Genomic DNA, 57,671 nt, shown 5'->3' with positions numbered 1-57,671 from the left:
ACGGATTGCTGCACACGCCGCCGACATTGTCAAAAAGATCCCGGGAGCCATGGAAAAAGACAACGCCATGGCCCGCTTCCGTAAAAAACTCGACTGGGAAGGACAGTTCTCCGTTGCCATCGACCCGGACAAAGCCCGCCGTATCCGCAAGGAGTCGGGAGTGGATGAAAGTCACGGTGCCTGCACGATGTGCGGAGCCCTGTGTGCCTACAAGGTCATGAACGAAAGAAAACAGGAAAAAGCCGGCAGCTGAAAGATGTAGCCACAAACCCTTATTAGCCCATAAAAAAGCCCGCGTCATGCGGGCTTTTTTGTTGCCGATGGCCCTACTCACCCATGTACGTGTACGACACCAGCGTCCGATCGAGCAGTTCAATAAAATGACTGCTCTGCTCAATACTGATTTTGCGCGATGCGACACTTTTTTCCAGGGTATCACGCACGTGCTTGAGAATTTCCGGTCCCTTGTACTGCACGTACTTGAGGCTTTCCCACACCGCGTCGCCGCTGATCACCGTATCGATCTTGTAACCGGTTTTGCGGTTAAAGGTCACGTGCACGGCATTGGTATCACCGAACAGGTTGTGCATATCGCCAAGAATTTCCTGATAGGCGCCAATCAGAAAGAAGCCGATGTAGTAATCCTCGTCCTTTTTAACCTTGTGCAGCGGCAGAAATTTGGTGCGTCCATTTTCACCGACAAAACTGGTGATCTCACCATCGGAGTCGCAGGTGATGTCGGCAATCGACGCATTGATCTCCGGTTTCTGCTGCAGGCGCTGAATCGGCATGATCGGAAACAGCTGATCGATGGCCCAGGAATCGGGAATCGACTGAAACAGGGAGAAGTTGGCAAAACAGGTCTGACGTAACGACAACTGAAAATTCTGCAATTCTTCCGGTACCAGCTTCAAGCGCTCAACGATACTGTTGATCTTCTGGAAAATCTTGAAACACAGCCACTCGGCCACCGCCCGGTCATGGAGGTTAAGATAGCCCAGGTTAAACAGGCTGACCGCCTCCTGAATCAGCTGCAGGGTATCGTGGTAATCTTCGCGCAATGAATGACGGTCGATGCTCTTGTAGATATCAACCAGTTTTTTAACCGTCGGCGCAAGCTTTTCTGTCGAATCCAGCACCTCTTCAAAATCCGGCGTCAAGCTCTGAGCGTTGGTATTCAGGGCATTGGTCACCAGCACCGAATAGTGGGCGACGATCGCCCGCCCGGATTCGGAAATAATGTTGGGACAACGGACTCCGGCATCATCACAGATATTTTTAATCTGATAGACAACGTCGTTGGCATACTCCTCGACCGAGTAATTGGCACTGGAAAAATAACTCGACTTGCTGCCGTCATAGTCAACGCCGAGGCCGCCACCGATATCGACGTACTCCAGATTGACCCCGAGTTTACACATCTCGGCATAGACGCGGGTTCCCTCAATCAGGGCGGACTTGATCTTGTCGATTTTAGTGATCTGGCTGCCGATATGAAAGTGCAGCAGATTCAAACTCTCGAGCATGTTCTCTTCGCGCAACAGCTCGATAGCTGTCATGATTTCGGAGATGCGCAAACCGAACTTCGCACCATCACCGCCGGAGGTCGCCCATTTGCCAGTACCTTTTGAAGACAGCTTCACCCGCACACCAAGCTTTGGGGAAATACCGATCTCGCGCGCCAGAGCAATGATTTTTTCCAGCTCGAACAGCTTCTCAACGACGATGGTGATGTCGTAACCAAGACGGGTCGCATAAAGAACCGTTTCAATAAATGCGTGATCCTTGTAGCCATTACAGATAATCGGGATATCCTTGCCGGTGGCAAAGGAAATGGCAATCAGTAGTTCCGGCTTGGAGCCAACCTCCAGACCGATATTGTAGCGCTTACCAAACTGGGTGATGGCCTCAACCACCTGACGCTGCTGATTAACCTTGATCGGATAGAAGGTACGATACTCGGCCGGATAGTCATTGTCGCTGATGGAACTTCTGAAGGCGCGATTGATAGCAGAGATGCGCCCTTCGAGAACGTCCATAAAACGCAGCAGGATCGGTGGCTTGATTTTGCGCTTGATCAGGTCGTCAATCAGGACGCGCAGGTCGATGGAATATTTCGAGTTCGGCGAGGGATGAACACAGACGTTCCCCTTACGATTGATCGAAAAGAGATCGGCACCCCAGTTGCTTAGGTTGTAGAGTTTGTCGGAACTTGCAGTACTCCATTTTTCCATGAACGGAACCTTTCATGATGGTGATGTCCGGCCACAGGGAGGTGGTGGATCGGACCCTTGTTCTTATCATAACCAAAATCGGCAACCACTAATGACGATGACCGATTCCGTCCAACTATCAATAGCAAAAAACCTTGTAACTGTTCAGCAGCGGATCGGGGATCCTATGTCAAGGGACGCTTTTCGTCATCCATGACCGCTTGTTGTCGCCGTCCATGGCGACAAACACCCTTGCCACAGGAGCCAAAGGCCCTGCGCAAGGATAGTACTGAATAGTTACAAAACTTTTAGACCAATCAACCGAGGCGACTTCTGAAATCGACATAACCAAAACGGCGCACCACCGTCAATTCACCCGTATCAGGCTCATAGGTACATAAGTGTGGATGCTGAATGCCGTTGAAGGTCGTGGTTTTGACCGTAGTGTAATGAGCCATATCCTCAAACGCCAGGCGGCTACCGACCGCCAGAGGCTGATCAAACGACCAATCGCCGATGACATCGCCGGCCAGACAGGATGGCCCACCGAGACGATAGGTAAAAGGTTTTTCCTGCGGCGCACCGGCACCATGGATTTCCGGACGGTAGGGCATTTCCAGCACATCCGGCATATGGCAGGTCGCCGATACATCGAGAATTGCGTTATCAACCTCATTGTGCACCAGATCAAGAACTTCGCCGACCAGCAGGCCGGTGCCGATGACGACCGCCTCGCCCGGCTCAAGATACACATCAATCCCGTATTTGTTCTGATAATACCGGATCAGCCCGATCAGCCCGTCAATATCGTACCCCGCACGGGTGATATGATGACCACCACCAAAATTGACCCACTTCAGCCGCGGCAGGAACGCGCCGAATTTTTCTTCAAACACTGCAGCAGTGCGCGCCAGCGGCTCGAACAACTGCTCACACAGGGTGTGAAAATGCAGCCCGTCAACGCCATCAAGGGAGCGCCCGTCAAATTCTGCCCGTGGTATCCCCAGCCGCGACTTGGGCGCACAGGGATCATAGAGGGGCACCGCTCCTTCCGAATGCTGTGGGTTAACGCGCAGGCCAATGGACACACGCCCTTGTGTTTTTTCCCACAGGGGACGAAACCGCTCCAGTTGGGAAAAAGAATTAAACACCAGGTGGTCAGAGATGGCGAGCAACTCCTCGACATCCGCTTCCTTGAAGGCAGCGGAGAAGGAATGCACCTCACCGCCGAACTCCTCACGGCCAAGGCGCGCCTCCCAGGGGGAACTGGCACAGACCCCTTTCAGGGTCTGGGCCATCAGGGGAAACAGCGGCCAAAAGGAAAAAGCCTTGAGGGCAAAAAGAATCTTTGCCCCGCTACGCTGCTGCACGTCATCAAGAATCGCAAGATTATGGCGCAAGCGCCCCAGATCGATGACATAGGCAGGCGACGGCGCCAGCTTCAGGATGTTGGGAATGTCGATACCGGTCACCTGCTACAGCTCCGGCCACTGACCTTCAACAACCGTGTACGGTAGCCCCATCGGGCCCAGCTCGGCAAGGAAAACCTCCGGGTCAAACTGCTCCATGTTCCAAACGCCTAGGGCGTGCCATTTGCCGGTCACCATCATGATGCCGCCGACCACCGCCGGGACCCCGGTGGTATAGCTGATCGCCTGGGAATTGGTTTCCCGGTAGCAAGCCTGGTGATCACAAATATTGTAGATGTAGACCTGTTTACGCTGACCATTTTTGGTTCCACGGGCAATCACGCCGATACAGGTTTTACCTTTGGTCAAAGGACCGAGACTGGCCGGATCAGGGAGTAGTGCTTTGAGAAACTGGATCGGCACAATCTTCTGCCCCTGGAATTCAACCTCGTCGATACGCGTCATGCCGACATTCTGCAACACCTCCAGATGTTTGAGATAGTTGTCGGAAAAGGTCATCCAGAATTGGGCTTTTTTGATGGTCGGGATATGCTTGACCAGCGATTCCATTTCTTCGTGATAGAGCCGATAAATGTTCATCGGTCCGATCCCTTCAGGGAAATCAAAAACCCGCCTGGTCGAGAGCGGTGCCGATTCGACCCACTGATCATGCTCCCAGTGCCGGCAAGTGGCAGTTATCTCGCGGATATTGATTTCCGGGTTGAAATTGGTCGCAAATGGTAAACCGTGATTCCCGGCATTGGCATCAATAATGTCGATTTCCTCCACCACATCAAGGTATTTTTTTGCTGCCAGAGCAGTGAAAACATTGGTCACTCCAGGGTCAAAACCGCTGCCCAACAGTGCCATCACCCCTTTTTCCTTAAAACGGTCATGGTAGGCCCACTGCCAACTGTACTCAAATTTTGCCGTTTCGTGCGGCTCAAAGTTGGCCGTGTCAAGATAATCAACGCCGGTCTCAAGGCAAGCGTCCATAATCGTCAGATCCTGATAGGGTAAGGCGACATTGATCAGCAGTTGCGGTTGTTCGCGCTTGATCAGGGCGACCAATTCAGGCACATTATCAGCATCAACCTGCGCCGTTTTAACTGTTACATCCTTGATTTCTGCAGCAATTTCGTCACACTTAGATTTGGTCCGCGAAGCCAGAGTAATGGCGGAAAAAATATCCTTGCGCTGAGCGCATTTATGGACAACGACGCGACCGACACCGCCGGCACCGATAATCAGAACCTTGCTCATTTTCATCTCCCTTGCGTTTGCAGAAAAGTCACCAACGCCCGTGCGAACACATAAACCACCGGCGAAACGCCGCTTTTCCCATGAATCCAAGAACTAAAGACAATCTATGAATCTACCTTTCCTGTAAACCCTGTCAATAGAAAACAACGGCTACCCCCCAAAACCTGAAACATCCTGCATTGTCCGGCAAACCCAAGCTTATACCGGCCTACGACCCCTTGAATCGCCAGAGGGGTTTATGGTGTAATCTTTTTTATCGTCAAGATCAGAACCTTTACTCATTTTCCGACAGGTTGTTATCGTGTATCTGCTGATCCGTTTAGTGTCTTTTGTCTTCTTGCTGATGTTGTTGAGTGCCTGTACCATGACCAATATAACCCCTCAGCCCACTGCCACCGCCCGGCAGCCGTACCCACTGTCACAACCAATCGTCGCCGGCGACATATTTCATCTGCCCAGCGGATTCCGGGTCTCCGACGAAACCGTTATTGATCATGCCCTGCGAGCTCAGGTCATCTACGTTGGTGAAACCCACGATAACCCGGCATCACACCGTGTCCAGGAAAAAATTCTCCGGGCACTGGCAACAGACAATCCAGACAGGATCGCCCTGGGAATGGAAATGTTCACGCCGTCACAACAACCGGTCCTTGATCAATGGAGTGCCGGTGAACTGAGCGAGAAAGAGTTCTTAAGGCAGGTGGATTGGCATTCAACCTGGAAAATTGACTTTGCCCTTTACCGCGACCTGCTGCTTTTCTGTCGGGATCAGGGCATAAAAATTCTCGCTCTGAACGCCGAGCCCTTAACCAGACAACTTCTCAGTAGAACAGCAATCGAGGATCTCTCCGCAGAAGACCAAGCCCGATTACCGGAAATGGACTTCGACGACCCGCACTATCGTGCCATGCTAAGCGCCTTCATGTCGGGACATCCCATGGGGCACGGCAACTTGAGCGGATTCGAAAGGGTGCAAACCCTCTGGGATGAGACCATGGCTGCCCATCTGGCAGACTATCTGAGCACCAAAAACTCAAATCACCAGGTCATGGTTGTTGCCGGAAGCAACCATATCCAATATGGTTTTGGAATTCCTCGGCGCCTGTTCCGGCGCTTGCCAGTCAGCTATCTGCTCATCGGCACGACCGAAACAGAGGAGTCCAAAACACTCAACCCGGACCGCATCATGAAGGTCGATACCCCGGAATATCCGCTGCTTCCATATCACTTTCTCTATGTTACTGAATACGAGAAGTTGCTGCGGGTGGGAGTCAAGCTTGGGGTGGTTATAACACCGGGTACCGCTGAGCAACAGGGAGTCCTTATCGACAAGCTGTTGCCCGATTCAGCTGCAGCGGCACATGACCTGCGTAGCGGTGACATCCTGCTACGGATAGATGGAGAAATCCTCACCGACAGACTGGATCTGACCTATGCCCTGGCTGACAAACAGATTGGCGACAAGGCAACCTTTGAACTATTGCGTGACAACAGAGAAATCACGATTGACGTTGAATTTACTGCTGAGAACCAGCAATCACCCAAAATGCCGTAACATCCGGTGAATAAAAAACCGCCACTCCGGAGGGAGGCAGAAAAGCTCAACCCGGACTGGCGGCTAATTCGGTAAAGGCAACAACCCTTTTAAAAAGATCGTTTACAGCTAGGTTACAGTTACTAAGCGCGCCCGGCACTCCCCAGCACCGCCTCATTCTTATGCTTGATCAGCTTGATCAGTTCCTTGCGCGCCGCGCCCAGGTACTTGCGCGGATCAAACTCACCGGGATCATTGGCCAGATATTCACGAATCTTCGCCGTCACGGCCAGACGGCCATCGGAATCAATATTGATTTTGCAAACGGCACTCGCCGCGGCACGACGCAACTGATCCTCCGAGACGCCGACGGCCCCCTCGAGTCTACCGCCGTACTGGTTGATCAGTTCGACATACTCGGGCACAACACTCGATGCTCCATGCAGAACGATAGGAAAGCCGGGGATGCGTCTTTCAATTTCTTCAAGGATATCAAAACGCAGAGGGGGTGGCTCTTCACCGGGTTTGACCTTGAATTTGAACGCCCCATGGCTGGTACCGATGGAGATGGCCAGGGAATCAACACCGGTCTTGCTGACAAAATCCTCCACCTCGTCTGGCTGGGTATAGGTCGAATGCTCGGCAACCACCTCATCCTCGATCCCGGCGAGAACACCCAGTTCGCCCTCAACTGTCACATCATGGGCGCGGGCGTATTCCACCACCTTGCGGGTCAGGGCGACGTTTTCCTCGTAAGGCAGATGAGAACCATCAATCATCACCGAGGAAAAACCGGATTCGATGCAGCTTTTGCAGGTGTCAAAGGTATCACCATGATCGAGATGGAGAACAATAGGAATTTCTGATCCCATCTCGCGCGCCATGCGCACCGCACCCATAGCCATATACCGTAACATGGTTTCGTTGGCGTAACTGCGAGCCCCCTTACTGACCTGTATAATGACGGGAGAGTTAGTTTCTGCACAAGCCACAACAATTGCCTGAAGTTGCTCCAGGTTATTGAAATTATATGCTGGTATTGCATAACCGCCTGACACTGCAGCCTTGAACAAATCACGCGAATTTACCAGTCCCAGATCCCGATAGTTCACCACATCAGCCATGAATGATTCCTCCATATCAGTATAGATGAAGAGCATTATCCGGATAGAGTCATACCACACCGCCAACGCCCGGTTTAGAGCCTGCAAATTGTTGCAATAGCAATTTGGATCTTTTACTATACGCTTGATTTTAACGGTTGGTATATCACATATTGTTAAAGACTTAAAAAACATTCGCAACACGAAAGGAAACGACCATGGGTGAGACAGTGGTAGGGGACTATTTCAAGGACTGGAAAGAGCGGGAGGCCATTGCCGAACTGATGATTCCGCTGATTGGCAAGCTGTACCGCGATCACGAAGTCATTTGCACCGTTTTTGACCGCAACCTCGTTAATCAGTCAACCATCGACATTCTTCGTGTTCATCGCTTTGCGCGGCAGATCATCAACCGGGAAATCTGGGTCAAGGATACCTATCCCATTCTGCAGGTCATGGCAGAGATGGATCTGGCTCCGGCCAAGGTCGATCTGGCCAAACTGGTTCTGCGCTATAGGGAACAATCAGGCAGGGACATCCGCACTTTTGTTAGTGAACAACTAAAAGGCCTGGATACCGGCAAGAGGCATCAGCTCAGTGCTCCCCGCGACGTTGTCCTCTACGGTTTTGGCCGGATCGGACGGCTGCTGGCGCGCATCCTTATTGAGCAGGCCGGTGGTGGCGACAAGTTGCGTCTGCGCGCGGCTGTCGTGCGTAAAGGCAGCGATGATGATCTCGCCAAACGCGCCAGTCTGCTGCGCCGCGATTCAGTTCATGGCCACTTTAAAGGCACCATTGTTGTTGACCAAGCACAGAGCTCGATTGTTGCCAACGGCAACCAGATCCGCATCATTTACGCCGATTCACCGGAAGAAATCGACTACACCAGCTACGGCATTAACAATGCCATCGTCATTGACAATACCGGCAAGTGGCGCGACCGCGCCGGGTTGTCACGCCATCTGCGTCCCGGCGCAACCCAGGTGCTACTGACCGCACCGGGCAAAGGGGATATTCCCAATGTCGTCTACGGCGTCAACAATGATCTGCTGGAAAGTGGCGATGCAGTCCTTTCGGCAGCCAGCTGCACCACCAACGCTATTGTTCCGGTTCTTAAGGCTATCAACGACCGCTTCGGTATCGAAAACGGACATGTCGAAACCTGCCACAGCTACACTAACGACCAGAACCTGATCGATAACTATCACAACAAAGAACGGCGTGGGCGCAGTGCCCCGTTAAACATGGTCATCACTGAAACCGGCGCCGCCAAAGCGGTAGCCAAGGCGTTGCCGGAACTGGCCGGCAAACTCACCGGCAACGCCATCCGCGTCCCAACCCCCAACGTCTCCCTGGCGATTCTCAATCTGACATTGAATCTGGAAACCAGTGTTGAAGAGATTAATCTGTACCTGCGCGGCATGTCGTTGGAATCACCTTTGCAGGACCAGATCGACTACACCAATTCCCCGGAAGCCGTCTCCACCGACATGGTTGGTTCCAGCTACGCCGGTATCGTTGATTCCCTCGCCACCATCGTCCAGGGAAACCGCTGCGTTCTCTATATCTGGTACGACAATGAATACGGCTACAGCCATCAGGTGGTGAGAATTGTTGAGAAGGTGTCGGGACTGAATCTGGAGACCTGGCCGAAGTAATTCGGGGCCTTGAATGCGCCGAATACCTTATAAACAAAGCGGGATTCCGTCTCCGGGATCCCGCTTTGTTTCTTGGCTTTCATTTAAAACGTTACTTTTACGCCAGATCAAACCGATCCAGACTCATCACCTTGGTCCAGGCGGCCACGAAATCCTTGACGAATTTTTCTTTGGCATCGCTTTGGGCGTAGACTTCGGCCAGGGCACGCAGTTGTGAGTTGGAGCCGAAGACCAGATCGACACGTGTACCGGTCCATTTGAGTTCACCGGTTTTACGGTCGCGCCCCTCAAACACATCTCCAGCTTCTGATACCGGCTTCCAGACGGTGCTCATATCGATCAGGTTAGTAAAGAAATCGTTGTTCAGGACGCCCACCTGCCGGGTGAATACACCATGCTGTGATTGATCGGCATTAGCACCGAGCATCCGCAAACCGCCAACCAATACCGTCATTTCCGGCGCACTCAAGGTCAGCAATTGAGCCTTATCAACCAGCATATGTTCAGCTGGTACAGTGTAAGCGGTTTTCTGATAGTTGCGGAAACCATCGGCCTCCGGCTCAAGAAAATTGAAGGATTCGACATCGGTCTGTTCCTGAGTCGCGTCGGTGCGTCCTGGAGTAAACGGAACCTCAACATCAAAGCCACCGGCCTTGGCCGCAGCCTCAACAGCGACACCACCAGCCAGGACGATCAGATCAGCGATAGAAACTTTCTTGCCGTCGGTCTGGGCGGCGTTGAACTCCTGCTGAACCTTTTCCAGAGCTCCCAGCACCTTGGCCAACTGCGTCGGCTGATTAACGCTCCAGTCCTTCTGCGGAGCCAGACGCAGCCGTGCACCATTAGCGCCACCGCGCTTATCAGAACCGCGGAAGGTCGATGCGGAGGCCCAGGCAGTTGAAACCATCTCGGCAACAGAAAGGCCGGCATCAAGAATTTTTGCTTTCAATCCGGCAATGTCAGCAGCATCAACCAGCGGGTGATCGGCGGCGGGGAGCGGATCCTGCCAGATCAGATCTTCCTGGGGCACTTCCGCTCCCAGGTAACGTGCCTTGGGCCCCATATCACGGTGGGTCAATTTGAACCAGGCGCGGGAAAAAGCATCAGCAAAGGCTTCCGGATCCTGGTGAAAACGGCGCGAGATCGGTTCGTAAAGCGGATCGAAACGCAACGATAGATCAGCTGTGGTCATCATGGGACGATGTTTTTTCGACGGATCGTGAGCATCGACGATCATGTGTTCGTCTTTGACATCCTTGGCAAGCCACTGATTGGCTCCAGCCGGGCTTTTGACCAGCTCCCACTCATAGCCGAAGAGCATATCAAAGTAACCGTTGTCCCAGGTGGTGGGATTGGGTTTCCAGGCCCCTTCAATACCGCTGGTGATAGTGTCACCACCTTTACCACTACCAAAACTGTTTTTCCAACCAAACCCTTGCTCTTCAAGGGGGGAGGCCTCCGGCTCCGGACCTACATGCTTGGCATCGCCGGCGCCATGACACTTACCAAAGGTATGTCCACCCGCCGTTAAAGCAACAGTTTCTTCATCGTTCATCCCCATACGGGCGAAAGTTTCACGCACGTCCCTACCAGAAGCCACCGGATCAGGGTTACCATTCGGACCTTCAGGATTGACATAAATCAACCCCATCTGCACTGCAGCCAGGGGGTTTTCGAGCTCACGATCACCACTGTAACGTTTGTCACCCAGCCATTCAGCTTCGCAACCCCAATAAATGTCCTCTTCCGGCTGCCAGATGTCTTCACGACCACCGCCAAACCCGAAGGTTTTAAAACCCATTGATTCCAGTGCGCAGTTACCCGCCAGGATAATCAGATCAGCCCAGGAAATCTTGTTGCCGTACTTCTGCTTGACCGGCCACAGCAGGCGCCGCGCCTTGTCGAGGTTGCCGTTATCGGGCCAGCTGTTGATCGGGGCGAAACGCTGGTTACCGGTACCGCCGCCGCCACGGCCATCACCACTACGATAACTGCCGGCACTGTGCCAGGCCATGCGGATCATCAGCCCGCCGTAGTGTCCCCAGTCGGCCGGCCACCATTCCTGCGAGTCGGTCATCACGGCCACCAGATCTTTTTTAACCGCAGCCAAATCCAGCTTTTTGAATTCCTCAGCATAATTGAAGTCGGATCCCATGGGATTGGAAGCCGGTGCATGCTGGTGCAGAATCCCCAGATTCAATTGATTAGGCCACCAGTCACGATTGGTCGGCCCCTGGCCGGCGACTGTACTGCCAACTTTACCGGTAACCGGACACCTTGGTTCGCTCATTTGTCTCTCCTTTGTTAGGTGGTTTGCTATTGAATATAATGAGTGCTCCCTGTTTAAACCGTTTGCACAGCGAATAACAGCACACACAGATTAAAAGATTGTATCATCTTCCCGATCGATTACACGATCATCGCGAAAAAAACGAATTCATTGACAATCTCAATTCACCTATCAAGAATAATTACGAACTAGGAATATAACTGCAGCCTATTCGCCTGTCAAGGCGCTGGAAGCAAAAAAGCGGAGAACCCTTTTGTCGGATTCTCCGCTTTTTTATCGTGCTGATGAATTACTTTAACGCCTTGACCGATCAGGCAAACCGCTTGATGGCGCGCATTTTCTTGCGCAGTCGACGTTGGGCTTCTTTCTCTTTGCGCTTACGCTTGATACTTGGTTTTTCGTAAAACTTGCGCTGCTTCATTTCACGGAAAAGCCCTTCCTGCTGCAACTTACGCTTCAGGACTTTAATCGCCTTTTCGACGTTGCCGTCGATAACAGTGATTTCCACGAACAATCACCCCACTTTCTTCTCGATCTTTGCAGAAACTTATTGCTGCTGCAAGAGGTGGGTCTTATACACTCTTAACCCTTGGCAAGTCAAGGGGATTCCCCCGGCTCTTTAATATAGAGAAAAACCCGGATGCCGCCATGAGAAAAACCGATCAGAGGTTTTATGTGCAGTTTTTTCATCTGCACAGCAACCGTTTCGGGACACAACAGAGCACACTTCCAACGTGCGAACGCACCACCACACAGATGTTCAATATCACGATAAAATAATCGCAGGTCCGTACTGCCGCCCAGGCGGGCACCGTATGGCGGGTTGCCGATCAACAATCCGCAATCCCCCGGCGGCACCAGCTCCTGCAGTTTTCCTTCGTTGATCTCAACAGCAGGGCCCAGATCTGCGCGCTCAAGATTGGCGCGCGCGGCCAGGATCGCCCTGGGATTCGTGTCGACACCATAAATAGCAGCATGACCACAACATCGTTCCCCTTCCTTGGCCGCAATCAGCAACTGCCGCCACAAGTGCTCACGGTACTTTGGCCAGCGCATAAATGAAAAATCGCGCCGGGTTCCGGGTGGCCTGTTCGCGGCGATCAGTCCCGCTTCAATGACAAAGGTACCGGAACCGGTCATCATATCGACCAGGGGCATTGAACCATCATAACCACAAGCCAATAATGCCGCGGCAGCGAGATTCTCGCGCAAGGGCGCAGCGCTGCGCGCCTGGCGATAACCACGGCGGTGCAGATGTTCGCCGGAACTGTCAATGGAGATCACGACATGGTCACCACTGATCCGCAACAGGACCATCTGCGCCGGGCCGGCGCCCACCACTGATGATCCTAATGCTGTACTGATGGCTTCCCGGCACACCTCGACGATGCGCCCGGTGTGCGATAAGCGTGAACGCTGGCTGGCCGCCCGGACATCGCATGCTGTCCCGGGTTTGATGTAGCGCCCCCAGGGCAGGCGTACCAGACGCTGAAACAGGGTCGGGAAATCGCGGGCAGTCAGCGATCCCAGACGCACCAGAATGCGGTTTGCGCTACGCAACCAGAGGTTGGCCAGGTAGATATCACGGACCCCACCGCTAGTAAAACCGACCCCACCCTTTACCGGCTCCTGGGGGCACAAACCCAACCCGACAAGCTCCTGAAAACAGATGGCCTCAAGTCCGGGAGGCGTAACCGCAAAGCAATCTCTTGGTGAATCTTTCATGATCAAACCTTTCGCCGGCACAGCAACAGAAACTCCTACGCAGATAGATACAGACAGTAACAATCTGCAGTTATTGAAAAAAGAGAAATACGTACCCCCCATGGCCTTTTTTATGTGATATAAGAGGGAAAATCAGCCGTCAGAACCAGAACGAGCAAACGGAAATACAGATGAATTTCAAACGTTACTTCAAAACTGATCAGCAACTCGTTCTGCAACATCAGAACGATCAATCGTCAGCCACCAGGCGTACCGAGTTGCTGATTGTTTCTGTGGCAGAGGTGGAAGGCAACCAGCTGATCGTCAACTCCCCCTATGGCAGCGACGTTGTTGAGCACTACGCCATCTCCCCCGACACGGTTATAGAAGTCACCACTGACGTGATGGGAATGGGTGCCCGTGTCAGTGGCCACCTTGAAAAAAAACTCAGCAACAATCAGTTTGCCATCTCGCTTAATTATGACATGTCGCTGTTTCAGCGCCGCGTCAAAGAACGCCTGAATTGTGATTTAGGTATTCGTTTCAGTCGCAGCGCAAAGACCTTACCGGCCATGCGTTCGATCTGGGAAAAAAACCTCAAGGTTCTCTATAGCCCGGAAGCGCCGCTGATTTTTCAGGGATTTCGCCCTTGCCAGGTCAATATCAGTGCCGGCGGAATCCGCTTTGCCATGAAACCGGCAGCCAATCAGGGGGATCTGTGCCTGATTCTGATCCACCTGGATGATAGCAAACCACCTGTCTGTGTCATAGCTGAAGTCGTTTGGAGTTGCATGATCGACGAAGAGGCCGCCACCACCGGCATGCGCTTTATCAATATTCTCCACCACGACCAAGAGCGCATCAATGCCTTCATCAGGAAAAATCGATAAAGGCTCTTTTTCCACCTACAGGGAGCAAGAACCCTTGTTTTTGCATTGCAGTCTGATCTATCAGTTGGACACTCCAAACTACTTTCATTAAAGGATTTTTTCATGGGCTTTTTGTCTGCCTCTAGCAGTATTTGTTATTTTCAGGTCAAGGGCGCCGAAGAACTTCAGAACAATGATGATCTTATCAGCAGCAAACTTGCCGCTGAAGGCTTCCGTTCCATCGAACAATCGGCCGAAGAACTGGCGACCGGCTGGGTGGCCTTTGACGATGATGAGGACAGCGAATTCAACACAATCAGAAGCTATCGCCGGGATCAGTATCTCTGCTTCAGCCTGCGTCAGGATCGCCGCCGCGTACCTGGAGCACTACTCAAGCGTCACTTTGGTCATCTCTGCGGGCAGTTTCTGGCAGCGCACCCGACCTATCAACGAGTTCCCAAATCCCAGCGCGAACTACTGCGCGATCAGGCGCGCGATGCCCTTCTCGCCCGTACCCTGCCAACCCCTGCTGTAACCAATCTGGTCTGGGACACTCATCTGCAACTGATCCGTTTCTGCTCGTTGGGAAAAAACGCACTCGATAGCTTCCAGAGCCTTTTTCACCAAACATTTCCCGGCCTGCGCCTGCAGCTCCTGCCACCACTGGAGCGTGCCGCCCGGGTGCTGCCTGAAGAATTACGGCCCGCCCTTGGCAAGGCCAACCAGGCCCAAACAGACAGCACCCTGGAACTGATTGAGGCCAATCGCTGGCTGGGCAGTGATTTTCTCTACTGGCTTTTTTATCGCACACTCAACTCCGACTCCAACTATGGCATCAGTGTGCCCGGTCCCTTGCTGGAACAGCAACCCTTCAACGCATTTCTCGACAACCGCCTGGTGCTGGTGGGTGGTGGCCAGGAAGGGATACAAAAAATCGTTGTCGCCGGTCCGCAGGATCGTTTCCTTGAAGTGAAGGCCGCCCTGGCCCAGGGAAAACAGATTGAAGAGGCGACCATCCACCTGCGCCTGGACGAAGATCACGCCTGGAAACTGACCCTCAAAGGGGAGCGGTTTTCTTTTGGGAATTTTCTCACGCCGATGTTGCGCCCGGAAAAAGATGCGGATACGGATCCAGCTGCTGAGGCTGAGGCAGCTTTTTTGACCAAGATAGCTGCGGTACAAGAAGGTGAGCAAATGGTCGATAGTCTGTTAAAATTATTCCTCAGCATGCGTCTTTCACCCGACTGGGCGACGGAAGAGGCCAAAATTTCTAGCTGGCTGAAGGAATAAGCTTCGACTCCAAAAGGTGTTTACACCATGAACTTTCGCACCAAGTTGCTGCTCCTGCTCCTGACGATCACCCTGCTCCCCCTGGGGCTGAGTTTTCTTGCGCAGCGTAGCCTGGTGACCCACTACGGCAACAAGCTGGCGCAGGAAACTCATACCCTGATCAACGACAACGCTGTCAACTTACTGCACATGCTGGTTGATGATTTCGGCCGGATCCTTACCCGTGATCACGCTATGGCACGTTTTGCCCTGCAAGCACAGGCGCAAGCGGTGCGGCAGGCATTTATCAGCCCGCCGCCCGAGCATAGCGTTCCGGTGTATCTAGCTGGTGATTTTGATCACCCGTTCCGACAACCTGTCGACCTGGGACCCTCCCCTCTCCATCTGCGGCGCGATCACGATGGGTCACTGTCGCCGTTGGCGGTTTCCTGGAACCACCAGGTCTTTTATCTGGTAGCGGACACCGATCTTGTCGAGGTTAACGATCAGCTTCATCGCATGGCCGACATGACTGCGGTTTATCGTTCCTTGCAACAGATCAAACCGGAGCTGTTTCTATGGCAATACACAGCACTGACCAGCGGGGTTCATTCGAGCTATCCCGGCAAGGGCGGATACCCGGCAGACTATGATCCGCGCCAGCGTCAGTGGTATCAACAGGCCGTTATCTATGGCGGGACCGTGCAGCAGGTGCTGACCGATGTCACCACCGGCTCGCTGATCCTGACTCTGGCACAACCGGTTTATGACGGCGCCGGCGAACTTCTCGGGGTCACCGCCCTGGATATTGATTACCACAAACTTTTCACTGACTGGAATATTCCACCAGAATGGCGCGGTGCGGCTAAAAGCATGATCATGCGCCTCAACCACGACGAATCCGACCCGTCAAGACAACTTGAGATCCTCCTGACCAACCAGGAAAACACCCTATCCCGTCATTGGTCATTGCCTTTAACTCCGGAGTTTATTGATCTGTCTGACCCACAGCTCGAACCGGTAGCAAGCGATTTGCTGCAAGGGCGCTCTGCCGTGAGAAAGATCGAGTATGCAGACGAAGAGGTGCTATTTGCCTATGGTGTCCGTACCGGTGATACCCCCTTCCCCCTCGTCATTGTGCCCTTCGAACGGATCATCGCCCCGGCCGCACAGGCTCAGGAAGCGGTGAACCGCCAGATCACCCTTGGGTTATCCTCCAGTGCCGTCATAACTCTTGTTGCAGTGCTGGCAGCTGTTTTTCTGGCGCTGCGCCATGCCCGCCGGGTCACCGAACCAATCACCCAGCTGGCTGCTGCCGCCCAACAGCTCACCCAGGGAAAATTTGACGCCCGGGTCGACATTCGTACCAGAGATGAATTGCAAAACCTCGGAGAAATTTTCAACGGTCTCAGCTGTCGTCTCGAAGAGCGGGAACAGCTGAAACAGTCATTGGCACTGGCAAAAGAAATTCAACAACAGTTACTGCCCCATGAAACGCCGGCAGTCAACAATTTTGAATTAACCGGGGTAAGCCGTTACTGTGACGAAACCGGTGGTGATTATTATGATTTTATTCACCTCGGGACAGAGGACAACAGATCCCTCGGAATTGTTGTCGGCGACGTGTCAGGGCACGGCATCGGCGCGGCACTGGTGATGGCAACAGCCCGCGGCATGCTCCACGCCTTGATCGAACAGCACAAGACAGAGCTACCCGTACTGGTCAGTAAAATCAACCGACAGCTGGCTCAATCCACCGATGATTCGAGCTTTATGACCCTCTTCCTGGGAACGTTGAATCCTGAACACTGTTCCCTGGACTGGATCTCTGCCGGACAGGCTCCACTTTACCTTTACCGTACAGGGGAGCCTGAAGGTCACATTGAGGAGATGGAAAGCTCCGGCATACCCCTGGGCATTATTGGAGAGTCGGCTTATGAAATGGAGCCGACCATCAAATTCAATCCGGGAGACATCCTGCTGGTCGGTACCGACGGCATCTGGGAAACCCACAACTTCGCCGGGGAGATGTTTGGTACCCGTCGCGTACGGGAGATCCTCCAGCAGTCGGCCAACCTGTCAACAAAAGAAATTGCTGCTCGTATTTTTTCCGAACTTGACCAGTTTCGCGGCGACCGTACCGTTGACGATGATCTGACGCTGGTACTCATAAAAGCAATCGCAGCACCAATACCAGCCAAAGCCCTTGATGTGGCGCTGGAATAATTATGAAAACGATTTGCCTATTGCGCCCCTCAGCCTGGCTGCACCATATCACGCTGTTTGCTCTGACCTACCTGCTGCTAAGCTCACCCCTTGCGGCTCAGGAGGGGCCGGTGCCGCTGCTGCTGTTTCCAGCACAGGAGATGACGGCCGGCCAAAGTGCGACTTTTTTCGCCTACTTTCACAATGAATCCAGTGATTCCCTATCCCTGGCATCCCCCTCCTATTTGCAGGTGGAATTGACGACGAATAGTGGCGCAACTCGTCAGATTCGCGCCCAGGCGATCCTGGCGTCGCAGCCCGTTGAACTGCTTCCCGGTCAATTTTATCGCCAGGAATATCAGCTGATTCTACCTCTGGATTTCTCTGCAACGCTGCAGGTACGTTTGGCTGAACAGGCGGAGGCGAGCATCCTTATCGACGTGACGCCGGCACCTCATCTGGCCATCGCCAGCGCCCGCAACGACGGCAGTAAACTACCTGAAGTTTCTTATCATTCCCTTAAAGATATCGAATCCCTCTATCAGTCTTACACTGCAGACCTGTTCACTTATGAACCCATCTACTTTCTGGTCGGCAGCGATCCGGGAAAAAGCACATTTCAGCTGAGCTTCAAATATCGCCTGCTCAATCGCAGCGGCTCCTTAAGTCAGAAGTATCCGTGGTTTAGTGGCTTATTCTTTGCTTATACCCAGACGTCCTTCTGGGATCTGTCCTCTGACTCTATCCCTTTTAACGACACCAGCTATAAGCCGCAACTGATGTTTCAGACCGAGAATCTAAGTCGCTCTGACGCCATGGCCGGTTTTTTTGTACGTTCCGGCTTAACCCACGAATCAAACGGTCGCGATGGCGGCGGATCGCGCAGCACCAATTACTTTTACATCAAACCGATGGGAGTTTTTTACCACCAACCCTCGCGCCTGGGTCTCATGATCAGCCCCAAGTTTCTTGTTTATGTCAACAATAACAATGATACCAACCCCGACCTGCCCGACTATCGCGGCTATGTTGCACTGGAAACCCGCATCGGCAGGGCTCATAGTTTGATGCTCACAACCAACTTGCGCTTTGCCCGCAAAGGCACCTCGGTGCAGACCGACCTGACCTATCCCATCGACCGCCTGCTCGGCAACAACCTCAATGTCTATCTGCACCTGCAATACAGCAACAGCCTCGCAGAAAGCCTGATTGACTATCAACAACGCACCGAAACATTCCGCCTGGGACTGTCATTTTTCCGTTAAGCCGATATGATCCCTGTAAAAAGTTATCTGGTTAGCTATTTGACTCCAGTAAAGCAGAAAACGTATCTGTTCAGCACCGGATCTTCGGATCCTATGTCAAGGGACGCGATTGTTTCCCGTTGGATCATCCATGACCGCTTGTTGTCGCCATCCATGGCAACAAACACCCCTGCCACAGGACCCAAAGGCCCTGCACAAGGATAGTGGTGAATAGTTACCAGAAAACAGGAGATGGATTCTGCGCCAAAGCGAAGCGAAGTGGATAACCAGAAGAAGCTAAAGGGCTTCACCGTTAACGGTGAAACCCTTTAGCTTTAGAAACAATCATCCCCGGACCGAATCAGATACTCAAATACTTTCGATGCTCTAAATCGGTAATAGTGGTGCGATGATTTTCCCACTCCGTCATCTTGATGCGCATATAACTATCGAACAAGTCTTCACCTAGAACCTCAGGCATGAACGTGCTGTTTTCCGCCTCCATCAACGCCGGGAAAAAATCGCGCGGGATAAAGCGACGATCCAGCACTTTAGGACGCTCCAGCATCGGTTTTTTATAGGCGCTGCCAACATCAGCCGGCCCGGCATCGGCTTTGTTTTTGATGCCGTCAAGACCGGCAAAAATCAGCGTAGCAAACTGCAGGTACACGTTGCCGGTGGCATCGGGACAGCGCAACTCCATCCGCGTTGCCTTGGGGCTAGTGGCGTAAGGAATACGGATCATTGAACTGCGATTGCGTACGCCCCATCCCCGCACAATCGGGGCTTCCTTGTCGAGCACGTAGGCTTTGTAGGAGTTAAAGGTGGCAGCGAAGATGATGGACGCCTCACGCGCATGGCCGATAACGCCACCGACAAAGTTCATCAACAGCGGGCTTAGGTGATGATCACAGTTCTTATCGTAGCAGAGGCTGTTACCTTCCAGATCGGTAAACGACAGGTGAATATGAAAGGCGTTCCGGTTGAAACCGGTAAATGGCTTGGACATAAAGGTCGCGTGCAGCCCATAGTGGGCGGCAACCTCTTTGGTGACAAAATCAAAGAGGATGGTGCGATCGGCGACCGCTAATGGATTCCCTGGCTCAAGATTGATCTCATGCTGCGATGAGGTGACTTCGTGGTGGGTTTTTTCGTACTTGACGCCACACTTTTCCAGCACATTAACGATTTCCTGCCTGACGACATCACCGATACCCCCCGGGGAGGAGCCGAAGTAGCCAAGTTTGTCGGTATGAATATCGCTATGGATCTCGTCACCATTGAGCAGGAAAAATTCATGTTCAGGGCCGAGCATGAACTGCAGCTGAAACTCGCTTACCCCCTTTTCCACCGCTCGCTCCAGGGCATAACGGGGATCGACACTGGAGCGTGAGCCATCCTGATTATAAATCTGCCCGACAAAAAAACCGATCTTGCGGTCGTCAAAATCAACCAGGCGAAAGCTCTCCGGAACCGGCTTTAAAATCCGATCACTATTATCCACCGTGGCGATACCGGCAATAGAACTACCGTCAATACCAACCCCCTGTTCAATGATGGCATCAATATCCTGCGGATTAATGGACAGGTTTTTCGACCGGCCATTGAGATCGGTAAAAAATATTTTAGTGGTATATGCCTGCTTTAGCTGATCCTTGATCACACTGATGTCTGCGCCGCTCATTGCTTATTTCTCCTGTGATGAACATATCTCCACTGATCCTGTTGGTTATTCTGCCGGTCATAAAACCGGTTGCCGACATCAAGCCGGCAACCGGTCTAAGAGGATGGTATTTATGCAGGCATATTGGGAATTTTTGTCGTTTTACCTTGGTAGTTGCGCAGGGTGTACTCTTTATCGTTTTTATCGACTATGTAGTAATCAGGCATCAGAGGAATTTTACCGATATTGGTGGCCAGGACGTACATGGGCTGAGCCAGGCCGGTGGTGTGGCCACGTAACGCATCGCGGATCAGCTCGGCACCCTTTTCAACTGGTGTGCGGAAATGATCAATCCCCGGTGCCGGCTCGCAGTAGAAAACATAATAGGGACGAATGCGGGTACGCAGCAACTTCTGGTGCAGTTCCCGGAAGGTCGGCACATCATCGTTAATCCCTTTAAGCAGCACCGCCTGGTTTCCTACGTTGATCCCACAGCTGAGCAGATCAAAAACAGCGCGTTCGGTTTCCTCGGTAATCTCTTTGGGATGGTTACACTGGGTGTTGATCCATACCGGCACTTTGTGGAAGCCACCGATAGCTTTTTTTAGCCCTTCGGTAATGCGCTGTGGCAACACAATCGGCAAACGTGAGCCGATACGAATCATCTCAACATGGGGGATCTCGCGCAGGGCACCCACCAGATAAGCAAGCTTGTCATCGGAGAGCAGCAGTGGATCACCCCCGGTCACCAACACATCGCGGATCTCCGGATGCTTACGGATCCACGCCAGACCCTCCTCAACATCGAAGCGCAGTTTCAGATCCTGATCGACCACCAGCTCTTTACGAAAACAGTGCCGGCAATAGATGCCGCACACTTCCGTCACGGTAAAGGCAATGCGATCCTGGTATTGGCGGGCAATACTATCTGGACGCTTCTCATCGGTGGCACGGTTTTCTTTCCACATCAGATAATTCTTCATGCCGAACTCGTTGACCTGTTCCTTCATGGAAGGGATCACCTGCATACGAATTGGACATTTGGGATCATCTTTATCCATCAGGGAGGCAAAATAAGGGGTCGTTCCCCAGCGCGTTTTAAGAGTCGTGATGGCGTGTCGTTCATCGTCGCTCACAGTAATATATTGCTCCAGTTGCTCCAGAGTTCTTACTTCATTACGAACTTGATCCATCCATGCTTCTGTCATTTTTTCAGCCTCCAGGTCACCTCATTGTGACCACTGTTCGGGGTTAATAAAACGTAACTATTCAGCACTATCCTTGCGCAGGGGCGGGGATCCTGTGGCAAGGGTGTTTGTCGCCATGGACGGCGTCAACAAGCGGTCATGGATGACCCAACGGGAAACAATCGCGTCCCTTGACATAGGATCCGAAGATCCGGTGCTGAACAGTTACAGTAGAACAACCTTACGCAGTTCCCTACTGTTGTTATTCAAATAACCGTGACAGAACTGAGTGCCTGCACCGCAACTATCTTAGTACCGGTCTCTACATAATGATTGCGGACAACCTGTTCAATCCGTGTTTTGTCCTGCGCTTTGATGCTGGTGACGATAGCACGGTGGCGTTGTTCAATTTCATCAGGCCGATAAAGCATTCCCCAGTGTTTGAAAAACAGAACGTGAAGTTTCATACTCAGGCGGCTGGAATATTCCAGCAGTTGCTGATTATCACTGCGGGCAACCAGAAAATCATGAAATTCACCGCCGATATCAACAACCTGTTTATGCTCACCATCTCTGGCTGCCTGCCCCATGACATCCACGTAACGATCAAGGCGTTCCAGATCCTGGCGGGTAAAGTGTTCGCTGGCCGACATCACAGCATACCCCTCAAGAACCCCCCTGGTGGTATAGCTGTCGATAATCTGCTTGGGGGTCATCACCGGAAGAAAATTACCGATCTGGGGCTTGTAGTCGATCAGTCCGAGGGTCATTAGTTCTTTCAATGCCTCACGAATGGGGGCACGACTGATACCCATCTCCAGCGCCAATAAACTCTCCTTGAGACGATCGCCCGGCTTGAGTTGATCAGCAAGGAGCATCTGATAAATATGATCGATCACCTGATCCTTGTAGGTTTTTTTAACAATCACCATAACACCTCCGTCGTCGAATGTCGACATTAGACATGTATCGCTCCAATGTCAACAAAGATCAGCGGTCAGTCATATTTTTTGGTAAACTGGGAATATCTTTTCAGCGCAAGGCGGGAGCGCAACAGAGTGAATATTTGCAAAGACATACGCGATAGTAAAATGTTCCTGGTAACAAATCAGGAAGATGGTGTTTACTTTTTATCCCAAAAAACGTAGGGTTTATAACATAGTTTTAAAAAACACTGTGTCCGGCGACCAGTATATCGGCCTGTCGGTTTTCCCCTGAGCAACTGCATTCAAGGAGGTTTCACAATGAAAAAAATGGCATTACTGTTGTTGGCATCACTGCTGATTTTTTCCGGTACATCGTTCGCAGAAAAGCTGAACGTCGGCACGGATACGGCCTTCGTCCCCTTTGAATACAAAGGCCCGGACGGAAAATATACCGGGTTTGACATTGACTTGTGGGCGGAAATCGCCAAGCGGATTGGCTTTGAATATGAATTGCGGCCGATGGATTTTAACGGCTTGATCCCGGGATTGACGACAGGGAACCTTGACGTCGCCCTGGCAGCTATCTTCATCAAGTCAGAGCGGGAAAAGGCGATCGATTTTTCCCACCCCTACTTCCGCGCCGGACTGATGACCATGGTCCCGGCAAATAACACCGACATCAACGGACCTGCCGATCTGGAGGGCAAGGTGGTCGCCGTCAAACTGGGAACCGCGACGGTAGAGTATGTCGAAAGCCTTAATCCCAAAAGAGTCGTCAAGTTTCCTAATATCGATCAGGCGTATCTTGAAGTTGTAACGGGGGGCGCAGATGCCGCCATGCACGACACCCCCAATGTCCTTTATTACATCAAGACCGCCGGTGAAGGTCGAGTCAAAGCTGTTGGCGCAGATGTAAAAGCAGCACAGTACGGTATTGCTTTCCCGATGGGCAGCAAACTGCGGAAACCGGTCAACGTGGCCCTGCTGGAGATGATGGAAGACGGAACCTACGCTGAACTATACAAAAAATGGTTCGGCAAAGACCCCGAGTAATCATCTGTCAGTTCACTGCAGAAAGACATAACCCATTGAACGCAAACAATTATGGGGCCCCTGTTCTTATTTAAGGGGCCCCGGTTAAAATCACAGTTCGACACGCGCTCTTCCCCGGATAAAAACATCTGACTTATTCATTTAAAAAACGGCAATATGCTTATCCTGCCTTTAAGGAATGAGCACTAACCAGCCTTTAAGAGAGATATCATGGGTTTTGAATTTTCAGTCATTACCGACTCCATCCCCGCCCTGCTGGAAGGTGCGAAACTGACCTGGATTATTACTCTGGTTGGTATTGTTGGTGGTATGATATTTGGTGTTCTTGCCGGACTCGGTCGCCTGGCCGGTAGCGAATACCTAGGCGAACCTCCACACAATCGCCTGTCCAAAGGGATTTCAACACTTATTCGTTACCTTTCGGGTGGTTATGTCGAGACCATCCGCGGTACACCCATTATTGTCCAGGCCATGTTCATCTATTTCGCTTTTCCGATGCTGATCAAGGCCATGACCGACATTGAACGTTTCCGCATTGAAGCCCTGACCGCAGCGATTATCACCATCATCATCAATGCCGGTGCCTATATTGCCGAGATTGTCCGCGGCTCAGTCATGTCAGTCAACAAGGGATTGATAGAAGCCGGACTGTCTCTGGGAATCAGCCGCTATCAGCTGATTGCTCATATCATCGGCCCCATCGCTTTCAGAAGAATGATTCCACCATTGGGCAATCAATTTATTATCAGTCTCAAAGACACCTCCTTGTTTATTGTCATCGGTGTCGGTGAATTAACTCGCCAGGGTCAGGAAATTATGGCCAGCAATTTCAGGGCACTCGAAATCTGGTTAACCGTGGCGATCATGTATCTGATCATGACAACGGCATTAGCTGTGAGCTTAAGGACCCTTGAACGCAAAATGAAAATTTTTTAGCCGCATATGATGTCAAGCCCAGCCGAAGAGGAACAAATGGCCCCTATTATTGAAATGCTCGATGTCTGCAAGTCATTCGGACAGACACAGGTTTTGCACAATATCAACTTTGCCATTGATGAAGGGGAGGTTGTGGTTATTATTGGCCCCTCAGGATCCGGCAAATCGACCCTGATCCGTTGCATCAACTGTCTGGAAATGATTAGCAGCGGCACCCTGATTGTCGACTCAATCCGGATCCCGGAAGAACGCAAACGGATCCGTGAAATCCGCCTTGAGGTCGGCATGGTCTTTCAACAATTTAATTTGTTTCCACATCTGACTGCGCTGGAAAATGTCGCTTTCGGACCGCAAAAATCACGTGGAATGAACAAAAAAAAGGCTAACGAAATCGCTGCTGATCTGCTGGCAAAGGTCGGCCTGGCAGATTTTAAAGGTAAACTACCGGGCCAGCTATCCGGTGGGCAGCAACAGCGGGTTGCCATCGCCAGGGCGCTGGCAGTGAATCCCAAAGTCATGCTGTTTGATGAACCTACGTCGGCCCTTGATCCGGAAATGATTGGTGAAGTGCTTGATGTTATGAAGAATATCGCCCAGGAAAGCGGCATGACCATGGCGGTTGTCACCCACGAAATGGGTTTCGCCTCACAGGTTGGAGATCGACTGATTTTTATGGACGAAGGAAGAATCGTCGAAGAAGGGAAACCGGGGGAAGTGATGAAAAACCCGAAATCCGAGCGCCTGACAGAGTTCCTTGGACACGTCAAGCACCACTAAAAGCCTCGCACCCCTTTAGAAAAAGCTGACTAAAGGACCGTAAGGGGGCACGGACGCGTGCTGCAGGTGACCGACAAACTGTTTGCGGGAAATCTCGCAGGCCCCAAAGCTCAGCAGGTGATCGGTGGTCTGCTGGCAATCGAGCAGTTCGAATTGGCGCTGGCGCAGGTGCTCCATCAGATGACATAAAACAATCTTTGAGGTGTTATTTTTGCGACTGAACATCGACTCACCAAAAAAGCAGCGGCCAATACAAACCCCGTAGAGCCCACCAACCAGATTCTCCCCTTCCCAGCATTCCACCGAATGGGCAAAACCAAGCTGATGCAAATGCTGATAAGCGTTTTTCATGTCATTGGTAATCCAGGTGCCATGACCACCCGGCCCGGCGCGCAGACGCCGACACCAGTAGATCACTGCGGCAAAATTTTCGTTGAAACTTAGGCGATAGGGGTGTTTGCGCAGCAGCCGCCGCAAGGAACGAGAGACATGGAATTGGTCGGGAAAAAGGACGCAGCGCGGATCAGGAGACCACCAGAGGATCGGCTCCCCCGGATTATACCAGGGGAAAACACCCAGACTGTAAGCCAGCAACAGTCGCTCGGGAGTCAAATCACCACCAATGGCCAGTAATCCTGACTCATGGGCCGTATCCGCAGATGGGAACCAGAGCTCGTGATCAAGCAGTAGCGGCATGAAAGCGGTCACTCAAAACTGAAGGTAAATTTACCTCCACGGATACCAACGCGCACTTCCCCACCCTGTTTCAACTCACCGAAAAGAATTTTTCCGGCTAATGGGTCGCTCAACTCCGACTGAATCAGGCGCGCGAGGGGACGAGCACCAAAGAGGGGGTCGTACCCTTGTTGGGCCAGTGCCCGTCGGGCTGTCGGGGAGACCTTCAAGCGCACATCTCTTTCAGCCAGCTGTCCTGACAACTCAACCAGAAACTTGTCAACAACCTGAAGCATCACGCTCTGGTCGAGGGGCGCAAAATGGATAACGGCATCGAGACGATTACGAAATTCCGGGGTAAAGGCTTTTTCAAGAGCGGTTTTTGGGGCCGCAGTAGAACGTTCGCCAAAACCAATGGGGATCACATTCATCTGCCGGCTGCCAACATTGCTGGTCATAATCAGGATCACGTTGCGGAAGTCAGTCTCTTTGCCGTTGTTGTCGGTGAGGGTGCCGTGATCCATGACCTGCAAAAGAATATTGAACAGATCAGGATGGGCTTTTTCAATTTCGTCGAGAAGCAACACCGACCAGGGGTTCTTACCAACAGACTCGGTCAGCAGGCCGCCCTGATCAAAACCGACATAACCGGGAGGAGCACCGATCAGGCGCGCGACCGAATGTTTCTCCATGTATTCACTCATGTCAAAACGTAAAAATTTAACCCCGAGCTGATTGGCCAGCTGCCTGGCAACTTCGGTTTTCCCCACCCCGGTGGGACCGGTAAAGAGCAGGGAGCCGACCGGTTTTTCCGGATGACCGAGGCCGGCGCGGGAACGATGAATCGCTCGCACCAACGAATCAATCGCAGGATCCTGACCGAACACTACCCGTTTGAGATCGCGCTCCAGATAACGCAGACGCTGACGGTCGCTGCCACTGATCGACTTGATCGGCACCCGCGCCATACGCGCCACCACCCGCTCAATCTCGTCAACGCCGACAGGCCGATCGGGAGAACCGTCGAGACGGTGTTGGGCCCCGGCCTCGTCAATCACATCGATGGCTTTATCGGGCAGATGACGTTGAGGAAGATGCTTGACCGCCAGTTTGACCGCCGATTCAAGAGCCTCATCGGAATAACGGACCTTATGATACCCTTCGTAGTGGGAACGCAGACCACGCAGAATAGCAATAGTTTCTTCACTGCTTGGTTCATGCAAGTCAATTTTCTGAAAACGCCGTGACAGGGCACGATCCTTGCTGAACAGATTACGGTATTCCTCGTAGGTGGTTGAACCAATGCAGCGCAGTTCTCCGTTGCCCAGCGCGGGTTTAAGGATGTTGGAAGCATCCAGTGAACCGCCGCTGGTCGCTCCGGCACCAACGATGGTATGAATTTCATCAATAAACAAAATGGCCCGCTCACGCTTCTGCAGAGCACCGACAACAGCCTTTAGACGTTCTTCAAAATCGCCACGGAATTTGGTGCCCGCCAGCAAAGCTCCCATATCAAGGGTAAAGATCTCGCTGTCTTTGAGCAGATCCGGCACGTCCCCCTGCGAGACCCGCAACGCCAGACCTTCGACCATGGCGGTTTTACCAACCCCCGGCTCACCGACAAACAGGGGATTATTCTTACGTCGCCGGCACAACACCAGAATCGCCCGTTCGATCTCTTCGCCACGACCAATGAGGGGATCAATCTTCCCTTGACGGGCGCGCTCGATCAGGTTGATGGTGAAAGCCTCAAGGGGGTCCAGCGGTCGCTGTTTTGGTTTTACCCGTTCCGACGGGGCCCCTTGTGCTGGCCGTTCACTCGGTTTGGGATGACTGGTCGCAGCGGTGCGACCATGTGAGATATGATCGAGCAGATCAACCCGCTCAATCCCCTGATTCTGCAGAAACAAGCAGGCATGGGAGTTCTCCTCCTCGAGAATAGCCGCCAGCAGGTCACCGATCCCGACTTCCGTCTGCCGTGCCGACTGCATGTGCATCACCGTACGCTGCAGCATCCGTTGCAACGCCAAAGTCTGCCGCGGCACGTCTTCGTCCTCAACCCCTTCTGCCAGGTGCTCAAGATGGGCATCAAAAAAATGCTCCAGCTGGTGTTTAAGCTCATCCACGTCGCCACCGCAGGCAAGCAGTATCTGCTGCCCCGCTTCTTCAAACAGCAAGGCATAAAGCACGTGCTCGGTGGTAAGATATTCATGACGACGGCGCTGGGCTTCACGTACCGCGAGGGTAAAGGCGATCTGAACATCCTGACTGAACATAATACCTGCCGTTTCTAAGCGTTGTGCTTTGGCAAAAATTTAAACAACTTAACGGTTACACCATCAAGCTTCTTCGAGGGAACAGCGCAATGGAAAACCGGCCTTACGCGCTTTTAACCGCGCCCGGTCAACCTTGCTTTCAGCAATCGAGTAAGGAAAGGTTCCACAATGTCCCACCCCTTGAAAATGAATGGTCAGCATAATCTTTTCCGCCTCAGTGGCTGATTTGTGAAAAACCTCCTGCAACACCGCAACGACAAAATCCATCGTGGTGTAATCGTCATTGTGCATCAGCACTTTAAACAAAGAGGGAGTCTGCGTTTTTTTTTCGGTGGCGACCCGTGTTCCGGTTTTGTTACCGGTATTGGTTTCTGCGTTTTCCATGGTCTTTGATTCATTCCTGCGATGAATATTTTTGGGCTATCCTAACATAAAACCTTTATCCCGAACAATCGGGGATAAAATCAGGCGGAACGCAAGTTTCTTGTGGATTGGGCAACCCTTTTGCTATTTTACCATCTTCATCGTTGCTTTTGTTGTTACCAAGGAGTTTTTTGTGTCAATAATCCAAAGTCCGGAAGCACTGATTGTCCTGATTTTTCTTGCCGGCTTTTTTTGCGGGGGGCTGCTGGGAGTGACGCTCACTTTCCGGCGCGGTCAGCAACGCCTGACGGACGAGCGTCAGGCCCGTGGAGAAGCACTGCAACGCCTGGCGCGACTTGAAGCGCAGCTGGAAGCAGAGAAAAACAGCACCCTGGAAAAGCTGGATCTACTGGATGAGATCCGCCAACGCTCAGAAAGAAATTTCCGGCAATTATCGGCCCAGGCCCTGGCCGCCAACAACCGCGATTTTCTTGATCTGGCCAAGGCGACCCTGGAACAACACCAGGGGCAGGCGCGCCAGGAACTGGAGCAGCGGCATAGTGCCATCGACCATCTGGTGCAGCCGCTAAAGGAGGCGTTGACCCAGGTTGACGGCAAGATTTCCCAATTGGAGCAGGCCCGTAGCGGTGCCTATGCACGTCTTGATGAGCAGGTCAAAAACTTGCTCGGCAGTCAGCTCAAGCTCGAAACAGAAACCGCTAACCTGGTAAAGGCCCTGCGCACTCCGACAGTTCGTGGCCGCTGGGGGGAGATCCAGCTACGCAAGGTGGTGGAAATGGCAGGGATGCTTGACTACTGCGATTTTCTCGAGCAGGAATCATCCGTTGACGGTCGCGCTCGCCCGGACATGATCGTCAAGCTCCCTAATGCTCGTAATATCGTCATTGATGCCAAAGCACCGCTGATGGCCTACCTCGAAGCGATGGAAGCAGCCGACGAAAACACCCGGAAATTGGCCATGGAACGCCATGCCCGGCATATTCGCAATCACATCCTCAAACTCTCAGGTAAGCAGTACTGGGATCAGTTTCAGCCTACTCCCGAGTTTGTCGTGCTGTTCCTGCCCGGGGAATCCTTCTTCTCGGCGGCCCTGAGCGTCGATCCCGCCCTGATTGAAGCGGGAGTTGAGCGCAAAGTACTGCTGGCCACCCCGACCACCCTGATCGCACTGCTGCGCTCGGTAGCCTATGGTTGGCGTGAAGACAAGCTGACCGCCAACGCTCTGGCCATCAGCCGCCTGGGGCAGGAAATCCACGAACGCCTGGCGACCATGCACCAGCATTTTGAGCAGATGGGCAAGAGCCTGGAAAAAGCCGTCGACAGCTACAATAAAGGAATGGCCTCGCTGGACAGCCGGGTATTGGTCACAGCGCGAAAATTTACCGAATTAGGGGCGGGGAGCAGCAAAGAAATCAACCCGGTGATAGTGGTTGACAAGCGCACCAGAATGCCACAGCCGGCTGAAGAGCATGATAACGCTCAATCTGAGCAAAGGGACTTATCACCAGAAAACGGCGATTAAAATCACTCCGAGGACAAGACGATAGACGACAAAGGGCTGCATGCCGATCCGACGGATAAACGCCATAAAGTAGTGGATACAAGCAAAGGCACTGACAGCCGACAATAAAATTCCGAGGATAATAGTATTCCAGTCAGGCGCCACGGCAGAGCGGAGCAGATCCACCAGTTGCAATCCGCCGGCAAGGAAGATCACCGGAATCGACAGCAAAAACGAAAAACGCGCCGCCGCTTCACGACTTAAACCGAGCAGCAAAGCGGCGGTGATCGTAATTCCCGAGCGCGATGTCCCCGGAAACAGGGCCACGGCCTGGGCACAGCCGATCAGCAACATTCCCAGCCAGGTTAAACTGTAAACATTCAGTTCACCGCGGCGGCACCAGTCAGCCCACCCCAGCAGCAAACCGAAAGCAATCAACCCGACGGCGATCAACAGGGGTGAGCGCAGGTGGACTTCGATAAATCCTTTTAAGCTGATACCCGCCAGCCCCACCGGGATCGTCGCCAGCAGCACCCCCCAGGCCAACCGTGCCGCAGGTGTCACTGTTCTGGTTACCAGGGAGCGACTCCACTCTCGCGCCATCTGCATCAGATCATTGCGGAAATAGATCACCACGGCGAGCAGGGTGCCGGCATGAACAGCGATATCAAACCCCAGCCCCTGGTCTTGCCAGATGGTCAGCACCGGCACCAGAATCAGGTGGGCCGAACTCGAAACAGGGAGAAATTCGGTGATTCCCTGCAACACAGCAAGAACAATGATCTGAAGAATATCCACAGCAAATCCTCTAAATGCCGATTTTTCAGCAAGTAAGACGAAAGAGAAGCCTTGTTTAGCAGCCTGTCGGTCTATCCATAAACCAGCTTGTACGGGATCGGGGTTGCCATGACAAGGGCGACCGTCGCCATAAATGGCGACAGGCGAACGGCCACGGATGGCGCAAAGTCCCTTGGCGTGGCACCCCCGATCCTGTGGTGAGTAGAGACCGTTCTTCTATCCCTTGATCATCCCGCTGTCAACAGAGGAACGCTGGCCACACCTCTGAACAGCGCTCAACATATTGCAAAACCATCAGATATCCTCTATGGTTACGACTATGAGTGTCTATCTTGATTGTGCCTCCACCACCCCTACTGAGCCGTCTGTTGCAAAGATCATGCGGCGGTTTGTTGAACGTGACTACGGCAACGCTGCCAGTCCGATTCACGATTATGGTACCTTTGCGCGCATGGCGGTTGACCATGCTCGTGGCCAGGTAGCCAAACTGGTCAAGGTACGTCGTGACGACGTTATCTTTACCAGCGGTGCCACCGAAGCCAACAATCTCGCCCTTCTTGGCTTGCGCAAGCATGGCCGGCAAACAGGGCGGCGTCATCTGATCTGCAGCACCATTGAACATAAGGCGGTGCTGGAACCACTGGAAGCCCTGTCCCAGTCCGGTTTCGCGATGACCCTGGTGCCCGCAGGCAGTGATGGCCGCATCAGCGTCACTGAACTGCGCAAAGCCCTGCGCCCCGACACTCTGCTGGTTTCTACCATGCAGGTCAACAACGAAACCGGGATCATTCAACCATTGACAGAGATTGCCGAGGTGCTGGCTGACCATTCAGCTTTCTGGCATGTCGATGCCGCCCAGGGGTTCGGTAAAGAGTTCGATAGCATCACCCATCCGCGTATCGATATGATCAGTATCAGCGGCCACAAGATTTACGGTCCGAAAGGGATTGGCGCCCTGATCACCCGCAAGCGCCATGGCGAACCACCCCCGTTAAAACCCTTGATGTATGGCGGCGACCAGGAACAGGGGTTGCGTCCCGGCACCCTGCCGGTCCCGCTGATCGCCGGGCTGGGTGAAGCCGCACGTTGTGCACTGCGCAATCATGCTGAACGTCTGGCCAGGGTCCACAGCATCCGCAATCAAGCCCTCAGTGCTTTAACGCAACTCGACCCGATCATCAACGGCGATCAGACTCACTGCCTCCCCCACGTAATCAACCTTTCCCTGCCGGGCATTCCTTCTGCCACAATCATCCGTGCCCTGGCAAAAACCATCGCCATCTCAAGCACTTCAGCCTGCACCAGCCACACCAGCACCCCCAGCTATGTTCTGCATGCCATGGGGCGCACTGAGGCACAATCGGCCTCGGCGGTGCGACTAAGCTGGTGCCACCTGACTGACGATATTGATTGGGAGGCCGTTGTCACTATCTTGAAGGAATTAAAGACTCAGGCAAAATCTTAAGCCGCTACGCAACCAAGAACAATCAATATCAATTACTCATAAGGAGCAATCGGCAACCCACGCTTGAGCCAGCCGGGGCCGGCGGAGCTGCCAACCATCCCCTCGGTGACATTGTAGACCTGGCTGAAGCCACGCGCCACCAGCAACCGCTGAACCTGGGTCGTACGATTGCCGGTGCGACAGATCAGCGCAATCGGCGCAGCAGTGTCACCACCTACCTGTTCGAGAACCTCACCGACAAAACCGTCCGCGCCACCCGGGTGAACCATATTGACCAGTTTCGCATCCCGGGGGACCCCGGTCTGACGCCACTCTTCCGGGGTGCGGATATCGATCAGGGTCACTTCCCCGGCCACCACAAGACGCTGCGCTTCCGGGGCTGTCAGTTCAAGATCATCAGCAGAACGGTTAGCCATCAGCATATAAATAACTCCCCCGGCGAACAGGACAAGCACCAGCAACCATATTTTCACCGTCATTTCTCCTTCTCTTCAGGATGAATTCATATTTTCTGAAAATCATATTTCCCCACTCCCTGGATCAACAGGTAACTGAGCGGCTCATCGCCAACTACGCTGATCCGGTGCGGGCGACCTGCGCTGATTTCACAGCCTTCGCCCACGCTGAGAGACCTTATCTCCTGCGAATCTGCGAGTTCAACCTTCATCTCCCCCCGCAGGCAAAACATCGTATCGATCACCTCGGTGTGATAATGCCAGGGAACTTCTGCGCCAACATCAAGAAACATCTGCCGCACCCTGACATCTGCCGTCTGAACGATAATTGTGTCTTTATACGCCATTTACCCCACCCACCCTTGGTGAAGACATTTCTACCATGCTATTATTCACCGAATTGGTCATAGAGGCTACCTCTGGTACAATTTTTGTGGAGGGACCACCTTGGCTTCAGCGTCCGTTCTCGACCAGATTCAATCTTGATGCATGGTTGCCGGGGAGGCAAAACATGGATGGCGACAACAAGCGGTCATGGATGACGAAAAGCGTCCCTTGACATAGGATCCGAAGAGCCGGTGCTGAACAGATACAAAAAAATAAAAAAACGCACCCGGCCGGTCAAGTCTGGACATTCTTATATAAATCAAATAGATTCGCCCATCTGACAGTTGTCAGACCAATTCGTTGTCGACGGTTTTTTCGTTCTTTTTTCAGTCCACCGACTTTCCTAACATGATTTAAAGGTTCACAGCATGCAAGCTCTCGTTCTGCTGATCCGCGCTATTTGCCGCTTCAATATTATCCTTGGGCACCTATTTTCCTGGTTTTCCCTGGGAATCGTTCTGGTCTGTTTTACCGTAGTCGTCCTGCGTTATGTTTTTTCCATGGGTTTTATCTGGCTTCAGGATCTGTATGTCTGGCTTAACGCCTTGATGTTTATGGGCATAGCCGGTTTTGCCCTGTTCAATAACTCCCATGTCCGGGTCGACATTTTCTACCGACCGGCCTCACCAAAACGCAAAGCCCTAGTCGACATGTTCGGCAGTCTCTTTTTTATCGGCCCCTTCGTTTATATTCTGTCCACCTGGAGCTGGGCCTATGTGGCCCGATCCTGGCGTTTCATGGAAGGTTCGCCCAATTTTGGCGGGATGCCCGGTCTTTATATCATCAAGAGTTTTATTCTGTTTTTTACCCTGGTCGTTGCCCTGCAAGCCCTGGCCATGTTTCTGCGTGGGATACTGGTCCTGCTGGACAAGGAAAAACTCCTCCCCGAACCTTACCGCTACAAGGAGGAGTCCTGATGGATCCGGTTTTTCTCGGGGAACTACTCTCCCTGTTGATGTTTTTTGCCATCATCGGCGTATTGATGCTCGGCTTTCCGGTAGCCTTTTCACTGGCCGGCACCTCAGTCATCTTTGCCGGTATCGGATACCTGCTCGGGGTCTTCGATCCGTCCAACTTCAACAGTCTGGCCTCCCGCTATGTCGGCGTCATGCTCAATGAGGTTCTTGTGGCAGTGCCCCTGTTTATTTTTATGGGGATGATGCTGGAACGTTCCGGTATTGCCGAAAAACTGCTGATTACCATGGGCCGGATGTTCGGCACCATGCGCGGCGGGCTGGGGTTGTCGGTGATTGTCGTCGGCGCTCTGCTAGCCGCCTCTACCGGCATCGTCGGAGCGACGGTGGTCACCATGGGCCTGCTATCACTGCCCGCCATGCTGCGGGCCGGCTACGATCCGCGTCTGGCCGGCGGCGTGATCTGTGCTTCGGGCACCCTAGGTCAGATTATCCCGCCGTCAACGGTGCTGATCTTTATGGGGGACATGCTCTCCGGCATTAATGCTCAGGTCCAGATGCAGAAAGGCAATTTTGCACCAACACCGGTTTCCGTCGGTGACCTGTTCGCCGGCGCTTTCATACCGGGCCTGCTGTTGATTGCCCTGTACATGGCCTGGATGCTGTATAAAGCTGCCTTTAGTCCACAATCCTGTCCGGCGCTGGTAGTCACCGAACAGGAAAAGAAAGATCTGTGGAAAGATATTCTGTTCAGCCTGGTGCCACCGTTAATGCTGATCTTTGCGGTTCTCGGTTCGATTCTCGGCGGTATCGCCACGCCGACAGAATCGGCATCCGTCGGTGCCGTCGGTGCCATCATTCTCGCTGCCATCCGCCGCCGCCTGTCATTAAAGAGTTTGCGTCAAACGATGCTGGCGACCGCCAACATCACCACCATGATCTTTGTTATTCTGCTCGGAGCTTCGGTCTTTTCGCTGGTTTTTCGGATGATGGGAGGAGATGAGCTGGTTGCCGAGTTTTTGCATAATCTTCCCGGCGGCAAGATGGGGGCTATCCTGTTTGTTATGCTGCTGATGTTCCTGCTCGGTTTTATTCTCGACACCTTTGAAATTATTTTTATCATTCTGCCGATCACAGCGCCGGTCCTGCTGATGATGGATGTCAATCCGATCTGGCTGGGGGTCATGGTGGCGGTGAATCTGCAGACCAGCTTTCTGACACCCCCTTTCGGTTTTTCCCTGTTCTATCTGCGCGGCGTAGCTCCGGGAAGTGTCTCAACCCGGATGATTTATGAAGGAGCGCTGCCCTTTGTCGTACTCCAGATCATTGCCATCAGCATTCTCGTCGTTTTTCCCGGCCTGGTGACCTGGCTGCCGGCGCTGATCTTCGGACGATAATAGATACGGTACGCACCGAATCGAAATCGAAATCGAAACAGATAAAAAATGAAACCCCAAAGGCAAGAACGATTTCGATCCCGATAGCGATTTCGATTGGGACAAAAGCGGCAGAGATAAGAACAGGGGGCAGGGAGTGATCGGAATCGCTCCCTGCCCCCTTGTTTAAGCGATCAATCAGCTGTACTTGATATATTTCTGACGTGCCGCAGCAAAGGCCTGGTCGACGTTCTCTGTACGAGTCTGCAACAGCGTGAGGGATTTAACAAAACTTTCCGCCGTTTCGCGGGTCAGGGCATCACGGTGCTCGCGTAACTCGTTGATAATCGCCATGGCGGCCTTGGCGCCGGCGGCAAGAATCTCTTCCGGGAAGAAACGAATATTGACGCCATGCTGCTCCACCAGGGTTTTGAGAGCAATTGGATCGTTGGCGTAGAAGTCGGATGCGACCTGGTCAAATTCAGCCTGACAGGCAACCTCCACGATCTGTTGCAGATCCTTGGGCAGGGCCGCAAATTTAGACTTGTTGACAACCAGCTCCGTTGCCAGCCCGGGCTCAATAAAGCTGGGCAGGTAGTATTCCTTACAGATCTGATAAAATCCCAGAGCCAGGTCATTGTAGGGACCGACAAATTCAGCCGCATCCAGAGCCCCCGACTGCAGCGCCTGATAGATCTCGCCGGCAGCCATATTAACCACGTTGGCACCCATGCGCTGCCACACCTGTCCACCTAAACCCGGCGTGCGGAAATTGAGCCCCTGGATATCGGCCAGACTTTTGATTTCCTTACGGAACCAGCCGCCGGCCTGGGTACCGGTATCACCAGACAAAAAGCCCTTGACGCCGAACTGATCGTAAACTTTGTCCCAGATTTCCTGCCCGCCCATGTAACGCACCCAGGCTGCCAGTTCACGCGACGTCATGCCGTAGGGCACACCGGTAAAAAAGGAGGTAGCCGGACTCTTGTTCTGCCAATAATAAGCAGCACCATGACTCATTTCCGCCGACCCTTCAATAACCGCATCAAAGGATTGCAATGGTGGAACCAGCTCTCCGGCAGAGTAAACACGGATATTGAGTCGACCACCCGACATGGCGGTAATCCGATCGGCCAGGCGCTGGGCGCCAACCCCCAAACCCGGGAAATTGCGCGGCCAGGTTGTGACCATGCGCCAGTTATAACGCTGTTGGGCAATAGCTGGTGCGGCCACTGTGGTCACCGCGACTCCGGCGCCAACGGCTGCTGTTTTGATAAAATCGCGACGCTTCATAATCGACTTGCCTCCTGATTTCCTGGTTATAGGTAGCGAAAAACGTTCTGTTTTTTCAACTATCCCTTTTAGCCGAATCCGGATCCGCCAGTCAATAGGGGCTCGATCAAAACCATGTTTTATGGAATACTTCTATAATACAACAGATCCTCGGCCATTAGTCGCTCAATCCCCACTTGTCGGGCAGAGGCAAGCAACTGCTCACAAGTGGTGTCATCTACCGGAATGCCGCTGCAACCACGTTTCGAGCGCATCAACGTTTCCGGTTCCCCCGCAACCAGAACCGGCAGTTCCGAATCTTCCGCCGGAGTGCTTTTGACATACTTGACTAGTGCCGTTATTTCCTGCTCCATCCATTGGCAATCAACCAGTCGTTGCGGATCGATGATAATCGTTGCCATGTGATTGATAATCCCTCCCATCCGGGGATTTTCAGGCTGGATGGTTCCGCCGCCGGTCAAGACTCCGGCCAGCAGCTCACAGAAAAAAGCGATCCCGTATCCTTTGTGCTGCCCCAGAGAGGTTATGGCGCCGTAGGGCTCAACAAACATCACCGACGGATCGGTGGTTGGCCGCCCACAGCCGTCGTAGAGGGTCTCTGCAGCAACCTCTTCACCCTTGTTCATCGCCACGCGCATCTTGCCCAGAGCGACTTTACTGGTTGCCATATCAAGCAGAATAGGGGCGTTGCCAGTCGTTGCCGGCATGGCAAAACAGATCGGATTAGTGGAATAGCGAGCCGCAGTACCACGATAAGGAGCAACCAGGGGGCGGTGATCGACCACATTAACAAAATGGAGGGAAACCATACCGGCCGCAATGGCCTGTTCCCCGTAGCTGCCGATGCGTCCCATGTGATGCGCATTACGCAACCCCATGAAAACCAGGCCGTTTTCGCGACAACGCTCGATTGCCACAGCCATGGCCTCCCGAGCCAGGCGCTGACCATAACCGCGGCGACCATCAAAGACCATCATGGCACCATGATCACGTACCGGTTGCATTTCGGCATTGGGAACCAGAGCTCCTTTTTCGATACTGCTCACATAGGTCGGCAGCATGCCAATGCCATGGCTGTCGTGTCCGGCAAGATTGGATTGAACCAGATGATCAGCAACAATTGCTGCCTCGCGACTGCTGCTTCCGGTGGCCACCAAGAGGGCTTCAGCAAATTTGTTCAGTTGTTCCGCGGGAAAGTGCTTCATGAACTGCCTCGTTTTTCTTAAAAAGACTGGGTCGTCAGGTTTTTAACTATGTTCGTTTCCGCTCAGCACGGGATCGGGGCTACCATGACAAGGGCGTCTGTCGGCATGGACGGCGCAAGGTGGGGTCGAATGGTTATAAAACTTCTATCTATCAACGCTTGATGCTTTCACAAAAAGCAGCCGGTTGGATAGCCAAGCTCAAAGCGCCACCTACAAGGCGCGCCATGGCTGAACAATGAGGCGTACTTACCTACGTTGAAGCAGTGAGACGATGACGACTGTTTTCAGACTGGCGCAGCAGTCGGTGAGTTTTTCGACGCCATCAACGCTTGGCAAATTGCCCCGCGCGATCAATCAGATAGCGGGCAATACTGCGCGAAGGCGGCAGGATCGGTAATTGATTCAGGGTGTACCAGTCGGCGGCACAGAGTTCCTGATCGCGCAACTCGATATCGCCACCGGCATAATCGGCGACAAAGCCGCACATCAGTTGACTCGGGAAGGGCCAGGACTGACTGCCCAGATAGCGGATATTGGTAATGCTGATGCCTGTTTCTTCGGCGACTTCGCGCGCCATGGCCTCTTCCAACGATTCGCCAAACTCGACAAAACCCGCCACCAGCCCGTAACGCCCGGTGGCCCACTCCCCTTTGCGGACCAACAATAACTGATCACCGCGCATCACCAGACCAATAACACACGGGTGGATACGCGGGAAGTGATGGGTACCGCACTGCAGACAGAATTTACCCCATTCACCGGTCAGACGCGCCATTCTTCCATCACAGTTACCGCAGAAGCGGCTGGTTTCCTCCCAGTGCAGGATCATCAGACCAATCCCCCCCAGAGATGACAAGGATGCCGGCAAGGTTGGTTCGGTAGCACGCAGATGATGAGGCTCAAGCGCTACCGACAGTTCGATATCGCCTGGTACCTCCACCAGTCGGCAGGGTTTTTCTTGCCACTGCCCCAGATACAGGGCAGTGCCTGCCAATGACGGAACCGGACAGTCGCCGCTGGGGAGCTGCTCAGGCTGTCCCTTCAGGGTGAATAGCCGCAGCCCCTGCAGCAGTACCCAGACGCCATCACCTCCAGGATCCCGATCGGGAGCTGACAACTCAAAACAGCCATCGAGACAGGTGCGATTAAAGGGCAGGGTCGAGATATCCATGGCACAGACAAATTGATTCAGCATCAGACCCTCTTGTTCAAGGCATAACGCAACAGGGCGGTCTGCGTTTTGGCATCAGTAATCTCTCCTGCAGCAATCATCGCTAAAGCAGTCTCCAGATCAACCACCAGTGGCTCGATAAACTCATCCGGTTCAAGAGCGGTTTCAGTCTGCTGAAGACCAGTCGCGACAAAGAGATAAATCCTCTCATCACAAAAACCGATGCTGCTGTAGATGTAACCGAGACTCTCCAGCCCTGCGGCATGATACCCCACCTCTTCCACCAGCTCACGGCGCACGCAGCCTGCCGGATCTTCCCCCGGCTCGAGGCGTCCGGCTGGAATCTCACAGATCGTATCACCGATGGATGGGCGAAACTGACGGATCAATAGCAAACGCCCATCAGCCATCACCGGCAGCACCGCGCAACCGCCCGGATGGCGCAGAAACTCGAAGGTCGATTCGCGCCCGTCGGGCATCCGGTGCAGTTCGCGGGTAATATCAAAAATGCGTCCCTGGTAAAGTATCTCCTGTGTCAATCTGGTCATTGATATGTCCTTGGCAAATGGGTTTTGATGCAATCAGATACTTGTTACTGGAGATGATAACCTACAGCTGTTCGAGAAATATCTGCAAGGCACGATGATCACCACGGTAATGACAGGGCCATTTTTGCTCGTTGCGTTCCACCAGCCAGGTATCAACCAGAAAGGTCTGCATCCCAACCGCTGCCGCCGCCAGGTCATGACTGCTGTCGTTGCCGACCATCAGACAACGCTCGGGTGGCACATTGATCAACGTGGCAATCTCTGCAAAGTACCCGGCCTGGGGTTTGCAGTAACGGCTGTTTTCATAGCTGGTCAGATGACGAAACAAACCCAGATCGAGTTCAGCCCAGGCCATCCGCGCCTCGATCATAAAGCGGGGGAAAACCGGATTGGTTGCCAGCACCAGGGGGATATTGCGACGATGGCAATCGTTGACAATCTGCTGTGCCAGCGGAATCGGGTGAACCAGGTGGTGCAATTCATCAAGATGATGCTCGGCGTAATGCGCAAGGCTCTCTACCAGCAGGGCCTCTGCGATACCCAGTTGTTGTTTGAGCAGAGCAAACAGGCGCTGTTCATTACTGATATGACCATCCCCCTCTTCAGTGATCAACCGGCGAATGGCATCCAGCATCGCACGGGTAAAACGCCGGGGCTTGATCTGGGGCGCGCAATAGGCAGCGAGGCGCTCAACATAACGGGGGATAAAATGTTCCATCTGCACCCGCAGCAAGGTACCATCAAGATCAAACAAAATCGCCTTGATCGGTTGGCTATCCTCTCTTTTCTGCATTTTATGCTCCATCAGGACAAAGCGCTTGCCGGCAACAAGGAAAAGTCTCAGGTTGCTGGTTCTTTTCTTACCACATTCCGGTTTTTATTGGCCATGCCTCCGGTCTATTCTTCTGGCACAACAAAACTTGACTGCACCACAACCGGCAGGCTAAAAGTTTAGCTTCATCGTAACTTTTGAGTAACTTAAAAAAGTTACTTTATGACAAGACGGCGGACTTTACACAACCAGACACGTTGCCGCTCTTAACATGACAGACGGGCTGAATCTTTTAGAGGAACCATGGACGCCTTTAGAGCCGAAGTAAAAGAACTTAAAATTGGACAGACTATCCGCGATCTGCGTCAGATGCGACGGATGACTCTCCAGGATCTCGCCGTCGCAACGGAGTTGTCCAAGCCTCTGTTATCACAGATTGAAAATGATCAGGTGATCCCGCCGTTAGCAACCCTGCTGCGGATTGCAAAAGGATTGAATGTTCCGCTGCAGAAATTTTTTGAAGAGGAAGACAATACCCGCAAATGCCTGGTCGTTAAAGCTGGAGAAGCTGATCGTATGAACCGTCGTCCCAGTCATGGCGGCAAACCACAGCCATATTTTTATCACTCACTGGCCTACGGCAAACAGCATAAGCACATGGAGCCCTTCCTGGTTGAATTCGACCCCGGCCGTACTGAACAGTCGCAGCCGGTACGTCACCCCGGGGAGGAATTTTTCTATATTCTGGAAGGCACGGTTGAACTGCAGCACGGCAACGATACCTACATTCTCGAAGCCGGCGATTCAGTCTATTGGGATTCCAACGAGCCCCACAGCCTCAAAGCTCTGGGGGATAAAATCGCTCGCGGTATTGCGGTACTCTACACTAAAACCTGATCAGCGCTTTCTGCTTCCCGACCGCTGTTTTTTTGTTAGTGTTGAGTAGTATGGTTCGATAAACCTTTTTAGTCCGTTCATTTCTTTGTCTACAGGAGGTGTACCCATGGCAAAAATCGGCGTTATTCTTTCCGGCTGCGGCGTCTACGACGGCAGTGAAATCAACGAAACAGTGATCACCCTGCTCGCCTTGGATCGGGCCGGTGCAGAAGTCCTGATAATGGCTCCCAATGTTGAACAGCAGGTTGTCAATCACCTGACCGGCGAAACAGTAGCCGATGAAAATCGTAACGTTCTCCAAGAGTCCGCGCGGATTGCCCGCGGCAAAGTCACTGATATCGCCAAGGTCACTGTTGATGATTTTGATGCCCTATTTATCCCCGGCGGTTTTGGTGTCGCCAAAAATCTCTGCGACTTTGCCTTTAAAGGCCCTGATTGCAGCGTCAATCCGGATGTCGAGCGGCTGCTTAAAGCCACCGTTGCCGCCGGCAAACCGCTGGCTGCGGTCTGTATTGCCCCAGCGCTGCTGGCGAAGGTCCTTGGCAAGGATCTGCCGGGCGTCAAAGTCACTATCGGCACCGATGAAGGAACTGCTGGAGCGATCAACACCATGGGGGCGACCCATACCAACTGCCCGGTCACTGAATTTATCGTTGACGAGAAAAACCGCATCATTACTTCGCCGGCCTATATGCTCGCCGGGCGCATCAGCGAAGCGGCAGAAGGAATCGAGAAAACCGTCGGCGCACTGATGAACATGCTGCACTGAAAAGTCTTGCTGGCAAAGCAAACAAAACCGGTATTGTAATAATTAGCCGACTCTGCTATCAATCCGGGCTGTAAACCTTTCATCAAACGAGGAGCAATCATCATGCAGAAGTATCGTTGTGTTATCTGTAATTACATTTATGACCCGGAAGTTGGCGATCCTGACAGCGGCATTGAACCCGGAACCGCCTTTGCGGATATCCCGGAAGACTGGATTTGCCCGCTGTGCGGTGTCGACAAGTCAAACTTTGAACCGGCATAACCAGAATCCTGCTCAGATCGGCAAAAAGGTCCGGTGGCGCTAGTGCTGCCGGGCCTTTTCGATTTATCATGGTGGCACGCTCTCATACCCTGCAAATCATAAAATATCGCGTAACTATTCTCTGCTGTCCTTGCGCAGAGCCTTTGGATCCTGTGGCAAGGGTGTTTGTCGCCATGGACGGCGCCAACAAGAGGGCATGGATGACCCAACGGGAAACAATCGCGGCCCTTGACATAGGATCCGAAGATCCGGTGCTGAACAGATACTATATCGCAAAGATTGCGCTGGATTTTGGTGGGGCAACAAGGCATGATCAACGCTGCCCAACCGTAGTTAATCAGCATTGGTCATAACGCAGTTGACGCATCAAAAGACAAGCAAGATGCGACAGATTATGGGTCACAGGGTTCGAGTACGCTGTTGCGACAGTAAGGATACCATGAGCAAAACCGACACAAGTGGCAACTCCGCGGCTCCGGGAAATAAGCCGGATTGGTTGAAGGTTAAATTCCCGGCCGGTGAGAATTATCGCCGCATCGACCAATACCACCGCCTGCAGGGGTTGAATTCCGTTTGCCGCAGCGCCGCCTGTCCCAATCAGGGGGAATGCTGGAACAAGGGCACGGCAACCTTCATGATTCTTGGCAACCTCTGCACCCGTACCTGCTCATTCTGCAATATCAGCAACCGCAGTCCGGACCCCCCTGACCCGCAGGAAGCGCAAAAAGTCGCAGCTGCCATCACTGAACTAAAGCTCAATCACGCCGTTATCACCTCAGTGACCCGCGATGATCTGAGCGACGGTGGTGCCGCCCAATTTGCCACCCTGGTACGCGAAATCAAAAAGCGCAGCCCTCACTGTACCATCGAGCTATTGATCCCTGATCTGCAAGGGGATAAGGAGGCGCTTGCACTGATTTTGCGGGAGCAACCACACATCCTTGGACATAATCTGGAAACCGTACCACGCCTCTATCCCCAGGTACGCCCGGAAGCCGACTACCACCGTTCACTCAATCTTCTGACGCAAGTACGCACTCTGGCCCCAACGGTCATCACCAAGTCGGGTCTGATGCTGGGAATGGGAGAAGAATACGCCGAAGTAATCACTGCACTGCACGATCTGCATGACCATGGCTGCCGGATTGTCACCCTTGGTCAATATCTGGCACCAACCAGGCAGCATCAGCAGCTCAAACGTTATGTGACCCCCGCCGAGTTCGCTGATCTGGCCGCCTACGGCAGACGCCTGGGTTTTGATCATGTCGAAGCCGGCCCTTTGGTGCGATCGTCCTATCATGCTGAAGAACAGTTTATTGCCGGCAAGGCACAAACACATGGATAACTTCACCATCGTTCGGCCGGAACACCTGAATCATCACGGCTACCTGTTTGGCGGGGTCATGCTCAAATGGGTTGATGAAAATGCCTGGTTGGCAGCTTCACGCGACTACCCCGGCTGCAATCTGGTAACCATCGGGATGGCCGCATGTCGGTTCAAGCATCGGGTTAAAAATGGCTCGATTCTACGCTTCAACATGCACAGGAACAATCAGGGAAGAACCTCGGTAACCTATGATGTCAAGGTATATGCCGACGCCCCTGGAGCCTTGGGCGAAGAAGAAGTCTTCAGCACCGCCATTACTTTTGTGCGCCTCGGTGCAGACGGCGAACCTTGCAAACTGACGCAGCCGGAATAAATAATCGACAAAAAAACCGCGAGCCCCATTACAGGGTAAAACGCGGCTTGATTGAACGTTGTGCGACATCGACGACTACGCAGGTCAGGCGGTTACATCCAGATTTAAACCTTTGCCGGTCTGCCCGGCGATTTCTAAACGCTGTTGTTCATTGATTTGCATTTGCTCAGTCTTTTCAGTGGTCTTTGTCAATACGTCAAAACCTGCTTGCGTCTTGTTGTTTGTCATATCCTGATTAACCAAACTTGCTGCGGTACCAATTTCTAACGCCATGGGTTGCTCCTTTCATTCATAAAGCCGGAGTTTACCCTAGCAGAATGGCCCACAGCGGGTCAATGAAATATTTACATCCCCTAATCTGACTCAACCTTTTATCCCTTTTGATTCGGTCGTTATTGCGGCAAATGGTTGACTGCTTTATACTTGTCCGGATTTGACCACATATCAACCGAAACGGTTCACTTTTTTCCTGTTAATGGTGATTAAACAGATGAGCATCATACACAATGTCAGCCCGGAGTGGCTCGAAACCCAGTATCAGCGTTATCAGCAAGACCCATCACAGGTACCCGTTGAATGGCGTTCCTTTTTTATGGGATACGAATTCGCCGGCACACGCGATGCGGCAACTGGCGATAGTCGACCGGCGGCGGTGCAGGCCCTGATTCGCCGCTATCGGGAGCTTGGCCACATGTACGCCTGTGTCGATCCGCTGACCCCCTGCTCGCTGGATCACCCTTTTTTACGCCTGTCCGCTTTCGGTCTTGAGGATGCAGACCTGAAACGTAACTTTTCTGTTGTCGACTTTATTCTCGAACAGGCGCCCCTAAAGGACATTGTTGACATTCTCCAGCAAACCTACTGCCGCACCCTCGGCATCGAGTTTATGCATATTCCGGTTCCTGAAGAACGCAGTTGGTTACAAAAGCGGGTTGAAACCAACAGTAACAAACCAGAGGTTCCGCTGGAGAAAAAACTTTCCATTTACCATGCCCTGCTCAAGGCCACCAGGTTCGAGAGCTTCCTTCACCGTAAATTTGTTGGCCAGAAACGCTTCTCCCTGGAAGGTGGTGAGTCGGTTATTCCCTTGCTTGACCATATTGTGGAGCGTGCGGCGCAAAACTCCATTGAACAGATTGTCATCGGCATGGCTCACCGCGGGCGCCTCAATGTTCTCGCCAACATTTTTGAAAAACCGCTGGAGAACATGTTTGCTGAGTTCGGTGACAACGCCTGCTACCAGATCGTCGGCGAGGGGGATGTCAAATACCACAAGGGCTATACCGCTTACCGCAAAGTAGCCGGCCGCGAAATCCGTATCTCCCTCGCCTCCAACCCCAGCCACCTGGAAGCGGTTAATCCTGTTGTTGAAGGCAAGGCCCGGGCCCGTCAAGATCGCCACCCCAAAGACGGCCGCCGCCATATCATGCCCTTGCTGATCCATGGAGATGCCGCCTTTGCCGGTCAGGGGATGGTCACCGAAACCCTCAATCTATCGCAACTCGATGGTTACAAAACCGGCGGCACCCTCCATCTGGTCATCAACAACCAGATTGGCTTTACCACGGCACCAACCGATTCACGCTCAACCATCTATGCCACCGACGTTGCCAAAATGCTCAATGTGCCGATTTTCCACGTCCATGGTGATGATCCCGAAGCGCTGATTCAGGCTGCCAATATCGCCCTTGATTATCGTCAACGCTACCGCAGGGATGTCGTCATTGAGATAATCTGCTATCGTCGCCACGGCCACAATGAAGGCGACGAGCCCTTTTTCACCCAGCCGTTGATGTACGAAAAAATTCGCAATCATCCACCGACGGTCGAAATATATAAAAACCAGCTGCTCATGGAAGGGGTCAGCGAGGACAAGCTTGACCAGATCAGCACGGCGGTTGACAATCGCCTTGAGGAAGCCTTGGAGCGCCAGGTGTGCGGCCTCCACGAAATCTTCCTTAAGCAGTGGTCACACATCTCCCGCAATTTCAGCTTTGACCGGGTAGAGACCGGGGTAGCCCGGCAGACACTGATTGATCTGAGCAGTCGACTGACAACCATTCCTGCTGATTTTTCAGCCCACCGTAAAATCAGTGCGCTGCTAAAAAAACGCCATGCCTTAATCACTGAAGACAAAGGGATGGACTGGGGGACTGTCGAAGCCCTGGCCTTTGCCAGTCTGGTTCACGAAAGCACTTCGATCCGGTTGTCGGGTCAGGACTCACGCCGTGGCACTTTTAACCATCGTCATGCGACCCTCTACGATACTAAGGCAGCGGTTAAGTATACGCCTCTGGCAGAAATCGCCGAAAAAGCCGGGGCCCGTTTTGACGCGTACAATAGTCTGCTGTCGGAAGCTGCCGTGCTCGGCTTCGATTACGGCTACTCGGTTGAAACCCCCGACGACCTGACTATCTGGGAGGCCCAGTTCGGTGATTTTGCCAACGGTGCCCAGGTTATTATCGACCAGTTTATCGCCAGCAGCCTGGCCAAATGGGATCGCCCCACCGGCATCACCCTGTTTTTACCTCACGGGTACGAAGGGCAAGGTCCGGAACACTCGAGCGCGCGCATCGAGCGCTTTTTACAACTCTGTGCCGACAACAACATGATCATTGCCAACCCCAGTACACCGGCACAACTGTTCCACCTGCTCCGTCGCCAGGCACGTCACCGCTACCGCCGTCCCCTGATTATTTTTACCCCCAAGGCACTGTTGCGGCACCCGGCCTGCGTATCTTATCCGGCTGATCTGGAAACTGGCCATTTTGCCGAAGTACTGCCGGATCCGCAACCGCTCAAAAAATGCCGCCGGGTCCTGTTATGTTCAGGAAAAATCTACTATGAACTGGCTGAGCGCCGGGACGAAGGCAAGCACAAGGATGTTGCCATCGTCCGCATTGAACAGCTCTTTCCCTTACATACTGAGCTGCTGCAGGAGATTCTCAGCACCTACCCGAACAAGGCTGAATATTACTGGGTTCAGGAAGAAATCGCCAACGCCGGTGGCTGGGATCATCTGCGGCCACGTCTGCGGGAGCTCATCGGCAAGGACCCAATCTATGTCGGGCGCAAACCCTCTGCCAGCACTGCCGTCGGTTCGCATCGAATCCACAAGGAAGAACAGGACCAGATTCTTTTCAATGCCTTTGCAGCCCCAAAATAGAGGTTAATTTATGGAAATCAAGGTACCCCAGGTTGGCGAGTCAATCGTCGAAGCTGAAATTGCTGAATGGCTCAAAAAAGACGGTGACTACGTAGAAAAAGATGACCTGCTGTTAGAACTCGAAACCGAGAAGGTCAATGTTGAACTGAACGCCGAAGCCTCCGGAAAGTTGACCATCCTTGCTCAAAATGGTGAAACGGTGAAAATTGGTGCAGTCATTGGACGTATCGACACATCCGCCGAAAAAACCGGCAGCGCCGAAGATGCGGCCAAAGACAAGGATAAAGACAAACCTCAGCAAGAGGAACAGACCACCAGCAAAGAGACCTCTGGAGGCATAGAAAAGGATAGTACAAACAACCAGCAGGACGAGGCTAAAAGCAGCGAAAAACCGATGAACCCGGCGGTACCGAAAATAGCTGCTGAACGCGGCATCGATCCACAGCAGCTCAAAGGCAGTGGCCGCGACGGACGGGTTCTGGTTGATGACATTCCGGCCGAGGCCGAGCAGAAAGATCAATCGGAAGATCCGCAAAAACCAGCAGATACCGAGATCCAACCGGCAACCAAACCAGGCGCTGACCGCACCGAGCGAACTGAGCGCGTAGCAATGACACGCATTCGCCGCAAGATTGCTGAACACCTGCTCAAAGCTACGCAGGAAACCGCCATGCTGACGACCTTCAACGATGCCGACATGAGCCGGGTGATCGCCCTGCGCACCCGCTACAAAGAGGCCTTCCTGAAAAAGTATGATGTCCCTTTGGGCTTCATGTCATTTTTTGTCAAAGCCTGCGCCGAAGCCCTGAAAATTTATCCGGAAGTCAATGCCAGCATCGATGGCAGCGATATTCTCTACCACCACTATCGCGACATCGGTGTGGCCGTCGGCAGCAAGCGCGGCCTGGTGGTGCCGGTGATTCGCGACGCCGATCACCTCAGGTTTGATGAAATCGAAACCACCATCCGCGATCTAGCCGCCCGTGCTGACAGCGGCAAGCTGAGCCTGGACGAGCTGGAAGGAGGGACCTTCACCATCTCCAACGGCGGTATTTACGGCTCGGTGCTCTCCACGCCCCTGCTTAACCCGCCACAGAGTGCCATCCTCGGCATGCACGCGATCCAGGAGCGTGCGGTGGTACGTGACGGCGAGATCGTCATCTGTCCGATCATGAACCTGGCGCTCAGTTATGATCATCGCATCATTGACGGACAACAGGCGGTGAGCTTTTTAAAACAGGTTAAAACCTACATCGAAGCACCGGAAACCTTGCTGCTGAAGCTATAATGCGCTACGTCCCTCTTCAAACTTACGGGTTAAGGAGTTTAATTATCCATGTCTGATACACATTATGATCTGATCGTTATCGGCGCCGGCCCAGGCGGTTACGTCGCCGCCATCCGTGCCGCACAGTTGGGCTTTAACGTTGCCCTGGTGGAAAAACGTGACACTCTGGGTGGGGTTTGCCTTAATGAAGGATGTATTCCGAGCAAGGCGTTGCTTGAATCGAGTGAACATTTTGCCCGCACCCGTCACGAACTGGCAGAACACGGTGTCGATGTCGGTGAGGTCAAACTGAACTTGAAACAGATGATGACCCGCAAAGAGGAGATCGTCAGCAAGCTGACCGGCGGCATTGCCGGGCTGATGAAAAAAAACAAAATCAAGGTTTATCAGGGGGCGGCCAAACTGTTGCCTAAAGATGGCGATACCTGCCGGGTGACCATCCGGGCGGACAAGGAACAGGAACTTAGCGCCAAAAGGATCCTGCTCGCCACCGGCAGTGAAGCCATTGAACTGAAGCACCTCCCGTTTGATGGCGATAAAATCATCAACGCCCGTGATGCCCTGAGCCTGACGGACGTACCAAAGCGCCTGCTGGTAGTCGGAGGTGGCGTGATCGGCCTGGAGATGGGCTCGGTCTGGAGTCGCCTCGGCGCCCAGGTCACGGTGGTGGAAATGCTGCCCCAGATTCTGCCGCAAACCGACCCCCAAATCGCTCAAACCCTGCAGCGCAGTTTAAAAAAACAGGGGCTTGACATCCGTCTGAAGACCCGTCTGGATAACATTGCTGTGGCTGACAAAGAGATTACCGCTACCTTGAATGCTGATGACAAACTGGAAGAGGTCATCTGCGACAAAATCCTGGTCGCCGCTGGGCGCCGCGCTCGTACCGATGACTTGAATCTGGAAGTGGTCGATTTGCAGCCCAACAAGGCCGGGCAGCTTGATATTGATGAAAACTTCCAAACGACAACACCAGGCATTTATGCCATTGGGGATCTGGTCGCAGGCCCAATGCTGGCCCATAAAGCCAGTGATGAAGGGGTCGTCTTTGCCGAACGTCTGGCGGGTCAGGCGGCAACCATCAACTATCCGGGCATCCCTGCCGTCACCTACACCTGGCCGGAGGTGGCGTCGGTCGGCCATACCGAGGAGCAACTCAAGAACAAGGGGATCGCGTTCAACGCCGGCAAATTCTTCTTCAGCGCCAATGGCCGTGCCCTGTGCAGCGGCATGAGCGATGGTTTCATCAAGGTCCTGGCCACCCCTGACAGCGGACGGATTCTTGGCGTCCACATTGTCGGGCCCCACGCCTCGGAACTGATTGCCCCGGCGGCAACCGTCTATTCCTTTGGCGGCAGCATCCATGATCTGGCCGTTACCTCATTTGCTCATCCAACCCTGTCGGAAACGTTTAAAGAGGCCGCACTGGCCGTTAACAAAGAAGCTATTCATGCCTGATAGAAATCCATGGCAATACTGCTCTGTTAACCACCAAATGAAAACACCAACTGCACCTGATAAAGGATCAAGCATTGAAATCGTTTAAAAAACTGTTACTTGTCGTCGTACTGATCGCCCTGATCATCGCCGCTATCGCCTATTTTCGTGACACCGCTCCACCCCAGGTTGCTCTGACTCCGGCCAGCGGACCGGTCTCGCCGGCGACGCCCTTAAACCTGCTGGTCCGTGATGAAGGCACAGGACTTAAAGAGGTCGATGTTTATCTGGTCCAGGGAGAGCTGCGTGTTTCGTTAAGTCGCCAGGAGTTTCCAGCGCCACGGGAACAGGAGACCATCGAGCTGAGCCTGGAAGGTCTGCGCCTGCGCGAAGGAGCTTTCACCATCGAAGTCACGGCCACCGATCAAGCCATCTACCGCTTAGGTAAAGGCAACACAGCACAAGAAGTATTTGAACTGATCTATGACTCCCGCCCACCGGCAATCTCGGTGATCAGTCGTGCCCACAATTTTACCCGTGGTGGTGCCGGGCTGGTGACCTATTCCCTGGATGAGCCCGTCAAACGCACCGGGATTGTCTTCGGCGAGCACTTCTTCCCGGCGTTTCAACAGCCATCAGGCATGTATGTCAGTGCTGTGACCTTCCCCTACCATCTGGATCCCAAGGAATTCGTTCCACGGATAGTCGCTGTCGACCTCGCTGACAATGAACGCCAGGCCGGCATTTATTACCGTGCCAACAACCAGCAATTTCGCCAGCGTCAGATTAACATCAGCGACAGTTTTCTCGACATGACCCTGCCTGAATTTACCCATCAGGTACCAAAATTCGATACCCCACTGGAGACATTTCTCTACATCAACCAACAGATCCGCAAAGAAAATCGTGCCGCAGTAGCTGCCCTGGCGGCAGAAACTGCCGGCGAGCCGTTATGGGAAGGGGTCTTCCTGCGCCAACCAAGAGCGGCGCCACTGGCGCTTTTTGCCGATCACCGCACCTATTTATATAAAGGCAAAGAGATCGACCGCACCGTTCACCTCGGCTATGACCTGGCGTCGATTGCTCAGGATGACATTGTTGCCGCTAACACCGGGAAGGTTGTCTTCAGTGATTTTCTCGGCATCTACGGACTCTGTATCGTCATTGATCACGGCATCGGCATCCAGACCCTTTATGCCCACTTGAGTCAGAGTCAGGTTGAGGTTGGTCAGCAGGTGCGTCGTGGCGACGTCATTGGCCGCAGCGGCGTGACCGGCCTGGCCGGGGGGGATCATCTACATTTTGAAGTTCTGGTTAACGGCATTCCGGTACAGCCGATTGAGTGGTGGGATGCCAACTGGCAGCACAACAACATCGACAGTAAACTGCAAGTGGAATAATTGTTTTGCCGGCTCTTGCGGCCAGTTTGACTTGCAACAGCGGCTGCTGTGGTAATTTTTCCCCTTTTCTCTCATGTGTTAGAAGGATGATCCGATGAAAAAAACAATGGTAATGGCACTGGTTATACTCCTGTGCGGATTTGCTGGACAGGTTCTGGCACAGGACAAGCAAATCAAGGCAGGCTTCGTCTATGTTGGTCCCGTTGGTGATGCCGGCTGGACCTATGCCCACGACCTCGGCCGACTGGAGATGGAGAAACTCCCCTTTGTCGAGCCCTCTACCTATATCGAGTCGGTTCCCGAAGGGGCTGAATCGGCCCGGGTCATTAACGGCCTCGTTCGACGCGGCCATAATCTGATATTGACGACAAGTTTCGGCTACATGGATGCCACTATCGATGTTGCCAAGCGCAACAAAGATGTGATCTTCATGCATTGTTCGGGCTACAAAACCGCCGAGAATGTCGGCACCTACTTCGGACGCATGTACGAGCCACGTTACCTCTCCGGCATCATCGCCGGTAAAATGACAACCAAAAACATCATCGGCTATGTCGCCGCCTTCCCGATTCCGGAAGTTATCCGCGGCATCAATGCCTTCACCCTCGGGGTTCGCAGCGTTAATCCCGAAGCTCAGGTCCGGGTTGTCTGGACCCAGACCTGGTTTGATCCGGGGGTCGAGCGGGATGCCGCCGACAGCCTGCTGGATGTCGGTGCCGATGTCCTCGCCATGCATCAGGATGCTCCGGCAACCCTGCAGGCCGCTGAAGCTCGTGGCGCCTACGTCATCGGCTACAACAGTGACATGCGCCACTTTGCTCCCAACGCCTTTTTGACGGCGCCGGTCTGGAACTGGGGGGCTCTTTATACCCAATTAGCTGAAGCAGTGCATAACGGCACCTGGAAATCGGAACAGATCTGGTGGGGGGTTAAGGACGGCCTTGTGGGTCTGGCCGATATCCATGCCAAGGTTCCTGACGACGTTAAAGCGCTGGTGCAGGAGCGCACCGCAGCCATTGTCGCCGGCACCCTTCATCCCTTCACCGGGCCGTTGAAAGATCGCGATGGTAACCAGGTCCTTGGCGCAGGCGAGACCATGAGCGATGGTGAGATGCTGAGCATGAACTTCTTTGTCGAAGGTGTTCAGGGGACTCTTAGCAAATAAATCGACCTCCTACGACGGCACGCCCGGTAACGGGCGTGCCGATTCTTTATGCCAGAACTGCTGCAGATCCAGAATATCAGAAAAACCTTTCCCGGCGTTGTTGCTCTTGACGATGTCTCCTTTACTGTTGCGCCTGGCGAAATCCACACCCTACTGGGCGAAAACGGCGCCGGTAAGAGCACCCTGATGAATGTCCTGACCGGGCTTTACCATCCTGACTCCGGACACATGCAGCTGGCCGGCGAGCCAGTCCATTTCACCAGTCCCCGTGATTCCCTGTCACGCGGTATCGGCATGGTCCATCAACACTTCATGCTGGTTCCGGCGCATAGCGTCTTTGAAAATATTCTTCTCGCTCTGGATAGGGTTCCCCAGTTCTATGACCGCAAGCACTATCAACAGAAAATGCAGAAACTGATCGACACTTTTGAACTCGATCTTGATCTGGATGCCGAAGTGTGGAAGCTATCCATCGGCGCCCAGCAATGGATTGAGTTGATCAAGCTGTTGCTGCGCGATTGTCGTTTGCTGATCCTCGATGAACCGACAGCGGTTCTCACTCCCCAGGAAACCGACCGCCTGTTCAAGGTGCTGCGCCTGTTACAACAACAGGGGAAAAGTATCATCTTTATTTCCCACAAGATGCGTGAGGTCATGGAGATTTCCGACCGGGTGACGATACTGAAAAAAGGGAGCAGCATCGCCACCCTGAAGAGGGCTGAGTTCAATGCTGACATCCTGGCAAGGCTGATGATCGGTCAGGATCGCATCCCCGAGTGGCAAAAGAACCTGCAGATGTCGGAAAAAATCGTCCTTGATATAAGAAACCTCTCAGTGCGCAATGATCGTGGTCTGGCAGATCTTGATGATTTCAGCCTGCAGCTAAAAGAAGGTGAAATCCTCGGTATTGCCGGGGTCGCCGGCAACGGCCAGAAAGCTCTGGCTGAGGCGCTGACCGGGCTTAAGGAAATAAACAAGGGAAAGATTTTCGCCGGTGATATGGATATGACCCACAGTACTGCCCGCGCCTCTTATATTTCCGGTATTGCCCACATTCCGGAAGACCGTAAAAGCATCGGCATCGCCCCCGATCTCGATGTTGCCGACAATCTGATCATGAAGAGTTTTAAAAATTCCCTTTTTCGGCGTGGGGTTTTCCAGAATCGCCGTGCCATTCGCCGCAATGCTGAAGAAAAAGTATCACGCTTTGCGATCAAAGCCGGTCCCGAAGGATCACCGGTACGCTATCTCTCCGGTGGTAATATTCAAAAGGTCATCATTGCCCGGGAACTGTCCGAACAACCACGGGTGCTGGTAGCCCTTTACCCCACCCGCGGTCTGGATATCGGCAGTGCCGAGTATATTCACAAGGTCATTGTCGATGGTGCCGGACGGGGCATGAGCACGATACTGATCGCCGAAGATTTGGACGAACTGCTCAAACTCAGCGACCGCATTGCCGTGATGTTTCGCGGCAGATTGATCGGCTATGCCGATCCACGCCGGACCAGCCGCGAAGAGATCGGTCTGATGATGAGCGGTGAACAGCGGGAACAGCCCTGATGAAACTCGTCATTGAACGGCGCGACACCTCATCTGCCCTGCTCCACTTTAGCGCCCCGATGGTCTCTATCGTGGTCGCCCTGCTGTTTGCCGGAGGGCTGATTCTGGCCGCCGGCATCAACCCTTTAGATGCCTATCGCGAAATCCTTTATGAGGCAGTCGGTTCAACCTACGGTCTCTCTGAAACCCTGGTCAAAGCAACCCCCTTGATCTTTGCCGGACTCGGTGTCAGCCTGGCTTTTCGTATGCAGATCTGGAACATTGGCGCCGAAGGACAGATCTACATGGGGGCGATGGGAGCGACATGGGTGGCCCTCTTCTCAGGGCTGGAGAATCATTGGCTGCTGATGATCACCATGTTCTGTGCGGCCTTTATCTGTGGTGGTCTCTGGGCCGGGGTTGCCGGCGTGCTGCGCGCCCGCTGGCGGGTCAACGAAGTCATCGTCACCCTGATGATGAACTATATCGCCATTTTATTTGTCAATTATCTTATTTACGGTCCCTGGCGTGATCCACAAGGGTTTAATTTCCCCCTGACTGCCCAGTTCTCTGAGGCAGCCCGTTTCGCCAATTTTTTTGATACCCGGCTTCATAGCGGATTTTTTCTTGCCTTGTTCTGTGCGCTGTTGCTCTATCTGTTAATGGAACGCACCGTCTGGGGCTATCAGATCAAGGTCATCGGCAGCAATCCGCAGGCCGCCCGTTATGCCGGGATGCGCACCGGCGTCGCCATCTTTGCCGTGCTTTTTCTCAGCGGTGCGATTGCCGGAGTTGCCGGCTTAAGTGAAGTTGCCGGCCTTCAGTATCGTCTTCAGCACGGTATCTCATCCGGTTACGGTTATACCGCAATTATTGTCGCCTGGCTCGCCCGACGCAGCGCCCTGGGCGTCATCATTGTCTCCTTATTGATGGGTATCCTGCTGGTCGGTGGTGACAGCCTGCAGATGCTGTGGCAGTTGCCTATTGCCTTTGTCTATGCTTTCCAGGGATTGATCCTGTTTTTCCTGCTCGGGTCCGATTTTTTCATCCAGTATCGAGTCAAGCTGATCAAAGGAGCACAAGGTGGTTGAAATTCTGCTTGATGCAACCGTGCGCGCGGGCACCCCGATTCTGTTCGCGACCCTGGGTGCGATCCTGAATGAACGGGCAGGTATTATCAATCTGGGCATTGAAGGATTGATGCTGATCGGTGCCCTGGCTGGTTTTGCCGGCACCTTCTATTCAGGTTCGCCATTGATCGGTATCCTGGCGGCATTTGCTGTCACCTTTGTCGCCGGAAGCATTCATGCGCTGATTACCGTACAGCTGCGCGGTAATCAAATCGTCAGCGGACTGGCTCTAACCATGTTCGGTATCGGGGTCACTGCCCTGTTCGGCCGCGGGATGGTCGGTCAAACCATCGGCGGCCTTGAACGCCTGCCGCTTCCCGGATTGTCCCAGCTACCCATTATCGGTCGTCCTTTTTTTCAGCAGGATCTGCTCATTTACACCAGCTTTGTCCTGGTGTTTGTGCTCTGGTTTTTTCTTTATCGCACCCGTACGGGTCTTGCCCTGCGGACGGTCGGTGAGAATCCGGCGGCGGCCGACACCTGTGGTATCTCGGTCAGTCTGTATCGCTTTTTTGCCGTCACCACCGGCGCCGGTCTGGTAGGCATCGGTGGTGCCTACTTAAGCCTGGCAATGACTCCTATGTGGATTGAAAACATGTCTGCCGGACGCGGCTGGATCGCCGTCGCCCTGGTGATTTTTTCCGGCTGGTCAAGCGGTAAAGCCATGTTCGGCGCCTATCTGTTCGGTGGAATCACCGCCATGCAGCTGCGTTTCCAGGCAATAGGCACTGACATCAGTACCCATATCCTGCAGATGCTCCCCTATGTTTTTACTATCCTTGTCCTGGTAGTATCAACCATCCGTCTGCAGAAAGGGTCCAGCCAACAACCCCAGGGGCTCGGTTTGCCCTATGATCGAGAGGATCGCAAATGACAGTTACCCAGGAGCTACTTGAACGTTTTCGTCGGGAAGGCACGATTCAGGGGGATGTCGTCAAGGTCGACAGTTTTCTCAACCACATGGTTGATCCATTATTGATGGAGAAGATCGGCCAGGATCTGGCTGCACGCTTTGCCAACCAGCAGATTGACAAGATCATCACTGCTGAAAGCAGTGGCATCATGATCGCCCAAGCGGTTGCCACCGCAATGAAAATTCCCTTTATCTTTGCCAAGAAAAAACGTTCCATCACCATGAAAAAGTTCTATACCGCCAGCAGTTATTCCTTTACCAAGCAGGAAGCGACAACCCTTTACGTTTCCCACGAGGTGTTGCAACCCGGCGAGAAGGTTCTGTTTATCGATGACTTTTTCGCCAAGGGAACAACCCTTAAGGCCCTCTCCGAAATCATCCGCCAGGCACGGGCCGAGCTGGTTGGCTGCGCGGTCATTGTCAACAAGTCAAAACGTGAGGATATCCTGTCGGTTCTTCATCTGGATGAATTGAAGGCGCTGTAACAATCCTGAAGGGTCTAAAGTTCTGCTAACGGTTCGCAATAAGCGCTGGCGAAGTGAAGGCACGGCCTACTACCGCAATTTGATTTTGTTTTTTGGGGAAGCACCTAGCCCCTTTCCATCCGCTTGATTGCATTGTTAGGGCCTCTCTGCTATTGTGTACGGTAATGCCGTACCGAAATGGAGGTTTTCTATGGATACTGTGAGTGTCAACAAGTTCCGGGACAATTTAAAAAACTTTGTAGAGCAAGTTACTCACCAGCATGTGCCGCTGAAAGTCACTCGCCGAAGTGGTGAGGACTTTGTGATCATTGGCGCGGATGACTGGGAACGCGAGCAAGAAACCCTTTATGTTCTGCAAAACACCAGCCTTATGAAACAAATAGCCGAATCAACTCGGACACATAGCGAGCGTTCTGGGTACACACCAACGACAGGGGAAACAAATGAGATCCTTGGTGTTTGAGGGTAACACTTGGGCCACCTATGAAGAACTTAGAGCGAAAGATAAACGTATTCATAAGGCCCTATGCACCATTTTGAAAGAAATGCTCAGAGGTGACCCTGCTACCGGAACGGGGAAACCTGAAGCTCTTCGACACAACCTTACCGGCTTTTGGTCACGCAGGCTAAGTCAAAAAGATCGGGTTGTTTACAAATACGACGATAAATACATTTATATTTTTGCAATCGGCGGACATTACGATCAATTGTGAGTCTTAACGGTTTGAGATAAGCGGCGGCGACGCGACGTGAGCGTTGCCACCACAATGGGTTTTTCAATGTTGCACAGCTGTCAATTTTTGCCGGGGAAAATCTGGGCGCAATGAATTGCGCCCCTTGTACTTGACCCTCTTTCCCATTTGTGACGCAGCGGTCAGGAAGATGATGGCATGACGATACAGGGCGGCAACTGTTTGAGGCGATAGCCGAGTTTTGCCGACCCGTCATGCCGTCGGCTTGCTGACCGGCATCCGCGTCAGCGGACCAGGAGCATG

At 53.0% G+C, this 57,671-nt stretch carries 53 protein-coding genes (1 of these 53 running past the window's edge); 30 read left to right on the top strand and 23 right to left on the bottom strand.

What is annotated here, in order from left to right:
• Positions 1–253 carry the final stretch of a phosphomethylpyrimidine synthase ThiC gene (gene thiC / locus AC6F7T_RS00495; protein WP_500715985.1) on the top strand. 1,049 nt of this gene lie to the left of the window's left edge, so only the last 253 of its 1,302 coding nucleotides appear in the window; its start codon lies off the left edge, out of view; it ends in the stop codon at positions 251–253.
• Between the two features lie 73 nt (positions 254–326).
• Here thiC and speA read toward each other — a convergent pair whose 3' ends face one another.
• From speA to AC6F7T_RS00480, 3 genes are all read right to left on the bottom strand, one after another.
• A complete protein-coding gene (speA, locus tag AC6F7T_RS00490) occupies positions 327–2,234 on the bottom strand; it encodes a biosynthetic arginine decarboxylase (protein ID WP_500715984.1) in 1,908 nt (635 codons plus the stop codon).
• A gap of 296 nt (positions 2,235–2,530) precedes the next feature.
• A complete protein-coding gene (gene nspC / locus AC6F7T_RS00485; protein ID WP_500715983.1) occupies positions 2,531–3,685 on the bottom strand; it encodes a carboxynorspermidine decarboxylase in 1,155 nt (384 codons plus the stop codon).
• Between the two features lie 3 nt (positions 3,686–3,688).
• On the bottom strand, positions 3,689–4,885 hold the full coding sequence (locus AC6F7T_RS00480; RefSeq protein ID WP_500715982.1) for a saccharopine dehydrogenase NADP-binding domain-containing protein: 1,197 nt from the start codon (positions 4,883–4,885) through the stop codon (positions 3,689–3,691).
• Positions 4,886–5,186: 301 nt separating this feature from the next.
• Between AC6F7T_RS00480 and AC6F7T_RS00475 the strand changes: the two genes are divergently transcribed.
• Positions 5,187–6,440 carry a ChaN family lipoprotein gene (locus AC6F7T_RS00475; protein ID WP_500715981.1) on the top strand — a complete coding sequence of 418 codons (1,254 nt, stop codon included), beginning with the start codon at positions 5,187–5,189 and terminating at the stop codon, positions 6,438–6,440.
• Positions 6,441–6,562: 122 nt separating this feature from the next.
• Here the strand turns inward: AC6F7T_RS00475 and AC6F7T_RS00470 are convergent, their stop codons facing one another.
• Positions 6,563–7,543, bottom strand: a complete 981-nt coding sequence (locus tag AC6F7T_RS00470; protein WP_500715980.1) for a class II fructose-bisphosphate aldolase — start codon at positions 7,541–7,543, stop codon at positions 6,563–6,565.
• 197 nt (positions 7,544–7,740) lie between these two features.
• On the opposite strand from AC6F7T_RS00470, the gene AC6F7T_RS00465 reads away from it, so the two are divergent.
• Positions 7,741–9,180: a glyceraldehyde-3-phosphate dehydrogenase gene (locus tag AC6F7T_RS00465; RefSeq protein ID WP_500715979.1), complete on the top strand. Its 1,440-nt coding sequence runs from the start codon at positions 7,741–7,743 to the stop codon at positions 9,178–9,180.
• A gap of 97 nt (positions 9,181–9,277) precedes the next feature.
• Here AC6F7T_RS00465 and katG read toward each other — a convergent pair whose 3' ends face one another.
• From katG to AC6F7T_RS00450, 3 genes are all read right to left on the bottom strand, one after another.
• Entirely contained in the window at positions 9,278–11,470 is a 2,193-nt protein-coding gene (gene katG, locus AC6F7T_RS00460) for a catalase/peroxidase HPI (RefSeq protein WP_500715978.1), read from the bottom strand.
• A 310-nt stretch (positions 11,471–11,780) separates the two neighbouring features.
• Positions 11,781–11,978, bottom strand: coding sequence for a 30S ribosomal protein S21 (rpsU, locus tag AC6F7T_RS00455; RefSeq protein ID WP_191153948.1), 198 nt, complete (start codon positions 11,976–11,978; stop codon positions 11,781–11,783).
• Between the two features lie 89 nt (positions 11,979–12,067).
• Positions 12,068–13,195 carry a THUMP domain-containing class I SAM-dependent RNA methyltransferase gene (locus tag AC6F7T_RS00450; RefSeq protein WP_500715977.1) on the bottom strand — a complete coding sequence of 376 codons (1,128 nt, stop codon included), beginning with the start codon at positions 13,193–13,195 and terminating at the stop codon, positions 12,068–12,070.
• A gap of 170 nt (positions 13,196–13,365) precedes the next feature.
• Here AC6F7T_RS00450 and AC6F7T_RS00445 point away from each other — a divergent pair, with 170 nt between their 5' ends.
• The 4 genes from AC6F7T_RS00445 to AC6F7T_RS00430 all read left to right on the top strand — a co-directional run bounded on the left by AC6F7T_RS00445 (position 13,366) and on the right by AC6F7T_RS00430 (position 18,782).
• Entirely contained in the window at positions 13,366–14,064 is a 699-nt protein-coding gene (locus AC6F7T_RS00445; RefSeq protein ID WP_500715976.1) for a PilZ domain-containing protein, read from the top strand.
• Between the two features lie 102 nt (positions 14,065–14,166).
• On the top strand, positions 14,167–15,333 hold the full coding sequence (rdgC, locus tag AC6F7T_RS00440) for a recombination-associated protein RdgC (protein WP_500715975.1): 1,167 nt from the start codon (positions 14,167–14,169) through the stop codon (positions 15,331–15,333).
• A 27-nt stretch (positions 15,334–15,360) separates the two neighbouring features.
• Complete coding sequence (locus tag AC6F7T_RS00435) at positions 15,361–17,538, top strand: SpoIIE family protein phosphatase (protein WP_500715974.1); 2,178 nt, start codon at positions 15,361–15,363, stop codon at positions 17,536–17,538.
• A 2-nt stretch (positions 17,539–17,540) separates the two neighbouring features.
• Entirely contained in the window at positions 17,541–18,782 is a 1,242-nt protein-coding gene (locus tag AC6F7T_RS00430; RefSeq protein ID WP_500715973.1) for a phospholipase A, read from the top strand.
• Positions 18,783–19,122: 340 nt separating this feature from the next.
• Here AC6F7T_RS00430 and AC6F7T_RS00425 read toward each other — a convergent pair whose 3' ends face one another.
• The 3 genes from AC6F7T_RS00425 to AC6F7T_RS00415 form a co-directional block, all read right to left on the bottom strand.
• A complete protein-coding gene (locus tag AC6F7T_RS00425; RefSeq protein ID WP_500715972.1) occupies positions 19,123–20,445 on the bottom strand; it encodes a glutamine synthetase beta-grasp domain-containing protein in 1,323 nt (440 codons plus the stop codon).
• A gap of 110 nt (positions 20,446–20,555) precedes the next feature.
• Positions 20,556–21,632 carry a KamA family radical SAM protein gene (locus AC6F7T_RS00420; protein ID WP_500715971.1) on the bottom strand — a complete coding sequence of 359 codons (1,077 nt, stop codon included), beginning with the start codon at positions 21,630–21,632 and terminating at the stop codon, positions 20,556–20,558.
• 245 nt (positions 21,633–21,877) lie between these two features.
• Positions 21,878–22,543 (bottom strand): FCD domain-containing protein, encoded by a 666-nt coding sequence (locus tag AC6F7T_RS00415; RefSeq protein ID WP_500715970.1) that lies wholly within the window; start codon positions 22,541–22,543, stop codon positions 21,878–21,880.
• 312 nt (positions 22,544–22,855) lie between these two features.
• On the opposite strand from AC6F7T_RS00415, the gene glnH reads away from it, so the two are divergent.
• The 3 genes from glnH to glnQ all read left to right on the top strand — a co-directional run bounded on the left by glnH (position 22,856) and on the right by glnQ (position 25,303).
• Positions 22,856–23,590, top strand: coding sequence for a glutamine ABC transporter substrate-binding protein GlnH (gene glnH / locus AC6F7T_RS00410; RefSeq protein ID WP_500715969.1), 735 nt, complete (start codon positions 22,856–22,858; stop codon positions 23,588–23,590).
• Between the two features lie 210 nt (positions 23,591–23,800).
• Positions 23,801–24,526, top strand: coding sequence for an ABC transporter permease subunit (locus tag AC6F7T_RS00405; protein ID WP_500715968.1), 726 nt, complete (start codon positions 23,801–23,803; stop codon positions 24,524–24,526).
• Positions 24,527–24,562: 36 nt separating this feature from the next.
• A complete protein-coding gene (gene glnQ, locus AC6F7T_RS00400) occupies positions 24,563–25,303 on the top strand; it encodes a glutamine ABC transporter ATP-binding protein GlnQ (protein WP_500715967.1) in 741 nt (246 codons plus the stop codon).
• A gap of 15 nt (positions 25,304–25,318) precedes the next feature.
• Here the strand turns inward: glnQ and aat are convergent, their stop codons facing one another.
• From aat to AC6F7T_RS00385, 3 genes are all read right to left on the bottom strand, one after another.
• On the bottom strand, positions 25,319–25,999 hold the full coding sequence (gene aat / locus AC6F7T_RS00395; RefSeq protein WP_500715966.1) for a leucyl/phenylalanyl-tRNA--protein transferase: 681 nt from the start codon (positions 25,997–25,999) through the stop codon (positions 25,319–25,321).
• 8 nt (positions 26,000–26,007) lie between these two features.
• On the bottom strand, positions 26,008–28,254 hold the full coding sequence (clpA, locus tag AC6F7T_RS00390) for an ATP-dependent Clp protease ATP-binding subunit ClpA (protein WP_500715965.1): 2,247 nt from the start codon (positions 28,252–28,254) through the stop codon (positions 26,008–26,010).
• 63 nt (positions 28,255–28,317) lie between these two features.
• Positions 28,318–28,638: an ATP-dependent Clp protease adaptor ClpS gene (locus AC6F7T_RS00385; protein WP_500715964.1), complete on the bottom strand. Its 321-nt coding sequence runs from the start codon at positions 28,636–28,638 to the stop codon at positions 28,318–28,320.
• Between the two features lie 172 nt (positions 28,639–28,810).
• Here AC6F7T_RS00385 and AC6F7T_RS00380 point away from each other — a divergent pair, with 172 nt between their 5' ends.
• The gene (locus tag AC6F7T_RS00380; protein ID WP_500715963.1) at positions 28,811–30,160 is read left to right on the top strand and encodes a DNA recombination protein RmuC; all 1,350 of its coding nucleotides are present in this window, start codon (positions 28,811–28,813) and stop codon (positions 30,158–30,160) included.
• Here the strand turns inward: AC6F7T_RS00380 and AC6F7T_RS00375 are convergent.
• Entirely contained in the window at positions 30,140–30,937 is a 798-nt protein-coding gene (locus AC6F7T_RS00375; protein WP_500715962.1) for an undecaprenyl-diphosphate phosphatase, read from the bottom strand. The genes AC6F7T_RS00380 and AC6F7T_RS00375 overlap by 21 nt on opposite strands.
• A gap of 319 nt (positions 30,938–31,256) precedes the next feature.
• On the opposite strand from AC6F7T_RS00375, the gene AC6F7T_RS00370 reads away from it, so the two are divergent.
• Positions 31,257–32,402, top strand: coding sequence for an aminotransferase class V-fold PLP-dependent enzyme (locus AC6F7T_RS00370; protein ID WP_500715961.1), 1,146 nt, complete (start codon positions 31,257–31,259; stop codon positions 32,400–32,402).
• 32 nt (positions 32,403–32,434) lie between these two features.
• Here AC6F7T_RS00370 and AC6F7T_RS00365 read toward each other — a convergent pair whose 3' ends face one another.
• Together AC6F7T_RS00365 and AC6F7T_RS00360 are read right to left on the bottom strand one after the other, a co-directional pair.
• Positions 32,435–32,881 carry a rhodanese-like domain-containing protein gene (locus AC6F7T_RS00365; protein WP_500715960.1) on the bottom strand — a complete coding sequence of 149 codons (447 nt, stop codon included), beginning with the start codon at positions 32,879–32,881 and terminating at the stop codon, positions 32,435–32,437.
• A 23-nt stretch (positions 32,882–32,904) separates the two neighbouring features.
• Positions 32,905–33,204 (bottom strand): cupin domain-containing protein, encoded by a 300-nt coding sequence (locus AC6F7T_RS00360; RefSeq protein WP_500715959.1) that lies wholly within the window; start codon positions 33,202–33,204, stop codon positions 32,905–32,907.
• Between the two features lie 408 nt (positions 33,205–33,612).
• Here AC6F7T_RS00360 and AC6F7T_RS00355 point away from each other — a divergent pair, with 408 nt between their 5' ends.
• The gene (locus AC6F7T_RS00355; protein ID WP_500715958.1) at positions 33,613–34,161 is read left to right on the top strand and encodes a TRAP transporter small permease subunit; all 549 of its coding nucleotides are present in this window, start codon (positions 33,613–33,615) and stop codon (positions 34,159–34,161) included.
• The gene (locus AC6F7T_RS00350; RefSeq protein ID WP_500715957.1) at positions 34,161–35,555 is read left to right on the top strand and encodes a TRAP transporter large permease subunit; all 1,395 of its coding nucleotides are present in this window, start codon (positions 34,161–34,163) and stop codon (positions 35,553–35,555) included. The genes AC6F7T_RS00355 and AC6F7T_RS00350 overlap by 1 nt, the downstream gene beginning before the upstream one ends.
• Before the next feature lie 177 nt (positions 35,556–35,732).
• On the opposite strand, the gene AC6F7T_RS00345 is transcribed toward AC6F7T_RS00350, so the two are convergent.
• From AC6F7T_RS00345 to AC6F7T_RS00325, 5 genes are all read right to left on the bottom strand, one after another.
• Positions 35,733–36,827, bottom strand: a complete 1,095-nt coding sequence (locus AC6F7T_RS00345) for a TRAP transporter substrate-binding protein DctP (protein ID WP_500715956.1) — start codon at positions 36,825–36,827, stop codon at positions 35,733–35,735.
• Positions 36,828–36,946: 119 nt separating this feature from the next.
• Positions 36,947–38,032 (bottom strand): malate/lactate/ureidoglycolate dehydrogenase, encoded by a 1,086-nt coding sequence (locus tag AC6F7T_RS00340; RefSeq protein ID WP_500715955.1) that lies wholly within the window; start codon positions 38,030–38,032, stop codon positions 36,947–36,949.
• A gap of 322 nt (positions 38,033–38,354) precedes the next feature.
• A complete protein-coding gene (nudC, locus tag AC6F7T_RS00335) occupies positions 38,355–39,227 on the bottom strand; it encodes an NAD(+) diphosphatase (protein ID WP_500715954.1) in 873 nt (290 codons plus the stop codon).
• Entirely contained in the window at positions 39,227–39,751 is a 525-nt protein-coding gene (locus AC6F7T_RS00330) for an NUDIX domain-containing protein (RefSeq protein WP_500715953.1), read from the bottom strand. Before AC6F7T_RS00330 ends, nudC begins: the two co-directional genes overlap by 1 nt.
• A 61-nt stretch (positions 39,752–39,812) precedes the next feature.
• A complete protein-coding gene (locus AC6F7T_RS00325; RefSeq protein ID WP_500715952.1) occupies positions 39,813–40,544 on the bottom strand; it encodes an HAD family hydrolase in 732 nt (243 codons plus the stop codon).
• Positions 40,545–40,826: 282 nt separating this feature from the next.
• Between AC6F7T_RS00325 and AC6F7T_RS00320 the strand changes: the two genes are divergently transcribed.
• The 5 genes from AC6F7T_RS00320 to AC6F7T_RS00300 all read left to right on the top strand — a co-directional run bounded on the left by AC6F7T_RS00320 (position 40,827) and on the right by AC6F7T_RS00300 (position 44,150).
• Positions 40,827–41,420: a cupin domain-containing protein gene (locus AC6F7T_RS00320; RefSeq protein WP_500715951.1), complete on the top strand. Its 594-nt coding sequence runs from the start codon at positions 40,827–40,829 to the stop codon at positions 41,418–41,420.
• A gap of 106 nt (positions 41,421–41,526) precedes the next feature.
• Positions 41,527–42,189: an isoprenoid biosynthesis glyoxalase ElbB gene (elbB, locus tag AC6F7T_RS00315; RefSeq protein ID WP_500715950.1), complete on the top strand. Its 663-nt coding sequence runs from the start codon at positions 41,527–41,529 to the stop codon at positions 42,187–42,189.
• A 102-nt stretch (positions 42,190–42,291) separates the two neighbouring features.
• Positions 42,292–42,450 (top strand): rubredoxin, encoded by a 159-nt coding sequence (rd, locus tag AC6F7T_RS00310; protein WP_500715949.1) that lies wholly within the window; start codon positions 42,292–42,294, stop codon positions 42,448–42,450.
• A gap of 439 nt (positions 42,451–42,889) precedes the next feature.
• Positions 42,890–43,795, top strand: coding sequence for a lipoyl synthase (gene lipA, locus AC6F7T_RS00305; protein WP_500715948.1), 906 nt, complete (start codon positions 42,890–42,892; stop codon positions 43,793–43,795).
• Positions 43,788–44,150 (top strand): hotdog domain-containing protein, encoded by a 363-nt coding sequence (locus AC6F7T_RS00300; RefSeq protein ID WP_500715947.1) that lies wholly within the window; start codon positions 43,788–43,790, stop codon positions 44,148–44,150. Before lipA ends, AC6F7T_RS00300 begins: the two co-directional genes overlap by 8 nt.
• Positions 44,151–44,234: 84 nt before the next feature.
• Here the strand turns inward: AC6F7T_RS00300 and AC6F7T_RS00295 are convergent, their stop codons facing one another.
• Positions 44,235–44,423 (bottom strand): hypothetical protein, encoded by a 189-nt coding sequence (locus AC6F7T_RS00295; protein WP_500715946.1) that lies wholly within the window; start codon positions 44,421–44,423, stop codon positions 44,235–44,237.
• Positions 44,424–44,640: 217 nt separating this feature from the next.
• On the opposite strand from AC6F7T_RS00295, the gene AC6F7T_RS00290 reads away from it, so the two are divergent.
• The 11 genes from AC6F7T_RS00290 (at position 44,641) to AC6F7T_RS00240 (ending at position 57,389) form a co-directional block, all read left to right on the top strand.
• Positions 44,641–47,316, top strand: a complete 2,676-nt coding sequence (locus tag AC6F7T_RS00290) for a 2-oxoglutarate dehydrogenase E1 component (protein WP_500715945.1) — start codon at positions 44,641–44,643, stop codon at positions 47,314–47,316.
• 10 nt (positions 47,317–47,326) lie between these two features.
• Positions 47,327–48,604 carry a 2-oxoglutarate dehydrogenase complex dihydrolipoyllysine-residue succinyltransferase gene (gene odhB / locus AC6F7T_RS00285; RefSeq protein ID WP_500715944.1) on the top strand — a complete coding sequence of 426 codons (1,278 nt, stop codon included), beginning with the start codon at positions 47,327–47,329 and terminating at the stop codon, positions 48,602–48,604.
• Positions 48,605–48,652: 48 nt separating this feature from the next.
• On the top strand, positions 48,653–50,062 hold the full coding sequence (lpdA, locus tag AC6F7T_RS00280; RefSeq protein ID WP_500715943.1) for a dihydrolipoyl dehydrogenase: 1,410 nt from the start codon (positions 48,653–48,655) through the stop codon (positions 50,060–50,062).
• A 74-nt stretch (positions 50,063–50,136) separates the two neighbouring features.
• Entirely contained in the window at positions 50,137–51,441 is a 1,305-nt protein-coding gene (locus AC6F7T_RS00275) for a peptidoglycan DD-metalloendopeptidase family protein (protein WP_500715942.1), read from the top strand.
• A 94-nt stretch (positions 51,442–51,535) separates the two neighbouring features.
• The gene (locus AC6F7T_RS00270; protein WP_500715941.1) at positions 51,536–52,606 is read left to right on the top strand and encodes a BMP family ABC transporter substrate-binding protein; all 1,071 of its coding nucleotides are present in this window, start codon (positions 51,536–51,538) and stop codon (positions 52,604–52,606) included.
• A 48-nt stretch (positions 52,607–52,654) separates the two neighbouring features.
• Complete coding sequence (locus AC6F7T_RS00265) at positions 52,655–54,169, top strand: ATP-binding cassette domain-containing protein (RefSeq protein WP_500715940.1); 1,515 nt, start codon at positions 52,655–52,657, stop codon at positions 54,167–54,169.
• Positions 54,169–55,239, top strand: coding sequence for an ABC transporter permease subunit (locus AC6F7T_RS00260; protein ID WP_500715939.1), 1,071 nt, complete (start codon positions 54,169–54,171; stop codon positions 55,237–55,239). Before AC6F7T_RS00265 ends, AC6F7T_RS00260 begins: the two co-directional genes overlap by 1 nt.
• The gene (locus tag AC6F7T_RS00255) at positions 55,232–56,152 is read left to right on the top strand and encodes an ABC transporter permease subunit (protein WP_500715938.1); all 921 of its coding nucleotides are present in this window, start codon (positions 55,232–55,234) and stop codon (positions 56,150–56,152) included. The genes AC6F7T_RS00260 and AC6F7T_RS00255 overlap by 8 nt, the downstream gene beginning before the upstream one ends.
• Positions 56,149–56,676, top strand: coding sequence for a xanthine phosphoribosyltransferase (gene xpt / locus AC6F7T_RS00250; RefSeq protein WP_500715937.1), 528 nt, complete (start codon positions 56,149–56,151; stop codon positions 56,674–56,676). The genes AC6F7T_RS00255 and xpt overlap by 4 nt, the downstream gene beginning before the upstream one ends.
• A 190-nt stretch (positions 56,677–56,866) precedes the next feature.
• Positions 56,867–57,139 carry a type II toxin-antitoxin system prevent-host-death family antitoxin gene (locus AC6F7T_RS00245; RefSeq protein WP_500715936.1) on the top strand — a complete coding sequence of 91 codons (273 nt, stop codon included), beginning with the start codon at positions 56,867–56,869 and terminating at the stop codon, positions 57,137–57,139.
• Complete coding sequence (locus AC6F7T_RS00240; protein ID WP_500715935.1) at positions 57,120–57,389, top strand: Txe/YoeB family addiction module toxin; 270 nt, start codon at positions 57,120–57,122, stop codon at positions 57,387–57,389. Before AC6F7T_RS00245 ends, AC6F7T_RS00240 begins: the two co-directional genes overlap by 20 nt.
• Here AC6F7T_RS00240 and AC6F7T_RS00235 read toward each other — a convergent pair.
• A partial coding sequence (locus tag AC6F7T_RS00235; protein ID WP_500716014.1) for a hypothetical protein occupies positions 57,280–57,671 on the bottom strand: 392 nt, incomplete at its 5' end. The two genes, AC6F7T_RS00240 and AC6F7T_RS00235, sit on opposite strands and share 110 nt — an antisense overlap.

The organism is Pelovirga sp. (genome assembly GCF_059864205.1).
Note: the sequence above shows the minus strand (reverse complement) of the source record. Positions and strands in the feature narration are given on the sequence as shown.

Excerpts from the sequence above, each read along its gene's own strand:
- katG (WP_500715978.1), bottom strand. The coding sequence starts at position 11,470 with ATGAGCGAACCAAGGTGTCCGGTTACCGGTAAAGTTGGCAGTACAGTC.
- AC6F7T_RS00300 (WP_500715947.1), top strand. The coding sequence starts at position 43,788 with ATGGATAACTTCACCATCGTTCGGCCGGAACACCTGAATCATCACGGC.
- clpA (WP_500715965.1), bottom strand. The coding sequence starts at position 28,254 with ATGTTCAGTCAGGATGTTCAGATCGCCTTTACCCTCGCGGTACGTGAA.
- AC6F7T_RS00430 (WP_500715973.1), top strand. The coding sequence starts at position 17,541 with ATGAAAACGATTTGCCTATTGCGCCCCTCAGCCTGGCTGCACCATATC.
- AC6F7T_RS00345 (WP_500715956.1), bottom strand. The coding sequence starts at position 36,827 with ATGAAGCGTCGCGATTTTATCAAAACAGCAGCCGTTGGCGCCGGAGTC.
- AC6F7T_RS00245 (WP_500715936.1), top strand. The coding sequence starts at position 56,867 with ATGGATACTGTGAGTGTCAACAAGTTCCGGGACAATTTAAAAAACTTT.
- AC6F7T_RS00435 (WP_500715974.1), top strand. The coding sequence starts at position 15,361 with ATGAACTTTCGCACCAAGTTGCTGCTCCTGCTCCTGACGATCACCCTG.
- AC6F7T_RS00445 (WP_500715976.1), top strand. The coding sequence starts at position 13,366 with ATGAATTTCAAACGTTACTTCAAAACTGATCAGCAACTCGTTCTGCAA.
- AC6F7T_RS00425 (WP_500715972.1), bottom strand. The coding sequence starts at position 20,445 with ATGAGCGGCGCAGACATCAGTGTGATCAAGGATCAGCTAAAGCAGGCA.
- AC6F7T_RS00365 (WP_500715960.1), bottom strand. The coding sequence starts at position 32,881 with ATGACGGTGAAAATATGGTTGCTGGTGCTTGTCCTGTTCGCCGGGGGA.
- AC6F7T_RS00290 (WP_500715945.1), top strand. The coding sequence starts at position 44,641 with ATGAGCATCATACACAATGTCAGCCCGGAGTGGCTCGAAACCCAGTAT.
- AC6F7T_RS00260 (WP_500715939.1), top strand. The coding sequence starts at position 54,169 with ATGAAACTCGTCATTGAACGGCGCGACACCTCATCTGCCCTGCTCCAC.
- AC6F7T_RS00405 (WP_500715968.1), top strand. The coding sequence starts at position 23,801 with ATGGGTTTTGAATTTTCAGTCATTACCGACTCCATCCCCGCCCTGCTG.
- lipA (WP_500715948.1), top strand. The coding sequence starts at position 42,890 with ATGAGCAAAACCGACACAAGTGGCAACTCCGCGGCTCCGGGAAATAAG.
- AC6F7T_RS00320 (WP_500715951.1), top strand. The coding sequence starts at position 40,827 with ATGGACGCCTTTAGAGCCGAAGTAAAAGAACTTAAAATTGGACAGACT.
- odhB (WP_500715944.1), top strand. The coding sequence starts at position 47,327 with ATGGAAATCAAGGTACCCCAGGTTGGCGAGTCAATCGTCGAAGCTGAA.
- lpdA (WP_500715943.1), top strand. The coding sequence starts at position 48,653 with ATGTCTGATACACATTATGATCTGATCGTTATCGGCGCCGGCCCAGGC.
- AC6F7T_RS00480 (WP_500715982.1), bottom strand. The coding sequence starts at position 4,885 with ATGAGCAAGGTTCTGATTATCGGTGCCGGCGGTGTCGGTCGCGTCGTT.
- elbB (WP_500715950.1), top strand. The coding sequence starts at position 41,527 with ATGGCAAAAATCGGCGTTATTCTTTCCGGCTGCGGCGTCTACGACGGC.
- rd (WP_500715949.1), top strand. The coding sequence starts at position 42,292 with ATGCAGAAGTATCGTTGTGTTATCTGTAATTACATTTATGACCCGGAA.
- AC6F7T_RS00420 (WP_500715971.1), bottom strand. The coding sequence starts at position 21,632 with ATGACAGAAGCATGGATGGATCAAGTTCGTAATGAAGTAAGAACTCTG.
- glnQ (WP_500715967.1), top strand. The coding sequence starts at position 24,563 with ATGGCCCCTATTATTGAAATGCTCGATGTCTGCAAGTCATTCGGACAG.
- AC6F7T_RS00385 (WP_500715964.1), bottom strand. The coding sequence starts at position 28,638 with ATGGAAAACGCAGAAACCAATACCGGTAACAAAACCGGAACACGGGTC.
- xpt (WP_500715937.1), top strand. The coding sequence starts at position 56,149 with ATGACAGTTACCCAGGAGCTACTTGAACGTTTTCGTCGGGAAGGCACG.
- AC6F7T_RS00325 (WP_500715952.1), bottom strand. The coding sequence starts at position 40,544 with ATGCAGAAAAGAGAGGATAGCCAACCGATCAAGGCGATTTTGTTTGAT.
- glnH (WP_500715969.1), top strand. The coding sequence starts at position 22,856 with ATGAAAAAAATGGCATTACTGTTGTTGGCATCACTGCTGATTTTTTCC.
- AC6F7T_RS00295 (WP_500715946.1), bottom strand. The coding sequence starts at position 44,423 with ATGGCGTTAGAAATTGGTACCGCAGCAAGTTTGGTTAATCAGGATATG.
- AC6F7T_RS00240 (WP_500715935.1), top strand. The coding sequence starts at position 57,120 with ATGAGATCCTTGGTGTTTGAGGGTAACACTTGGGCCACCTATGAAGAA.
- AC6F7T_RS00370 (WP_500715961.1), top strand. The coding sequence starts at position 31,257 with ATGAGTGTCTATCTTGATTGTGCCTCCACCACCCCTACTGAGCCGTCT.
- AC6F7T_RS00265 (WP_500715940.1), top strand. The coding sequence starts at position 52,655 with ATGCCAGAACTGCTGCAGATCCAGAATATCAGAAAAACCTTTCCCGGC.
- AC6F7T_RS00350 (WP_500715957.1), top strand. The coding sequence starts at position 34,161 with ATGGATCCGGTTTTTCTCGGGGAACTACTCTCCCTGTTGATGTTTTTT.
- AC6F7T_RS00465 (WP_500715979.1), top strand. The coding sequence starts at position 7,741 with ATGGGTGAGACAGTGGTAGGGGACTATTTCAAGGACTGGAAAGAGCGG.
- AC6F7T_RS00360 (WP_500715959.1), bottom strand. The coding sequence starts at position 33,204 with ATGGCGTATAAAGACACAATTATCGTTCAGACGGCAGATGTCAGGGTG.
- AC6F7T_RS00415 (WP_500715970.1), bottom strand. The coding sequence starts at position 22,543 with ATGGTGATTGTTAAAAAAACCTACAAGGATCAGGTGATCGATCATATT.
- AC6F7T_RS00330 (WP_500715953.1), bottom strand. The coding sequence starts at position 39,751 with ATGACCAGATTGACACAGGAGATACTTTACCAGGGACGCATTTTTGAT.
- aat (WP_500715966.1), bottom strand. The coding sequence starts at position 25,999 with ATGCCGCTACTGCTTGATCACGAGCTCTGGTTCCCATCTGCGGATACG.
- AC6F7T_RS00340 (WP_500715955.1), bottom strand. The coding sequence starts at position 38,032 with ATGAAGCACTTTCCCGCGGAACAACTGAACAAATTTGCTGAAGCCCTC.
- AC6F7T_RS00355 (WP_500715958.1), top strand. The coding sequence starts at position 33,613 with ATGCAAGCTCTCGTTCTGCTGATCCGCGCTATTTGCCGCTTCAATATT.
- AC6F7T_RS00470 (WP_500715980.1), bottom strand. The coding sequence starts at position 7,543 with ATGGCTGATGTGGTGAACTATCGGGATCTGGGACTGGTAAATTCGCGT.
- speA (WP_500715984.1), bottom strand. The coding sequence starts at position 2,234 with ATGGAAAAATGGAGTACTGCAAGTTCCGACAAACTCTACAACCTAAGC.
- AC6F7T_RS00270 (WP_500715941.1), top strand. The coding sequence starts at position 51,536 with ATGAAAAAAACAATGGTAATGGCACTGGTTATACTCCTGTGCGGATTT.
- AC6F7T_RS00450 (WP_500715977.1), bottom strand. The coding sequence starts at position 13,195 with ATGAAAGATTCACCAAGAGATTGCTTTGCGGTTACGCCTCCCGGACTT.
- nudC (WP_500715954.1), bottom strand. The coding sequence starts at position 39,227 with ATGCTGAATCAATTTGTCTGTGCCATGGATATCTCGACCCTGCCCTTT.
- rdgC (WP_500715975.1), top strand. The coding sequence starts at position 14,167 with ATGGGCTTTTTGTCTGCCTCTAGCAGTATTTGTTATTTTCAGGTCAAG.